The 45,486-nt window shown below is 74.0% G+C and carries 52 protein-coding genes and 1 riboswitch; of the genes, 43 read left to right on the forward strand and 9 right to left on the reverse strand.

The features are described from left to right. The 16 genes from QZX64_RS04835 to QZX64_RS04910 all read left to right on the forward strand — a co-directional run. Positions 1–706: DUF1206 domain-containing protein (locus QZX64_RS04835; RefSeq protein ID WP_295657435.1), on the forward strand; the 706-nt coding region annotated here is incomplete at its 5' end. Positions 707–814: 108 nt separating this feature from the next. Next, positions 815–1,369, forward strand: coding sequence for a bifunctional pyr operon transcriptional regulator/uracil phosphoribosyltransferase PyrR (gene pyrR / locus QZX64_RS04840; RefSeq protein WP_295657437.1), 555 nt, complete (start codon positions 815–817; stop codon positions 1,367–1,369). Beyond that, positions 1,366–2,298 (forward strand): aspartate carbamoyltransferase catalytic subunit, encoded by a 933-nt coding sequence (locus QZX64_RS04845; RefSeq protein WP_295657439.1) that lies wholly within the window; start codon positions 1,366–1,368, stop codon positions 2,296–2,298. The genes pyrR and QZX64_RS04845 overlap by 4 nt, the downstream gene beginning before the upstream one ends. Beyond that, positions 2,295–3,587 (forward strand): dihydroorotase, encoded by a 1,293-nt coding sequence (locus QZX64_RS04850; protein WP_295657441.1) that lies wholly within the window; start codon positions 2,295–2,297, stop codon positions 3,585–3,587. Before QZX64_RS04845 ends, QZX64_RS04850 begins: the two co-directional genes overlap by 4 nt. Positions 3,588–3,672: 85 nt before the next feature. Continuing rightward, positions 3,673–5,016, forward strand: a complete 1,344-nt coding sequence (carA, locus tag QZX64_RS04855; protein ID WP_295657443.1) for a glutamine-hydrolyzing carbamoyl-phosphate synthase small subunit — start codon at positions 3,673–3,675, stop codon at positions 5,014–5,016. Further along, a complete protein-coding gene (gene carB, locus QZX64_RS04860; RefSeq protein ID WP_295657445.1) occupies positions 5,016–8,345 on the forward strand; it encodes a carbamoyl-phosphate synthase large subunit in 3,330 nt (1,109 codons plus the stop codon). The genes carA and carB overlap by 1 nt, the downstream gene beginning before the upstream one ends. Then, a complete protein-coding gene (locus QZX64_RS04865; protein ID WP_295657447.1) occupies positions 8,297–9,412 on the forward strand; it encodes a quinone-dependent dihydroorotate dehydrogenase in 1,116 nt (371 codons plus the stop codon). Before carB ends, QZX64_RS04865 begins: the two co-directional genes overlap by 49 nt. Continuing rightward, complete coding sequence (locus tag QZX64_RS04870) at positions 9,405–10,226, forward strand: hypothetical protein (RefSeq protein ID WP_295657449.1); 822 nt, start codon at positions 9,405–9,407, stop codon at positions 10,224–10,226. The genes QZX64_RS04865 and QZX64_RS04870 overlap by 8 nt, the downstream gene beginning before the upstream one ends. Next, positions 10,223–11,062: a tRNA-dihydrouridine synthase gene (locus QZX64_RS04875; RefSeq protein ID WP_295657450.1), complete on the forward strand. Its 840-nt coding sequence runs from the start codon at positions 10,223–10,225 to the stop codon at positions 11,060–11,062. The genes QZX64_RS04870 and QZX64_RS04875 overlap by 4 nt, the downstream gene beginning before the upstream one ends. Next, complete coding sequence (gene pyrF / locus QZX64_RS04880; protein ID WP_295657451.1) at positions 11,059–11,895, forward strand: orotidine-5'-phosphate decarboxylase; 837 nt, start codon at positions 11,059–11,061, stop codon at positions 11,893–11,895. Before QZX64_RS04875 ends, pyrF begins: the two co-directional genes overlap by 4 nt. A 150-nt stretch (positions 11,896–12,045) precedes the next feature. Further along, positions 12,046–12,366: an integration host factor, actinobacterial type gene (gene mihF / locus QZX64_RS04885; RefSeq protein WP_295657452.1), complete on the forward strand. Its 321-nt coding sequence runs from the start codon at positions 12,046–12,048 to the stop codon at positions 12,364–12,366. After that, positions 12,363–12,965 (forward strand): guanylate kinase, encoded by a 603-nt coding sequence (gene gmk / locus QZX64_RS04890; protein ID WP_295657454.1) that lies wholly within the window; start codon positions 12,363–12,365, stop codon positions 12,963–12,965. The genes mihF and gmk overlap by 4 nt, the downstream gene beginning before the upstream one ends. Positions 12,966–13,015: 50 nt before the next feature. Continuing rightward, on the forward strand, positions 13,016–13,360 hold the full coding sequence (gene rpoZ, locus QZX64_RS04895; protein ID WP_295657456.1) for a DNA-directed RNA polymerase subunit omega: 345 nt from the start codon (positions 13,016–13,018) through the stop codon (positions 13,358–13,360). Between the two features lie 13 nt (positions 13,361–13,373). Next, complete coding sequence (gene coaBC / locus QZX64_RS04900; protein WP_295657458.1) at positions 13,374–14,642, forward strand: bifunctional phosphopantothenoylcysteine decarboxylase/phosphopantothenate--cysteine ligase CoaBC; 1,269 nt, start codon at positions 13,374–13,376, stop codon at positions 14,640–14,642. A gap of 81 nt (positions 14,643–14,723) precedes the next feature. After that, positions 14,724–15,914: a methionine adenosyltransferase gene (metK, locus tag QZX64_RS04905; protein ID WP_295657460.1), complete on the forward strand. Its 1,191-nt coding sequence runs from the start codon at positions 14,724–14,726 to the stop codon at positions 15,912–15,914. Between the two features lie 71 nt (positions 15,915–15,985). After that, positions 15,986–18,022 (forward strand): primosomal protein N', encoded by a 2,037-nt coding sequence (locus QZX64_RS04910; protein ID WP_295657462.1) that lies wholly within the window; start codon positions 15,986–15,988, stop codon positions 18,020–18,022. Positions 18,023–18,034: 12 nt separating this feature from the next. On the opposite strand, the gene QZX64_RS04915 is transcribed toward QZX64_RS04910, so the two are convergent. Both QZX64_RS04915 and QZX64_RS04920 read right to left on the reverse strand, forming a co-directional pair. Continuing rightward, the gene (locus QZX64_RS04915; protein ID WP_295657464.1) at positions 18,035–18,886 is read right to left on the reverse strand and encodes an ABC transporter permease; all 852 of its coding nucleotides are present in this window, start codon (positions 18,884–18,886) and stop codon (positions 18,035–18,037) included. Next, the gene (locus tag QZX64_RS04920) at positions 18,883–19,800 is read right to left on the reverse strand and encodes an ABC transporter ATP-binding protein (protein ID WP_295657465.1); all 918 of its coding nucleotides are present in this window, start codon (positions 19,798–19,800) and stop codon (positions 18,883–18,885) included. The genes QZX64_RS04915 and QZX64_RS04920 overlap by 4 nt, the downstream gene beginning before the upstream one ends. A gap of 96 nt (positions 19,801–19,896) precedes the next feature. Between QZX64_RS04920 and QZX64_RS04925 the strand changes: the two genes are divergently transcribed. The 6 genes from QZX64_RS04925 to QZX64_RS04950 all read left to right on the forward strand — a co-directional run bounded on the left by QZX64_RS04925 (position 19,897) and on the right by QZX64_RS04950 (position 25,107). Continuing rightward, entirely contained in the window at positions 19,897–20,652 is a 756-nt protein-coding gene (locus QZX64_RS04925) for a TetR/AcrR family transcriptional regulator (RefSeq protein ID WP_295657466.1), read from the forward strand. Positions 20,653–20,690: 38 nt separating this feature from the next. Next, a complete protein-coding gene (gene def / locus QZX64_RS04930; RefSeq protein WP_295657468.1) occupies positions 20,691–21,233 on the forward strand; it encodes a peptide deformylase in 543 nt (180 codons plus the stop codon). Positions 21,234–21,270: 37 nt separating this feature from the next. Then, complete coding sequence (gene fmt, locus QZX64_RS04935; RefSeq protein WP_295657470.1) at positions 21,271–22,215, forward strand: methionyl-tRNA formyltransferase; 945 nt, start codon at positions 21,271–21,273, stop codon at positions 22,213–22,215. Further along, complete coding sequence (locus QZX64_RS04940) at positions 22,212–22,637, forward strand: MmcQ/YjbR family DNA-binding protein (RefSeq protein WP_295657471.1); 426 nt, start codon at positions 22,212–22,214, stop codon at positions 22,635–22,637. Before fmt ends, QZX64_RS04940 begins: the two co-directional genes overlap by 4 nt. Then, positions 22,634–23,983 carry an RsmB/NOP family class I SAM-dependent RNA methyltransferase gene (locus QZX64_RS04945; RefSeq protein ID WP_295657472.1) on the forward strand — a complete coding sequence of 450 codons (1,350 nt, stop codon included), beginning with the start codon at positions 22,634–22,636 and terminating at the stop codon, positions 23,981–23,983. The genes QZX64_RS04940 and QZX64_RS04945 overlap by 4 nt, the downstream gene beginning before the upstream one ends. An 80-nt stretch (positions 23,984–24,063) precedes the next feature. Then, positions 24,064–25,107 carry a hypothetical protein gene (locus QZX64_RS04950; protein ID WP_295657473.1) on the forward strand — a complete coding sequence of 348 codons (1,044 nt, stop codon included), beginning with the start codon at positions 24,064–24,066 and terminating at the stop codon, positions 25,105–25,107. A gap of 13 nt (positions 25,108–25,120) precedes the next feature. On the opposite strand, the gene QZX64_RS04955 is transcribed toward QZX64_RS04950, so the two are convergent. After that, positions 25,121–25,837 carry an AAA family ATPase gene (locus QZX64_RS04955; RefSeq protein ID WP_295657474.1) on the reverse strand — a complete coding sequence of 239 codons (717 nt, stop codon included), beginning with the start codon at positions 25,835–25,837 and terminating at the stop codon, positions 25,121–25,123. 33 nt (positions 25,838–25,870) lie between these two features. Between QZX64_RS04955 and ligD the strand changes: the two genes are divergently transcribed. The 3 genes from ligD (at position 25,871) to rpe (ending at position 28,546) form a co-directional block, all read left to right on the forward strand. After that, positions 25,871–26,830 (forward strand): non-homologous end-joining DNA ligase, encoded by a 960-nt coding sequence (gene ligD / locus QZX64_RS04960; RefSeq protein WP_295657475.1) that lies wholly within the window; start codon positions 25,871–25,873, stop codon positions 26,828–26,830. Between the two features lie 63 nt (positions 26,831–26,893). Next, a complete protein-coding gene (locus QZX64_RS04965; RefSeq protein ID WP_295657476.1) occupies positions 26,894–27,856 on the forward strand; it encodes a lipid kinase in 963 nt (320 codons plus the stop codon). A 21-nt stretch (positions 27,857–27,877) separates the two neighbouring features. Next, positions 27,878–28,546 carry a ribulose-phosphate 3-epimerase gene (rpe, locus tag QZX64_RS04970; RefSeq protein WP_295657477.1) on the forward strand — a complete coding sequence of 223 codons (669 nt, stop codon included), beginning with the start codon at positions 27,878–27,880 and terminating at the stop codon, positions 28,544–28,546. Here rpe and QZX64_RS04975 read toward each other — a convergent pair. Further along, positions 28,530–29,090 carry a TetR family transcriptional regulator gene (locus tag QZX64_RS04975; RefSeq protein WP_295657478.1) on the reverse strand — a complete coding sequence of 187 codons (561 nt, stop codon included), beginning with the start codon at positions 29,088–29,090 and terminating at the stop codon, positions 28,530–28,532. The two genes, rpe and QZX64_RS04975, sit on opposite strands and share 17 nt — an antisense overlap. Positions 29,091–29,275: 185 nt before the next feature. Beyond that, a riboswitch (FMN riboswitch) is annotated at positions 29,276–29,406 on the forward strand. Positions 29,407–29,509: 103 nt separating this feature from the next. Between QZX64_RS04975 and ribD the strand changes: the two genes are divergently transcribed. Genes ribD through QZX64_RS05015 form a run of 8 tightly spaced genes read left to right on the forward strand, consistent with a single transcriptional unit; the run spans position 29,510 to position 35,164 of the window. Continuing rightward, the gene (ribD, locus tag QZX64_RS04980; RefSeq protein ID WP_295657479.1) at positions 29,510–30,556 is read left to right on the forward strand and encodes a bifunctional diaminohydroxyphosphoribosylaminopyrimidine deaminase/5-amino-6-(5-phosphoribosylamino)uracil reductase RibD; all 1,047 of its coding nucleotides are present in this window, start codon (positions 29,510–29,512) and stop codon (positions 30,554–30,556) included. Then, complete coding sequence (locus QZX64_RS04985) at positions 30,556–31,158, forward strand: riboflavin synthase (protein WP_295657480.1); 603 nt, start codon at positions 30,556–30,558, stop codon at positions 31,156–31,158. Before ribD ends, QZX64_RS04985 begins: the two co-directional genes overlap by 1 nt. Further along, the gene (gene pnuC / locus QZX64_RS04990; protein WP_295657481.1) at positions 31,158–31,835 is read left to right on the forward strand and encodes a nicotinamide riboside transporter PnuC; all 678 of its coding nucleotides are present in this window, start codon (positions 31,158–31,160) and stop codon (positions 31,833–31,835) included. Before QZX64_RS04985 ends, pnuC begins: the two co-directional genes overlap by 1 nt. Beyond that, positions 31,832–33,076: a bifunctional 3,4-dihydroxy-2-butanone-4-phosphate synthase/GTP cyclohydrolase II gene (locus tag QZX64_RS04995; protein WP_295657482.1), complete on the forward strand. Its 1,245-nt coding sequence runs from the start codon at positions 31,832–31,834 to the stop codon at positions 33,074–33,076. Before pnuC ends, QZX64_RS04995 begins: the two co-directional genes overlap by 4 nt. Next, positions 33,073–33,561, forward strand: a complete 489-nt coding sequence (gene ribH / locus QZX64_RS05000; RefSeq protein ID WP_295657483.1) for a 6,7-dimethyl-8-ribityllumazine synthase — start codon at positions 33,073–33,075, stop codon at positions 33,559–33,561. The genes QZX64_RS04995 and ribH overlap by 4 nt, the downstream gene beginning before the upstream one ends. Before the next feature lie 44 nt (positions 33,562–33,605). Continuing rightward, on the forward strand, positions 33,606–33,869 hold the full coding sequence (locus QZX64_RS05005; protein WP_295657484.1) for a phosphoribosyl-ATP diphosphatase: 264 nt from the start codon (positions 33,606–33,608) through the stop codon (positions 33,867–33,869). A gap of 7 nt (positions 33,870–33,876) precedes the next feature. Continuing rightward, a complete protein-coding gene (hisG, locus tag QZX64_RS05010; protein ID WP_295657485.1) occupies positions 33,877–34,728 on the forward strand; it encodes an ATP phosphoribosyltransferase in 852 nt (283 codons plus the stop codon). Then, positions 34,712–35,164, forward strand: coding sequence for a PH domain-containing protein (locus QZX64_RS05015; protein WP_295657486.1), 453 nt, complete (start codon positions 34,712–34,714; stop codon positions 35,162–35,164). Before hisG ends, QZX64_RS05015 begins: the two co-directional genes overlap by 17 nt. Before the next feature lie 16 nt (positions 35,165–35,180). Here the strand turns inward: QZX64_RS05015 and QZX64_RS05020 are convergent, their stop codons facing one another. The 4 genes from QZX64_RS05020 to QZX64_RS05035 all read right to left on the reverse strand — a co-directional run bounded on the left by QZX64_RS05020 (position 35,181) and on the right by QZX64_RS05035 (position 38,374). Further along, positions 35,181–36,092, reverse strand: a complete 912-nt coding sequence (locus QZX64_RS05020; protein WP_295657487.1) for an aldose 1-epimerase family protein — start codon at positions 36,090–36,092, stop codon at positions 35,181–35,183. A 74-nt stretch (positions 36,093–36,166) separates the two neighbouring features. After that, entirely contained in the window at positions 36,167–36,730 is a 564-nt protein-coding gene (locus QZX64_RS05025; RefSeq protein ID WP_295657488.1) for a uridine kinase, read from the reverse strand. Further along, positions 36,720–37,937: an amino acid deaminase/aldolase gene (locus QZX64_RS05030; protein WP_295657489.1), complete on the reverse strand. Its 1,218-nt coding sequence runs from the start codon at positions 37,935–37,937 to the stop codon at positions 36,720–36,722. The genes QZX64_RS05025 and QZX64_RS05030 overlap by 11 nt, the downstream gene beginning before the upstream one ends. Continuing rightward, positions 37,937–38,374, reverse strand: coding sequence for a hypothetical protein (locus QZX64_RS05035; RefSeq protein WP_295657490.1), 438 nt, complete (start codon positions 38,372–38,374; stop codon positions 37,937–37,939). Before QZX64_RS05035 ends, QZX64_RS05030 begins: the two co-directional genes overlap by 1 nt. Before the next feature lie 119 nt (positions 38,375–38,493). Between QZX64_RS05035 and QZX64_RS05040 the strand changes: the two genes are divergently transcribed. The 7 genes from QZX64_RS05040 to QZX64_RS05070 all read left to right on the forward strand — a co-directional run bounded on the left by QZX64_RS05040 (position 38,494) and on the right by QZX64_RS05070 (position 42,865). Continuing rightward, on the forward strand, positions 38,494–39,015 hold the full coding sequence (locus QZX64_RS05040) for an SseB family protein (RefSeq protein WP_295657491.1): 522 nt from the start codon (positions 38,494–38,496) through the stop codon (positions 39,013–39,015). A gap of 218 nt (positions 39,016–39,233) precedes the next feature. Beyond that, positions 39,234–39,995 carry a translation initiation factor IF-3 gene (infC, locus tag QZX64_RS05045; protein WP_366558516.1) on the forward strand — a complete coding sequence of 254 codons (762 nt, stop codon included), beginning with the start codon at positions 39,234–39,236 and terminating at the stop codon, positions 39,993–39,995. Between the two features lie 79 nt (positions 39,996–40,074). After that, positions 40,075–40,269, forward strand: a complete 195-nt coding sequence (gene rpmI, locus QZX64_RS05050; protein WP_295657492.1) for a 50S ribosomal protein L35 — start codon at positions 40,075–40,077, stop codon at positions 40,267–40,269. A gap of 55 nt (positions 40,270–40,324) precedes the next feature. Then, positions 40,325–40,717 carry a 50S ribosomal protein L20 gene (gene rplT / locus QZX64_RS05055; RefSeq protein WP_295657493.1) on the forward strand — a complete coding sequence of 131 codons (393 nt, stop codon included), beginning with the start codon at positions 40,325–40,327 and terminating at the stop codon, positions 40,715–40,717. A gap of 93 nt (positions 40,718–40,810) precedes the next feature. Then, positions 40,811–41,821 (forward strand): aldo/keto reductase family protein, encoded by a 1,011-nt coding sequence (locus QZX64_RS05060; RefSeq protein ID WP_295657494.1) that lies wholly within the window; start codon positions 40,811–40,813, stop codon positions 41,819–41,821. Further along, positions 41,811–42,605, forward strand: a complete 795-nt coding sequence (locus QZX64_RS05065) for an RNA methyltransferase (RefSeq protein WP_295657495.1) — start codon at positions 41,811–41,813, stop codon at positions 42,603–42,605. The genes QZX64_RS05060 and QZX64_RS05065 overlap by 11 nt, the downstream gene beginning before the upstream one ends. Then, entirely contained in the window at positions 42,602–42,865 is a 264-nt protein-coding gene (locus tag QZX64_RS05070) for a DUF4031 domain-containing protein (protein WP_295657496.1), read from the forward strand. The genes QZX64_RS05065 and QZX64_RS05070 overlap by 4 nt, the downstream gene beginning before the upstream one ends. On the opposite strand, the gene QZX64_RS05075 is transcribed toward QZX64_RS05070, so the two are convergent. Further along, on the reverse strand, positions 42,813–43,448 hold the full coding sequence (locus QZX64_RS05075; RefSeq protein WP_295657497.1) for a hypothetical protein: 636 nt from the start codon (positions 43,446–43,448) through the stop codon (positions 42,813–42,815). The two genes, QZX64_RS05070 and QZX64_RS05075, sit on opposite strands and share 53 nt — an antisense overlap. A gap of 31 nt (positions 43,449–43,479) precedes the next feature. Between QZX64_RS05075 and QZX64_RS05080 the strand changes: the two genes are divergently transcribed. The 3 genes from QZX64_RS05080 to QZX64_RS05090 all read left to right on the forward strand — a co-directional run. Next, a complete protein-coding gene (locus QZX64_RS05080) occupies positions 43,480–44,529 on the forward strand; it encodes a PAS domain-containing sensor histidine kinase (protein ID WP_295657498.1) in 1,050 nt (349 codons plus the stop codon). A 63-nt stretch (positions 44,530–44,592) separates the two neighbouring features. Next, complete coding sequence (locus QZX64_RS05085; protein WP_295657499.1) at positions 44,593–45,309, forward strand: response regulator transcription factor; 717 nt, start codon at positions 44,593–44,595, stop codon at positions 45,307–45,309. Next, the coding region (locus QZX64_RS05090) for a hypothetical protein (RefSeq protein ID WP_295657500.1) at positions 45,306–45,486 on the forward strand (181 nt) is incomplete at its 3' end. The genes QZX64_RS05085 and QZX64_RS05090, both read left to right, overlap by 4 nt.

A 45,486-nucleotide genomic window follows, 5' to 3' on the forward strand; every position in this document is an offset into this window, starting at 1 on the left:
CTGGGTGGCGCTGCAGCTCGCGTTCGGGGAGACCGGCCGGTCGGCGTCCAGCACCGGCGCGCTGAAGGAGCTGGCCAGCCAGCCGTTCGGCGGGGTCGCGATCTGGGCCGTGGCCCTCGGCATGACGCTGCTGGTGGTGTGGCGGCTGGTGGAGGCGTTCTTCGGCCACGAGCAGGAGGACGGCAAGAAGAAGCTCGGCAAGGTCGCGAGCTCGCTCCTCAAGGCCGTCATCTACGGCGTGGTGGCGTTCAGCGCCTTCACCGTCGCGCTGCGGTCCGGCGGCGGTGGCGGCGGCGGCGAGGACACCCTGACAGCGAGGGTGATGAACCTTCCCGGCGGCCAGGTGCTGGTCGTCCTCGGAGGCCTCGCCGTCATCGCGTACGGCGGGTTCACCGCCTGGCGCGGCTGGAGCGAGAAGTTCCTGGAGCACCTGGACGTCCAGGGCAAGACCGGTCACGACGGCCGCGCCTTCCGGATCTTCGGCAAGGTCGGCTACCTCGCCAAGGGCGTCGCGGTGGGCGTCGTGGGCGGCCTCTTCGTCTACGCCGGCCTCACGCACGACGCCGACGAGGGAGGTGGCCTCGACGAGGCGCTGCGCACCGTGCTCGAGCAGCCGTTCGGCCCGTACCTCCTGGCCGCGATCGCGCTGGGCATCGGCTGCTACGGGTTGTTCTGCTTCGCCCGCGCGCGCCACCTCGACCGCTGACCTCGACCGCAACCCCGACCGCTGGGCCGTCGGGCCGCTGGTAGGGTCGCCGCGATCGACATCCTTTAACGAGCCGTCCCGTGAGGCGGAGAAGGAGGTCCGGGACGCATGTCTCCCACCGAAGGACCAGCCGAACGACCGGCCGAGCGGACCGTGCTCGACGCCCGTGACATCTCCCGGGCGCTGACCCGCATCTCCCACGAGATCCTCGAGCGCAACAAGGGCAGCGCCGACCTCTACCTCCTGGGCCTGCACACGCGCGGGGTGCCGCTGGCGCACCGCATCGGCGAGCGGATCGCGGCCGTCGAGGGCCATGAGGTGCCGGTCGGCTCGCTCGACGTGACGATGTACCGCGACGACCTGCGCTCGCAGCCGACGAGGAGCCCCCACAAGACCTCGGTGCCCGGCGGCATCGACGGCAGGGTCGTGGTGCTCGTCGACGACGTGCTGTTCTCGGGCCGGACCGTCCGGGCCGCCCTGGACGCGCTCAACGACCTCGGGCGGCCGGCGAGCGTGCGCCTCGCCGTGCTCGTCGACCGCGGCCACCGTGAGCTGCCGATCCGCGCCGACCACGTCGGCAAGAACCTGCCGAGCGCGCTGGCCGAGCGCGTCAGCGTGCACCTGAGCGAGACCGACGGGGACGACGGGGTGGTGATCGCGTGACCAGGCACCTGCTGTCCATCGACGACCTCAGCGTCGACGACATGACGACCGTCTTCGACACCGCGGCCGAGATGCACGACGTGCAGCGGCGGGAGGTCAAGAAGCTGCCCGCCCTGCGCGGGCGCACCGTGATCAACCTGTTCTTCGAGGACTCCACCCGCACGCGGTCCAGCTTCGAGATCGCCGGGAAGTGGCTCTCGGCCGACACCGTCAACATCACCGGCAAGGGCTCCTCGGCGTCGAAGGGGGAGAGCCTGCGCGACACCGTCAGGACCATCTGCGCGATGGGCGTCGACGCGCTGGTGATGCGCCACTCCGCCAGCGGCGCCGCGCTGCAGGTCTCGCAGTGGGTCGACGCGGTGGTCATCAACGCCGGCGACGGCACGCACGAGCACCCGACGCAGGCGCTGCTCGACGCCTACACGCTGCGCCAGCGGCTCGGCTCGCTGGAGGGCCGGCACGTCGTGATGGTCGGCGACCTCACCCACAGCCGGGTCTTCCGCAGCAACGTGAAGTCGCTGACGCGGCTCGGCGCGCGCCTGACCGTCGTGGCACCGCCCACGCTGATGCCCAGCGGGATCGGGGCGTGGTCGAAGGAGGCGGGCTTCGAGACGTCGTACGACCTCGACGCGGTGCTGCCCGACGCCGACGCCGTGATGATGCTGCGCGTGCAGCGCGAGCGGATGGCGGGCGGCTTCTTCCCCAGCGCCCGCGAGTACGCCGTCGGCTACGGCCTGACGCGCGACCGGCTCGCGACCCTCGGCGCCGACGCGCCGATCCTGCACCCCGGCCCGATGAACCGCGGGCTCGAGATCGCCGCCGACGCCGCGGACGCCGCGCAGTCGGTCGTGCTCGACCAGGTGTCCGCCGGCGTGGCGGTCCGGATGTCGCTGCTCTACCACCTGCTCGCCGGAGGGGACGTCTCGTGAGCCTCGTGATCAAGGGGGCGGCGCTGCTCGGCGGCGCCGCCGCCGACCTGCTCGTCGACGACGGCGTCATCCGGGACGTGGGCTCGGTGCCGGCGCCGAGGGGCGCCACCGTGCTCGACGCCGACGGCCTCGTCGCGCTGCCCGGCCTGGTCGACCTCCACACGCACCTGCGCGAGCCGGGCCGCGAGGACGCCGAGACGGTGCTCACCGGCTCGCGGGCCGCGGCCGTCGGGGGATTCACCGCCGTCCTGGCCATGGCCAACACCGATCCCGTCACCGACACCGCCGAGGCGGCCGAGCGCGTCCTCGACCTCGGCCGGGCGGCCGGCCTGGTCGACGTGCAGCCGGTGGGCGCCGTCACCCGGGGGCTGGCCGGGGAGGAGCTCGCCGAGCTGGGACTGATGGCCCGGTCGCGCGCGCGGGTCCGTGTCTTCTCCGACGACGGGAGGTGCGTGCACGACGCCCGGGTGATGCGCCGGGCGCTGGAGTACGTCAAGGCGTTCGGCGGCGTCATCAGCCAGCACGCGCAGGACCCCCAGCTCGCCGGGCCCACCGCCTGCTGCCACGAGGGCGAGCTGTCGGGCCGCCTCGGCCTGCCGGGCTGGCCCGGGATCGCTGAGGAGGTGATCGTGGCGCGTGACGTCATGCTCGCCCGCCACACCGGCTCCCGCGTGCACGTCGCCCACGTCAGCACCGCCGGGTCCGTGGAGGTGCTGCGCTGGGCCCGGGCGCAGGGGATCGACGTCACCGCCGAGGTGACCCCGCACCACCTGCTGCTCACCACCGACCTGCTCGGGGGCTACGACCCCACCTTCAAGGTCAACCCGCCGCTGCGCCCCGACGAGGACGTGGTCGCCCTGCGCGCCGCCCTGGCCGACGGGACGATCGACGCGGTGGCCACCGACCACGCGCCGCACGCCCGCCACGACAAGGAGCACGCCTTCGTCGACGCGGCGTTCGGCATGCTGGGGCTGGAGACGGCGCTCTCGGTCGTCCGCACCGCGATGCCCGAGTCCTTCGGGTGGCCCGACGTGGCGCGGGTGATGTCGCAGGCGCCCGCGCGGATCGCCGGGCTCGCCGGGCACGGCGGCTCGCTCGCGGTGGGGGAGCCGGCCCACGTGACGCTGGTCGACGCCTCGGCCGCGGTCACCGTCGACCGCGACGCCTCGGTGTCGATGTCGCGCAACAACCCCTGGCACGGGCGCTCGCTGACCGGCGCGGTGGTGCACACCGTGCGGGCCGGCACGGTGACGGTGCGGGACGGCGCTCTGCGGCCGGACGGGGACTGAGACGCACCCCCTCCGTGCGGTAGGGTCGGCACCGCTCGAACATCCTTTAACGATCCGTCCCGTGAGGCGGAGAAGGAGGTACGGCGTGCCGCGGCATGCATCCGCACTCACCCCAGCCGTGCTGGTCCTCGAGGACGGCCGGTCCTTCCACGGGAGGTCCTACGGCGCCGAGGGCGAGACGTTCGGGGAAGCGGTGTTCTCCACCGGGATGACCGGCTACCAGGAGACGCTCACCGATCCCAGCTACCACCGGCAGGTCGTCGTGATGACCGCGCCCCACGTCGGCAACACCGGCATGAACGACGAGGACCTGGAGTCCTCGCGCATCTGGGTGTCCGGCTACGTCGTGCGCGACCCCGCGCGGGTCCCGTCGAGCTGGCGGTCGCGGCGCACGCTCGACGACGCGCTGCGCGAGCAGGGCGTGGTCGGCATCAGCGGCGTCGACACCCGCGCCCTGACCCGGCACCTGCGCGAGCGCGGCGCCATGCGGGTCGGCATCTCCTCCACCGGCGCGAGCGTCGCCGACGTGCTCGAGCGGGTGCGCGCCTCCGGCGAGATGACCGGCGCCAACCTGTCGGAGGCCGTCACCGTGCCCGAGGCGTACGTCGTGCCCGCGCAGGGCGAGCGGCGGTTCACCGTGGCGGCGGTCGACCTGGGCATCAAGGCCAACACCCCCCGGATGATGGCCGAGCGCGGCATCGAGGTGCACGTGCTGCCCGCGACCTCGAGCATCGAGGACGTGATGGCGGTGCGGCCCGACGGCCTCTTCTTCTCCAACGGCCCCGGCGACCCGGCGGCCACCACGGCCCAGGTCGAGCTGCTGCAGGAGGCGCTCGGGCGCGGGCTGCCCTACTTCGGCATCTGCTTCGGCAACCAGCTCTTCGGCCGGGCGCTCGGCTTCGGCACCTACAAGCTCACCTACGGCCACCGCGGCATCAACCAGCCGGTGATGGACCGCACGACCGGCAAGGTCGAGGTCACCGCCCACAACCACGGCTTCGCGGTCGACGCGCCGCTGGAGGGCAGCACGACCACGCCCTTCGGCGAGGCGTCGGTGAGCCACGTGTGCCTCAACGACGACGTCGTCGAGGGCCTGGAGCTGCGCGGCGCCGACGGGGCGCTGAGGAGCTTCTCCGTGCAGTACCACCCCGAGGCCGCGGCCGGCCCGCACGACGCGGCGTACCTGTTCGACAGGTTCTGCGACCTGATGGGTCTCGATACACCTCGCTCGTCCCTCGCGAGGCACTCGACCACCGAGGGACCTGGCTCGTCCCTCGCGAGGCACTCGACCACCGAGGGACCTGGCTCGTCCCTCGCGAGGCACTCGACCACCGAGGGACGCGGCTCGTCCCTCGCGGGGCACTCGACCACCGAGGGACCTGGTTCGTCCCTCGCGGAGCACTCGACCACCGAAGCAGGGGGGGCCTGATGCCCAGGCGCACCGACATCCGAAGCGTCATGGTCATCGGCTCCGGGCCGATCGTGATCGGGCAGGCCGCCGAGTTCGACTACTCCGGCACCCAGGCCTGCCGGGTGCTGCGGGCCGAGGGCCTGCGGGTCGTCCTGGTCAACTCCAACCCGGCCACGATCATGACCGACCCCGAGTTCGCCGACGCGACCTACGTGGAGCCGATCACCCCGGAGTTCGTCGAGAAGGTGATCGCCAAGGAGCGCCCCGACGCGCTGCTGGCCACCCTCGGCGGCCAGACCGCGCTCAACACCGCGATGTCGCTCGCCGCGGACGGCGTGCTGGAGCGGTACGGCGTGGAGCTGATCGGCGCCTCCATCGAGGCGATCGACCGCGGCGAGAACCGCCAGGTGTTCAAGAAGATCGTCGAGGAGCTGGGCGGCGAGTGCGCGCGCAGCGTCATCTGCCACTCGGTGGACGACCTCCTCGCCGCGGCCGACGAGCTGGGCTACCCGATGGTCGTGCGCCCGTCCTTCACCATGGGCGGCACCGGGTCGGGCATGGCCTACGACGAGGCCGGCCTGCGCCGGATCGGCGGCAGCGGCCTGGCCGCCAGCCCGACCACCGAGGTGCTGCTCGAGGAGTCGATCCTCGGCTGGAAGGAGTACGAGCTCGAGGTCATGCGCGACACCGCCGACAACGTGGTGATCGTGTGCTCGATCGAGAACCTCGACCCGATGGGCGTGCACACCGGCGACTCCATCACCGTCGCCCCGGCCATGACGCTGACCGACCGCGAGTACCAGGCGATGCGCGACCTCGCGATCGGCATCATCCGCTCGGTCGGCGTCGACACCGGCGGCTGCAACATCCAGTACGCCGTCAACCCGGCCGACGGCCGCCTGGTCGTGATCGAGATGAACCCGCGCGTGTCGCGGTCCAGCGCGCTGGCCTCCAAGGCCACCGGCTTCCCGATCGCCAAGATCGCCGCCAAGGTCGCCATCGGCTACACCCTCGACGAGATCCCCAACGACATCACGGTGCGCGCCGACGGCTCGAGCACCCCGGCGGCGTTCGAGCCCACGCTCGACTACGTCGTGGTGAAGGTGCCGCGGTTCGCGTTCGAGAAGTTCCCCGGTGCCGACCCGACGCTGACCACCCACATGAAGTCGGTGGGCGAGGCGATGGCCATCGGCCGCAACTTCACCGAGGCCCTGCAGAAGGCGCTGCGCTCGCTCGAGAGCGCGGGCGCGGTCCTCGACTTCGTGCCGGACCCGCGGGCCGACGTGGACGCGCTGCTGGCGGCCTCGACGGTGCCCACCGACGGCCGGCTGCGCACGGTGATGGACGCGATCGTCGCCGGCGCCACGCCCGAGCAGGTGCACGACGCCACCAGGATCGACCCGTGGTTCGTCGACCAGCTGTTCCTGCTCAGGGAGGTCGCCGAGGAGCTGACGGCTGCGTCGCAGCTCGACCGCGACACCCTGCGCACCGCCAAGCGGCACGGCTTCTCCGACGCCCAGATCGGCCGCGTCCGCCGGATGCGGGAGGACGTCGTCCGCGGGGTGCGGCACGCGCTCGGGGTCCGGCCGGTGTTCAAGACCGTCGACACCTGCGCGGCGGAGTTCGCCGCCGCGACGCCGTACCACTACTCCTCCTACGACGAGGAGACCGAGGTGGCGCCGCGCGAGCGCGAGGCCGTGATCATCCTCGGCAGCGGCCCCAACCGCATCGGCCAGGGCATCGAGTTCGACTACTCGTGCGTGCACGCCTCGCTGGCGCTGAGCGAGGCCGGCTACGACACGATCATGGTGAACTGCAACCCCGAGACGGTCTCGACCGACTACGACACCTCCGACCGCCTGTACTTCGAGCCGCTCACCCTCGAGGACGTCCTGGAGATCGTGCACGCCGAGCAGGCGGCCGGCCCGGTGGCAGGCGTCATCTGCCAGCTCGGCGGCCAGACGCCGCTCGGGCTCGCCCGCGGGCTCGAGGAGGCCGGGGTGCCGATCGTCGGCACCGCCCCCGAGGCGATCGACCTCGCCGAGGACCGCGGCGCCTTCGGCCGGGTGCTCCAGCAGGCCGGACTGCCCGCCCCGAGGTTCGGGATGGCCACCTCGTGGGCCGACGCCAAGGGCATCGCCGGCACGATCGGCTACCCCGTGCTCGTGCGCCCGTCGTACGTCCTGGGCGGGCGCGGCATGGAGATCGTGTACGACGACGACTCGCTCCAGGGCTACATCGACCGGGCCACCGAGATCAGCCCGGAGCACCCGGTGCTGGTCGACCGGTTCATCGACGACGCGGTCGAGATCGACGTCGACGCGCTCTTCGACGGCGAGGAGCTCTTCCTGGGCGGGGTGATGGAGCACATCGAGGAGGCCGGCGTGCACTCCGGCGACTCCTCCTGCGCCCTGCCGCCGATCACGCTGGGTGCGGGGGAGATCACCCGCATCCGCGAGGCCACCGAGGCGATCGCCCGCGGGGTCGGGGTGCTGGGGCTGATCAACATCCAGTTCGCGCTCGCCGCCGACGTCCTCTACGTGCTGGAGGCCAACCCGCGGGCCTCGCGCACGGTGCCGTTCGTGTCCAAGGCGACGGCCACGCCGCTGGCCAAGGCCGCCGCCCGGGTGATGCTGGGGGAGTCGGTCGCCGAACTGCGCCGGGCCGGCGTGCTGCCGGCCACGGGCGACGGCGGCACCCTGCCCTCCGACGCGCCGATCGCGGTCAAGGAGGCGGTGATGCCGTTCAACCGGTTCACCGGACCCGACGGCCGCCACGTCGACACGGTGCTGGGCCCGGAGATGAAGTCCACCGGCGAGGTGATGGGCTTCGACGCCGACTTCGGCACCGCCTTCGCCAAGGCGCAGACCGCCGCCTACGGGTCCCTGCCGACCAGCGGGCGGATCTTCGTCTCGGTGGCCAACCGCGACAAGCGCAACATGATCTTCCCGGTCAAGGTGCTGGCCGAGCGTGGGTTCGAGATCCTGGCGACGCGGGGCACCGCCGAGGTGCTGCGCCGCAACGGGATCAAGGTGACCGAGGTCCGCAAGCACCACGAGGGGGAGGGGCCGCACGGCGAGCGCACCACCGTGCAGCTGATCAACGACGGCGCCATCGACCTCGTCGTCAACACGCCGTACTCCACGGGCGGCTCGGCGCGGCTCGACGGCTACGAGATCCGCACCGCCGCCGTGCTCGCCGGCATCCCGTGCATCACGACCGTGCCCGGGCTGGGCGCCGCGGTGCAGGGCATCGAGGCCATGAGCCACGGCGACGTCGGGGTGCGCAGCCTGCAGGAGTGGAACGCCGCGGCCGCGGCCGGGCGGGCAGCGGGGTCGCCGGCCTGATGCCGTCCAGGACCACCGGGCCGTACCGACTGCTCTTCGACCACGCCTTCACCCGGGTCGACCCCGAGCGTGCGCACCACCTCGGGTTCGCGGCGATCCGGGCGGCCGAGCCGGTCGTGCGCCGGGCGCGGCAGCGCCGCGAGCGGCCGGGCCGACCCGTCCGGGCCCTGGGCCTGGACCTCCCGCACCCGCTGGGGCTGGCCGCGGGCTTCGACAAGAACGCCCTGGGCATCGACGCCCTGGCGGCACTGGGCTTCGGGCACGTGGAGATCGGCACGGTCACGGCGCTGCCGCAGCCGGGCAACCCCCGGCCGCGGCTGTTCCGGCTGCCGGCCGACGGCGCGGTGGTCAACCGGATGGGATTCAACAACGACGGGGCGGCCGTCGTGGCGCAGCGGCTGGCACGCCGGGCGGCCGCCCGGCCCGCCACGGGCACCGTCGTCGGGGTGAACATCGGCAAGTCCAAGGTGGTGCCCGACGACGACGCGGCCGCCGTGGAGGCCGACTACCGCGCCAGCACCCGCCTGCTCACGCCGTACGCCGACTACCTGGTCGTCAACGTGTCCTCCCCGAACACCCCCGGCCTGCGCGACCTGCAAGCGGTCGAGAGGCTCGAGCCGCTGCTGCGCGCGGTGCGTGAGGAGGCCGACGCGAGCACCGGGCGCCGGGTGCCGCTGGTGGTGAAGATCGCCCCCGACCTCGACGACGACGACGTGCTCGCCGTCGCAGACCTGGCCCTCGCACTCGGGCTCGACGGCATCTCGGCGACCAACACCACCATCGCTCGCGGCGGCCTGCACAGCGACGCCGCGCGGGTCACGGCGGTCGGCGCCGGCGGGCTGTCGGGACGACCGCTCACCACCCGGGCGCTGGAGGTGATGCGGCTGCTGCGGGGACGCGTGGGTGACGAGCTCACGCTGATCGGGGTCGGCGGCATCACCACGGCCGGCGACGCCGCCGCCCGGCTGGAGGCCGGCGCCACCCTGCTGCAGGGCTACACCGCGTTCGTCTACGAGGGTCCTGCGTGGCCGGGCCGCATCGTCGCCGGGCTGGCCGCCCGTGGGTGAGCGCGACCCGCGCCACGTGCTGGCCGAGGTGCTCGCCAGCCGGCGGGCCGGCGCCTTCCGCCACCTCACCCTGACCGCCCGCGGCATCCCGGAGCTCTTCCGCCCCGGCACGTTCGTCGCCGCGTCGGTGGCGCCGACCCAGATGACGCGCCGGGCACTGTGGATCCACCGGGTCTCCCCGACCGGCACCTTCGGCCCCACCCTCGACGTCGTGGTGGAGCCGCGCGGGGTCGGCGGCCGCTGGCTGGCCGACCTGACCGTGGGCGCCCGGGTGGAGCTCACCGGCCCGCTGGGCCGCCCGTTCTCCCTCCCGCGGGAGCCCGTCGCCTGCCTGCTGGTGGGCGAGGGCTGGTCGGCCGCGCCGCTCTTCCCGCTCGCGGAGCGGCTGCGGGACCGCCAGTCGGCGGTGACGTTCCTGCTCTCCGGGGCCGACGAGGCGCACCTGCTCACGCCCCGGGAGGCCCGCCGGATGGCGCGGGCCGCGCACGTCGTGACCGCCGACGGCTCGGTGGGCCGCCACGGCGACGTGATGTCCGTGCTGCCCGCGGTCCTGGAGTCGACCGGGGCCGCCGTCGTGTACGCCGCCGGGCCGACCGCGCTGCTGCGCGCGGTCGCCGGGGCGGCGGCCGCGGCCGGCGCGCAGAGCCAGGTGGCGCTCCAGGAGCCGCTGCCGTGCGGCACCGGCCTGTGCCGGGCCTGCGTGATCGGCGTCCGCGGCACCGACGGCGCGGCCCACCAGGTGCGCGCCTGCCTCGAGGGCCCGGTGCTGCCGGGCGACCGGGTCGCCTGGGAGTCGCTCGGGGGCGGCCGATGACCCTCGTCCTGCGCCACCCGGTGATGATCGCCGCCGGCTGCGGCGGCACCGGGCCCGAGCTGGCGCCGTACGTCGAGATGGCGGACCTGCCCTTCGTCACGCGCACCCTCACCCGCGACCCGCGCGCCGGCAGCCCCGGCGCCCGGATGGCCGAGTCGCCCAGCGGCCTGCTCAACGCGATCGGCATGGACAACCCGGGAGTCGCCCACTTCCTCGAGCACGAGCTGCCCTGGCTGGTCCGGGCCGGCGCGCAGGTGTTCGTCTCGCTCGCCGGCTCGACGCTGGGGGAGTACGCCGAGCTGGCCCGCCGCGTCGGTGCCGCCCCCGGCGTGGCCGGCATCGAGGTCAACGTGTCGGCACCCGACCCGGGCGGAGCCGGCATCTTCGAGGCCCGAGAGCCGTTCCACGCGGCCAGCGCGGTGGCCGCCGTGCGCCGGGCGACGCCCGCCGACCTGCCGGTCCTCGCCAAGCTGCGACCCGACGTGGCACGCGTGGTCGAGTCGGCCCGGGCGGCGGTCGAGGCCGGTGCCACCGCGGTGGTCGTGGGCAACGCCGTCCCCGCAGCCCTGCCCGGCGGGCGGCCGGCCGGACTGACCGGCCCCGCCATCGCCCCGGTGGCCCTGCGGTGCGTCACCGAGGTCTGCGGCCGGCTGCCGCAGGTCGTCGTGGTGGGCTGCGGCGGCGTCGCCGACGTCGCCGGGGCCCGCGCGCTGCTCGGCGCCGGCGCTGCCGCCGTCCAGGTCGGCACCGCCCTGCTCCGCGACCCCACCACCGCCATGCGGCTCCTGGCCGCCCTCGGCACCGACCCCAGCACCCGTCCCCGGGAGGAACCGTGACCACCGTCGAGCCGTTCGGGCGCCGGCTGCACCGCGCCATGGAGGAGCGGGGCCGCTTCTGCGTGGGAATCGACCCGCACGCCGCGCTGCTGCGCGACTGGGGCCTGGGCGACGACGTCGCCGGGCTGGAGCGCTTCGCGCTGACCGTGGTGGAGGCCGTGGCGCCCGTGGTCGGCGTGGTCAAGCCGCAGAGCGCCTTCTTCGAGCGGTTCGGCAGCCGGGGGGTGGCCGTGCTCGAGCGGGTCGTCGCCGAGTCGCGGGCCGCCGGTGCCCTGGTGCTGCTCGACGTCAAGCGCGGTGACATCGGGTCCACCAGCCAGGCCTACGCCGACGCCTACCTCGACCCCGCCTCACCGCTGGCCTCCGACGCGATCACCGCCAGCCCCTACCTCGGCTTCGGCTCCCTGGACCCGATGATCGACACCGCCCGCCGCCACGGGGCGGGGGTGTTCGTCCTCGCCCTGACCTCCAACAGGGAGGGGCCCGAGGTGCAGCACGCCCGCGCCGGCGGGGCCACCGTCGCCGGCACCGTGCTCGACCACCTGCGGCGGCTCGACGCGGGCGCGGAGCCCCTCGGCGACTTCGGGGCGGTGGTCGGCGCCACGATCGGCGACACGACCGAGGACCTCGACTTCGGCGGCCCCGTCCTCGCGCCGGGGTACGGCGCCCAGGGCGGCACGACCGCCGACCTGCTCCGGATCTTCGGCCGGGCGGCCCGGCACGTGCTCCCGACGTCCTCGCGCGAGGTGCTCGCCGCGGGACCCGACACCGGGGCGCTGCGGGACGCAGCCCGGCGCGGCAACGACGCGGTCGTCGCCCTCGGCGGCGCGTGACCCGGCCGGAGCAGCAGGCGCCGCACGCGGGTCGCGTACCGCTCGCCGGAGAGGACCCGGCGTTGCCAGTGGTCCTCGCGCCTGACTAAATTGAGGCGCTGCTGGAGCTCGTCGTCCGGCGTGCAGCCCCTCCGACCGACAGGACCGCCCGTGGCACTGCCCTCGCTCACCCCCGAACAGCGTCAGGCGGCCCTGGAGAAGGCCGCCGCCTCCCGGCGGGAGCGGGCGGAGGTCAAGAACCGGCTGAAGAACTCCGGCGCCTCCATCGCCGACGTGCTCAGCGAGGGCCAGCAGAACGACGTCATCGGCAAGATGCGCGTGGTCGACCTGCTGCAGTCGATGCCCGGCCTGGGCAAGGTGCGGGCCCGCCAGACGATGGAGCGGCTGGGCATCGCCGAGAGCCGCCGCGTGCGTGGCCTCGGCACCAAGCAGGTGGCCGCGCTGGAGCGCGAGTTCGCCCCGGGCGAGTGACCGACCCCGATCCGGCCGCCCCGAGGCCCTCGCGGCTCGTCGTCCTCGCCGGTCCCACCGCGGTCGGCAAGGGCACGGTCGCCGCCGACGTGCGTCAGCGGCACCCGGAGGTGTGGCTGTCGGTCTCCGCCACCACGCGGGCACCCCGACCGGGTGAGCGGGACGGGGTGCACTACTGGTTCGTCTCCGACGAGGAGTTCGACGCCATGGTCGAGCGCGGTGAGCTGCTCGAGTGGGCGGTGGTGCACAAGCGCGCCCGCTACGGCACCCCGCGCCGCCCCGTCGAGGAGGCGCTGGCCCAGGGCCTGCCGGCCCTGCTCGAGATCGACCTCCAGGGCGCCCGCCAGGTCCGGGAGACCATGCCGGCGGCCCGCTTCGTCTTCCTGTCCCCGCCCTCGTGGGAGGAGCTCGTGCGCCGCCTGGTCGGCCGCGGCACCGAGACCGAGGAGGAGCGCGAGCGCCGGCTCGAGACCGCGCGGGAGGAGCTGGCGGCCGAGGACGAGTTCGACGTCACCATCGTCAACCACGAAGTTCACGCTGCCGCCGAGGAGTTGGTAGGCTTGATGATGCTCGACGACGAACACTCGTTCGACCAGTGATCGAGCGATCCCCCGCCATTGACGTGGCCGACAATCTGCGAGGCTGACGCGTGTCTGCACCCAACATCGCCGCCGTGGGCGTGACCAACCCCCCGATCGACGACCTGCTCACCAAGACCGACAGCAAGTACAAGCTGGTCCTCTACAGCGCCAAGCGTGCCCGGCAGATCAACGCCTACTACTCCCAGCTCGGTGAGGGCCTCCTGGAGTACGTCGGCCCGCTGGTCGACACCCACGTGCAGGAGAAGCCCCTGTCGATCGCGCTGCGCGAGATCGCCGGCGACCTGCTCACCTGCGAGGACGTCGACCCGGCCGAGCTCGCCGCCGAGGAGGCCGCTGCCAAGGCCGCCCGCGACGAGGCCGCCGCCGGCTCGACCGACCCGTTCAGCTCCTGAGCTGCACCCTGCGTTGAGCACGAGCCCCGAGCCTGGCTCCGACCACGAGGCCGCGTCCCGTCCCGGGACGCGGCCACGTGTCGTCCTGGGGGTCTCCGGCGGCATCGCCGCCTACAAGGCCTGCGAGGTCCTGCGCCGGTTCACCGAGTCCGGGCACGACGTGACCGTGGTCCCGACCGCCGCCGCCCTCGAGTTCGTGGGGGCGCCCACCTGGGCCGCGCTGTCCGGCAAGCCGGTGTCCCCGGACGTCTGGACCGACGTGCACGTGGTGCCGCACGTGCGGATCGGGCAGGGCGCCGACCTCGTCGTGGTGGTGCCGGCCACCGCCGACATCATGGCGAAGGCGGCTCACGGGCTGGCCGACGACCTGCTGACCAACACCCTGCTCACCGCCCGGTGCCCGGTGGTGTTCGCACCCGCCATGCACACCGAGATGTGGGAGCACCCCGCGACCGCCGCCAACGTCGCGACGCTGCGCGCCCGGGGCTCGGTGGTGATCGAGCCCGCCGAGGGCCGCCTCACCGGCAAGGACACCGGCAAGGGCCGGCTCCCCGACCCCGACGAGATCTTCGAGCTCGCCAGCCAGGTGCTGGTCCGTGGCGCCGTGGCGCCCGACCTCGCCGGCCGCCACGTCGTCGTCTCCGCCGGCGGCACGCGCGAGCACCTCGATCCCGTGCGCTTCCTCGGCAACCGCTCCTCGGGCCTGCAGGGCTACGCCCTCGCGCGCGCCGCGGCCGCCCGTGGCGCGTCGGTGACGCTGGTCAGCGCCAACGTCTCGCTGCCGGACCCCGCCGGCGTGAAGGTCACGCACGTCGGCACGACCGCGGAGCTCCACGACGCCGTGGTCGAGGCCGCGGCCGCCGCCGACGCGGTCGTGATGGCCGCCGCGCCCGCCGACTTCCGTCCCGTCGCGGCGAGGAAGCACAAGATCAAGAAGACGGCCGACGGCTCGGCGCCCACCTTGGAGCTGGTGCAGAACCCCGACATCCTGGCGACGATCTCCCACGACCGCGCCCGCCCCGGGCAGGTGGTCGTGGGCTTCGCTGCGGAGACCGGTGACGAGAGCGGCACCGTCCTGGACCTGGCCGCCGCCAAGCTGGCCCGCAAGGGGTGCGACCTGATGGTCGTCAACGACGTGAGCGGCGGGGCCGTCTTCGGCAGCCCCGACAACGAGGCGGTCGTCCTGGGCGCCGACGGCGGGCGCCGCGCCGTGCCCCGCGGGTCGAAGTCCGCGCTGGCCCACGTCGTCTGGGACGAGGTCCTGGCGCGCTTCGGCTCCTGAGACGCCGTCTTGGATGCTGGTCGAGCCCGGCCTTCTACATAGACTGACATCCCCCACTCAACCGATCGGGAGCAGTGCACCGTGCAAGGACGTCTTTTCACCTCTGAGTCGGTGACCGAGGGTCACCCCGACAAGATCGCTGACCAGATCAGCGACTCCGTCCTCGACGCGATGCTGGAGCAGGACCCCCACAGCCGCGTCGCGGTCGAGACCCTGCTCACCACCGGTCTGGTGGTGGTGGCCGGCGAGGTGACCACGAGCGGGTACGTCGACATCAAGCAGAAGGTGCGCGAGCGCATCCTGGACATCGGCTACGACTCCTCCCTCAAGGGCTTCGACGGCCACTCGTGCGGCGTCATGGTCGCCATCGGCGGCCAGTCCGGCGACATCGCGCAGGGCGTCGACACCGGCCAGGAGAGCCGCACCGGCTCGGTGGACGCGATGGACAAGCAGGGCGCCGGCGACCAGGGCCTGATGTTCGGCTACGCCTGCGACGACACCGACGTGCTGATGCCGCTGCCCATCGTCGTCGCCCAGCGCCTCGCCGAGCAGCTCAGCGCGGTGCGCAAGGACGGCACGCTCGACTACCTGCGTCCCGACGGCAAGACCCAGGTCACCATCGAGTACGACGCGGAGAACCGGCCGGTGCGCATCGACACCGTCGTGCTGTCCACCCAGCACACCGAGGACACCGAGCTCGACGGCCTCGAGGCCGACATCAAGAAGCACGTCATCGACCCGGTGCTCGACACCTTCTCGCTGCCCTCCGAGGGCTACCGGCTGCTCGTGAACCCCACCGGCCGCTTCGTCGTCGGCGGCCCGATGGGCGACGCCGGCCTGACCGGGCGCAAGATCATCGTCGACACCTACGGCGGCATGGCGCGCCATGGCGGCGGCGCCTTCTCCGGCAAGGACCCCTCGAAGGTCGACCGCTCCGCGGCGTACGCCATGCGCTGGGTGGCCAAGAACGTCGTGGCCGCGGGGCTGGCGCGTCGCTGCGAGGCGCAGGTCGCCTACGCCATCGGCAAGGCGCACCCCGTCGGCGTGTTCATCGAGACCTTCGGCACCGGCACCGTCTCCGACGCCAGGATCCAGGAGGCCGTGCTCGAGGTCTTCGACCTCCGGCCCGCCGCGATCATCCGCGACCTCGACCTGCTGCGCCCGATCTACGCCAAGACCGCGGCGTACGGCCACTTCGGCCGCGAGCTGCCGGAGTTCACCTGGGAGCGCACCGACCGCGTCGAGGCGCTCAAGGCGGCCGTCGGCGCCTGATCCGCCCGGCCCCGCGGCGCTCGGGACCGGTGCCCCGGGCGGTGTCAGCGGCCGCTGGTAGACATCAGCCCATGACGGCGACCGAGGACCACGCGGGCGGGCCGGGCGACATGCTGCCCGGCCTGCGCGCCGTCGTCGACGACTCCCGCGCCAAGGCGGCGGCCACCCGCACCCGCCGGGCCGCCGAGGCCCAGCCGGCGGCGGTCGACCCGGTCGCCCGAGTGCTCGTCGACGTGCAGCTCGCCCACCTCGACCGACCCTTCGACTACACCGTGCCGGCCTCGATGGCGGAGTCGGCCGTGCCGGGTGCCCGGGTGAAGGTGCGCTTCGCCGGCCAGGACGTCGACGGCTTCGTCGTGGCGCGCGCGGCCGCGAGCGAGCACCCGGGACGGCTCGCGCCGCTGCGCCGCGTGGTGAGCGCCGAGCCGGTGCTGACCCCGGAGGTCGCCGCCCTGGTCGCGGCGGTGGCGGAGCGCTACGCGGGGTCGCGCTCGGACGTGCTGCGGCTGGCGGTGCCGCCCCGGCACGCCACCACCGAGAGGCAGCCGTCGCCACCTGCACCCCAGCTGGCGGCCGACCCGCCGGCGGCAGGCGAGGCGTGGTCGGCGCACGAGCACGCCGCCACGTTCCTCACCCACCTCGCCTCCGGCGGCGCGCCGCGCGCGGTGTGGAACCCGCCCCCGGGCGCCGACTGGCCGCTGCTGGTGGCCCATGCGGCGGCGCTGACGGTGGCGGGTGGCCGCGGCGTGCTGGTGTGCGTGCCCGACGGGCGCGACGTCGAGCGCGTCTCGGCCGCCCTCGACTCCGTGCTCGGCCCCGACCACCACGTCGCACTCACCGCCGACAGCGGTCCCGCCCAGCGATACCGGCAGTTCCTGCGGGTCTCCCGCGGTGCCGCGAGGGTGGTGGTGGGCACCCGGTCGGCGGCCTTCGCCCCTGTGCGCGACCTCGGCCTCGTGGTGATCTGGGACGACGGCGACGACCTGCACGCCGAGCCACGGGCGCCCTACCCCCACTCCCGCGAGGTGCTGCTGCTGAGGGCCGAGCAGCAGGGCACCGCCGCCCTGGTCGGCGGCTTCGCCCGCTCCTGCGAGGCCGACTACCTCCTGCGCACGGGGTGGGCGCGGCCGCTCGTCGCCTCCCGCGACCACGTGCGCGCGTCGGTGTCGGTCGCGGTCGTGCCCGGCGAGGACCGCGCGATCGCGACCCGCGTCCCCAGCGCGGTCCGCGACCTGGTCCGGTCCGCCCTCGAGCAGGGGCCCGTGCTGGTGCAGACGCCTCGCCACGGCTACGTCGCCTCGCTGGCGTGCGAGCGGTGCCGCACCCCCGCCCGCTGCCGCGTGTGCGCCGGACCGCTCCTGCTCGCCGGTCCTGCGTCGCCCCCGCACTGCCGCTGGTGCGGCCACCAGGAGCTCGGCTGGGCCTGCTCCGAGTGCGGCCACCGCGGGCTGCGCGCGCCGGTGCTGGGGGACGCACGCACCGCCGAGGAGCTCGGCCGGATGTTCCCGAGCACGACGCTCCGGACCTCGAGCGGCGACCACGTGCGCTCGAGCGTCGCCGACCGTCCCGAGATCGTGGTGGCGACGCCCGGTGCCGAGCCGGTGGCCGAGGGCGGCTACGCCGGCGTCGTGCTGCTCGACACCTGGCTGACGCTGGCCCGTGCCGACCTGCGCACCGACGAGGAGGCGCTGCGCCGGTGGCTGGGTGCCGCCGGGCTCGTGCGCCCGGGCGGCCGGGTCATCGCCGTGGGCGACCCCGCGCACCCGGCTCTCCAGGCGCTGGTGCGGTGGGACCCCGCCGGCTTCGCCGACCGGGAGAACGACCAGCGGCTCGCCACCCACCTGCCGCCCGCCGTCCGCCTGGCCACCGTCACCGGCGAGCCGGGCGCGGTCGACGACGCGCTGACGCTGCTCGCGCCCCCCGACGCGGCCGAGGTCCTGGGCCCGGTCCCCGTCGAGGGGGCGGGCTCCGGCGAGGTCCGGCTGGTGGTGCGGGTGCCCCGGGCCCTCGGTGCGTCCCTGTCGCACGCGCTGGGCGAGCTGCAGCGGGTCCGGTCGGCGCGCAAGCTCGACGCCGTCCGGGTGCAGGTCGACCCACCGACGTTGTGAGCCGCGCCGCCCTCAGCGCACCCACTGCAGCGAGGCGTCGCGGGCGGCCTCGACCTGCGACCCGGTCGAGCGCCGGGCCATCCGTCGCAGCACCAGCGGCGTGACCAGGGCCCCGACCACCGCCCACAGGCCGAGCACCCCGACGGTCTCCAGGGTGCGCCAGCTCTCACCCACCTCCAGCAGCCGGGCGTCGTCGGGCAGGAAGGCGGAGCGCATGCCGAGGGCGATCCAGTACATCGGGAAGCACTGCGCCAGCACCTCGACCCACCCCCACAGCTGCTGCACCGGCTGGAATATCCCCGAGATGCCCATCAGCCCCATCACCGGCAGCAGCCCCCAGGTGCCGACCTTCTGCGTGCTGGGCACCAGTGCGCCGATGACCATGCCGATCGGCATCGTCGCGAGCATGCCGAGCGCCAGGACCCACCCGAGCGTGAGCCACCCGGCCGGCTCGGCCATCAGGCCGTCGAAGAGCAGGAAGCCGGGCACCAGGATGACCAGCAGCTGCGGCAGCAGGCCGAGCGACTGGAAGAGCAGCTGCCCGGTGACGTAGCCGCGCAGCCCGTACGGGACCGCCCGGTGGCGCAGGAGGGTGCCGTCCTCCTTCTCCATCGCCAGCGTGTACGCCGGCCCCAGGACGACGCCGAACGCGATCAGGGCACCCAGGAGGCCGGGCAGGGTCACCGTCGGCAGCAGCAGGTCGGTGCCCTCGACGGGGGTGTCGCGCCGCAGGTACAGGTAGCCGAGCACGAGGCTGCCGGTGAAGAGGAAGTAGCCCTGGTCCTGGGTGCTGCGCAGGCTCTGGACGAACTCGGTCCAGCCCCGGCGCAGCCCCATCCGGACGGCGTGCGTCGTCGGGCTCACCGGGCCACCTCCGTGAAGAGCCGGGCGGCCGCGTCGCCCTGCCCCTCCTCGTGCCGCCGCACGAGCGAGAGGTAGGCGTCCTCGAGGCTGGCCCGGTGGACCTCGAGGTCGGTGACGGCGTCTCCGTGCTCGGCCAGCAGCAGCCGCACGAACGCCGTGCCGTCGACCACCGAGGACGCGTGCCGCTCGCCGCCGAGGCGCCACCTCACCTGTGCCTCGCCCTCCACGCGCGCGGCCAGGCCGTCGACCGTGTCGTCGGCGACGATGCGCCCGCCGGCGAGCACCACCACCCGGTCGGCGAGCTTCTCCGCCTCGTCGAGGTCGTGGGTCGTGAGCAGGATCGTCGTGCCCTCGGCGGCCGAGAGACGGCGCACCAGGTCGTGGAACTCGTGGCGCGCCTGCGGGTCGTAGCCGGCGGTCGGCTCGTCGAGGAAGAGCAGCTCCGGGCGCCCCACGATGCCGATCGCCACGTCGAGCCGACGCCGCTGCCCGCCGGAGAGCGTCGCCACCTTGCGGTCCGCCAGGTCGGTGAGGCCGACCGTCTCCAGCAGCAGGTCGACGTCGTGCGGCCGCCGCCGCTCGGGGGTGGACCACGGCTCGAAGTAGCCGCCGAGGTGGGTCAGCAGCCGGCGCGGCGTCCACCGCGGGTGGTCGCGCCACGACTGCAGGACCACGCCGGTGCGAGCCCGCCAGTCCTCGGTCGCCCGGGCCGGGTCCTGGCCCAGCACGGTGACCTCGCCCGCCGACCGGGTGCGGAACCCCTCCAGGATCTCGATGGTGGTCGTCTTCCCCGCCCCGTTCGGGCCGAGCAGGCACACCACCTCGCCGGCCCGGACGTCGAGGTCGACACCCGTGAGCACGTCGGTCTCGCCGTACCTCATCCGCAGGTCGCGGACCCGCACCACCTCGTCCATGCGTCCTCCCGCCTCGTCCCGGTCGCGTTCGAGTACACTGTACGCCAGCGAGCGTACGCCATACGCAGTTCCCGACGCCAGAGTGAGATGACCGTGATGGAGCAGGCACACAGTGGCGGCGGGGACATCAACCGCAGCCTCGCCCTCATGTGGGGGCACGACGACCGGTCCGGCACCCCGGGCCCGAAGCCGCGGCTGTCGCTGCCCGCGATCGTGGCGCAGGCCGTCACGGTCGCCGACGCCGAGGGGCTCGACGCGGTGTCGATGCGGCGCGTGGCCGCGGACCTCGGGGTGGGGACCATGTCGCTCTACCGCTACGTGCCGGGCAAGGAGGAGCTGCTCGACCTGATGATCGAGCACGTGAGCGCCGTGCCCGAGGACGCACGCCTCGGCGACGACTGGCGCACGTCCATGGGGACATTGGGCCGCGCGATGTGGGAGCTCCACACGACGCACCGCTGGCTGCCCCTGGTCGACCAGGCCCGGCCGCTGCTGGGGCCCAACGGGCTGCGGGGCCTCGAGGTCGCGCTGGCGGGCCTCGTGGGCACCGGGCTGTCGGGCCAGGAGCAGGTGGGCCTCGTGCGGGCCATCGACGCCTTCGCCCAGAGCGCCGCCCGCACGCACAACAGCGCTGCGACGGCCGAGCAGCTGACCGGCCTGAGCAACGAGGAGTTCTGGAAGGTGCAGGAGCCGGTCTTCAGTGCGGCCATGCGGTCGGGCGACTTCCCGCACCTGGCGTCGCTGGTGGACGAGTCGTTCGAGATGGAGGGCGAGCAGTTCTTCGAGCTCGGGCTGCGCCTGCTGCTCGACGGCGCCGGAGTGCTGGTCCGGGGCCGTGGCGGGGCTTCGTAGACTGGCCGCTCCGCCCACCCGAGGAGTTCCGCCGCACCATGGCCGTCCAACCCATCCGCCTCTTCGGTGACCCCGTCCTGCGCCGGCCGGCGGTCCCCGTCGTCGACTTCGACAAGGAGCTGCGCACGCTGGTCGCCGACCTCACCGACACGATGCTCGAGGCGCCCGGCGCCGGGCTGGCCGCGCCGCAGATCGGGGTGGGGCTGCGCGTGTTCACCTGGAACGTGCACGGCGAGGTCGGCCACCTGGTCAACCCCCGGCTGGAGCTGTCGACCGAGGAGCAGGACGGCGCGGAGGGGTGCCTCTCGCTGCCCGAGCTGACCTACGAGTGCCTGCGTGCGCTGTCGGTCATCGCCACCGGCTTCGACATGCACGGCGAGCCGGTGCGCATCGAGGGCTCCGACCTGCTGGCGCGGGCCATCCAGCACGAGACCGACCACCTCGACGGCGTGCTCTTCATCGACCGGCTCGACCCGGCCGCCCGCAAGGCGGCGATGAAGGAGATCCGCGAGTCGGAGTGGTTCGGCCTGCGGCCCACGGTCAGGGTCAGCCCGCACCCCACCCGGGGGCTGGCCCTGTGAGTGGTCCTGTGATCGGTCCTGTGATCGGCGAATGCCGATGAGGGTCGTCTTCGCCGGCACCCCGGAGGTCGCCGTACCCGCCCTCGACGCGGTCGCCGCCTCCCGCCACGAGCTCGTCGGCGTCGTGACGCGGCCCGACGCGCCGTCGGGACGCGGCCGCCGGCTGGTCGTCAGCCCGGTGGCCCGGCGGGCCGAGGAGCTGGGCGTCCCGGTCCTGCGGCCCGCGCACCCGCGCGACCCGGAGTTCCAGGCCCACCTCACCGCCCTGCGCCCCGACTGCTGCCCGGTGGTGGCCTACGGCGCCCTGCTGCCGCAGAGCGCGCTGGACCTCGCGCCGCACGGCTGGGTCAACCTGCACTTCTCGATCCTGCCCGCCTGGCGCGGTGCCGCGCCGGTGCAGCACGCGGTGTGGGCCGGTGACGAGATGACCGGCGCCACGACGTTCCGCATCGTCAAGGAGCTCGACGCCGGGCCGACGTTCGGGGTGATGACCGAGCGCGTCCGGCCGACCGACACCGCGGGCGACCTGCTCGCGCGCCTGGCCGAGGGTGGCGCCGGCCTGCTGGTCGCCACCCTCGACGGGATCGGGAGCGGCGACCTGGAGGCGCGTGAGCAGCCCTCGGACGGCGTCTCGTTCGCCCCCAAGATCCTGGTCGAGGACGCGGTGGTCGACTGGACCGGGCCCGCCGTCGGGGTCGACCGCACGGTCCGTGCGTGCACGCCCGCCCCGGGCGCCTGGACCACCCACGCGGGGGAGCGGCTGAAGCTCGGCCCGGTGACGGTGGTCGCCGACCACGAGCCGCTGCCGCCCGGCGAGGTCGCGGTCACCAAGAGCGCGGTGCACGTCGGCACCGCCACCGACGTGGTGCGCCTGGGCGAGGTGAAGGCGTTCGGGAAGAGGCAGATGCCCGCCGCCGACTGGGCGCGCGGCGTGCGGCTCGGGTCGGGCACCCGCCTCGGGGACGTCGAGGGCCGGGCATGAGCCGGCCGGCGCGGCCCGAGGACATCGACGACATCTGCCGCTCGCTGCCCGAGGTCGAGCTCGGCACCTCCTGGGGCGACCGGCCGACGTACAAGGTCCCCCAGGGGGACCGGGGCCGGGGGTTCCTGCTCTTCCGGATGCCGCACCCGACGGCGGTCGACCCCGTGACGGGGGAGATGTACGACGACCTGGTCGTCATCGTCACCCCGGGCGAGGCCGAGAAGGCGGCACTGGTCGAGGACCCCGGCACCCCGTTCTTCACCATCGACCACTTCAGCAGGACCAACGCCGTGCTGGTCCGGCAGAGCCGGCTCGGCGAGATCACCCGCGACGAGCTCGCCGAGGTCATCACCGACGCCTGGGCCACCCGGGCCCCGCGGCGTCTGGTCAGGCAGCACCTCGGCGAGGGCCCGACCCCGTGACGCCGCGTGCCCGCGTCGACCCCGCCCGGCTCGCGGCGTACGACGTCCTCAAGGCGGTCCGGGTGGACGACGCCTACACGAACCTGGTCCTCCCGCACGTGTTACGTGAGCACGGGCTGTCGGGCCGCGACGCGGCCTTCGTCACCGAGCTGGCCTCGGGCACGCTGCGCGGCCAGGGCACCTACGACGCGGTCATCGACTCCTGCCTGGACCGGCCCAGGCTCGAGGCGAAGGTGCGCGACGCCCTGCGGCTGGGCGTGCACCAGCTGCTCGGGATGCGGGTGCCCGACCACGCCGCGATCTCCACGACCGTCGACCTGGTGCGTGCCCGGGTGGGACAGGGTCCCGCCGGCCTCACGAACGCCGTGCTGCGCAAGGTCTCCCGCCACGACCTCGCCGGCTGGGTGCGCCGCCTGGCCCCCGACCCGACGACCGACCCGGTCGGCTACGCGGCCCTGGCGCACTCGCACCCGCGCTGGGTCGTGGAGGAGCTCACCCGTGCGGTCGGCCCCGACGAGGTCGACGCGCTGCTCACCGCCGACAACGAGCCGCCCCGGGTCGTGCTGGTGGCCCGGCCGGGGCGGGTCGACCGCGACGAGCTGCCGGGCACGCCCACGCCGCTCTCGCCGTACGGCGTGGTGCTGGAGTCGGGCGACCCCGGCGCCGTGCCGGCGGTGGCCGACGGCCGGGCGGGCGTGCAGGACGAGGGGTCGCAGCTGGTGGCGGTGGCCCTGGCGCGGGCCGGCGTCGAGGGCGACCGGCCCGAGAGGTGGCTGGACCTGTGCGCGGGTCCCGGCGGCAAGTCGGCCCTGCTCGCCGGGCTGGCCGCCGGCGTCGGTGCCGGGCTGGTGGCCGCCGAGCGCCAGCAGCACCGGTCGCGGCTGGTGCGCCGCAACCTCGCCGGTGCCGACGGGGTGCTCGGTGTGGTGACCGCCGACGGCACGGTGCCGCCGTGGTCGCCAGGCACGTTCGACCGGGTGCTCGTCGACGCCCCCTGCTCGGGCCTGGGCGCCCTGCGTCGGCGGCCCGAGGCACGCTGGCGCCGGAGCGCCACCGACGTGACGGACCTCGTGCCTCTGCAGGAGGCGCTGCTGGGGTCGGCCCTCGACAGCGTCCGGCCCGGGGGCGTGGTGCTCTACGCCACCTGCTCGCCGGTGCTCGCGGAGACCCGCGGCGTGGTGGAGGCGGTGCTGGCGCGGCGTACCGACGTGCGGCTCGAGGACGCCCGCGACCTCCTCCCCGGGATCGCCGGGTGCGACGGGCCGCTGGCGGGCACCGTGCAGCTGTGGCCGCACCGGCACCGCACCGATGCCATGTTCCTGGCGCTGCTGCGACGCGAGATGTAACCGGGATGTCACCCAAATCGGCCTTGGCAACCGCCCGGACGGATGGTGGTATGGGGGTCCAAGGAGCTCGGGGGAGTGTGATGAGGATCGTCGGTCGTCTGGTCGCGGCAGCAGCGGTCGCCTGTGCCGCGTCGGTGGCCCTGGTCGTGCCGGCCACCGCCGCCGCCGACACCCTCGTCGTGCCCGGCACCACCGCCCTCGACGACCGCACGTTCCTGACCTACGTGCCGTGCGCCGGCTTCTTCGGGGACGGCGCCACCCCGCCCGGCCTGCGCATCAACCGGGGCCCGCAGGCGCCCCCGCTGGGGCAGCGCAGCTTCGGGCTCGCAGTGGCGGACACCGGCACGGCGGCCGGGGTGGTGCGGCAGACCCTCTCGATGCAGCTGATGGGCCAGGTCTCGATGTCGGTGAACCCCGAGTCGGCGTCCACCGGGGTCGCCTACGCCTGGTACATCTCACCCGACCTCCCGGCCGGGCAGGCCTGGCTGGGCCGGGCCGAGCTGGAGGCGGCCCCCGGCTGGCAGCGGGTCGAGGTGTCGGCGGCGTCGTACACCTGGCGGGCCTACGACCTGGCGACCCGGCAGCCGCAGGGCTCGGCGAGCACCGCGTCGCTGCCCGACTTCATCGGCGGCCACGGTGACGGCCCCGGCTACGTGATGGCGGGCTTCGGCTGCAACGGCGCGTCCTTCAACCTCGACGCGGTCTCCTACGGGGGGTCGACCTTCGACCTCGAGGGGTTCGTCGCGACGACCAGCATCGCTGCCGACGATGCCGCTCCCGGGCGCCCGGTGACGCTGCGCGGCTGGTCCGAGCGGGACACCGGACGCCGTCTCGGCGACCCCCTGGTGCTGGAGCGCCTGGTGCCGGGCACGTCCCGCTGGGAGGCCGTCACCGGCCCGATCCTCGCCGGCGCCGACACGGTCGTGCGCACCACCGTCGCCCCCGAGGTGCCGACGCACTACCGCTGGCGGATGGGTGAGGCCGAGTACGCCGACGCCAACGTCAGCGAGCCCCTGCTCGTGGACGCCGTGACCGCGGAGGCGCCCGCGCAGGAGGGGTCGCAGTCACCGTCACCGTCACCGTCGCCGACCCCCGAGCAGACCGAGGACCCGCGCCGGCCCTGATGCGGCTCCTCGGTCAGACCAGGTGCCGCAGGTAGGCCTGCGGGCTGCTCAGGAAGCGGCGCCAGTGGTCGACGACGGCCAGGTCCTCCCACGCGGTCTCGCGCAGGCCCCACTCGCCGACCTCGAGGATCCGGGCGCCCGGCAGCGCGGCGAGCACGGGGGAGTGGGTGGCGCACAGCACCTGGCTGCCGCCGGCCACCAGCTCCAGCAGCGTGCCGACCAGGCTGAGGGTGGAGGTGAACGACAGGGCGGCCTCCGGCTCGTCGAGGCAGTAGAAGCCGGGGGAGTCGAAGCGGGTCGCCAGCACGCTGAGGAACGACTCGCCGTGGCTCATCTCGTGGAAGGCCGGGTCGTGGGAGCCGGGGTTCTGCTCGAGGAAGGTGTACCAGCCGTGCATGGTCTCGGCCCGCAGGAAGAAGCCCCACCGGCCCGAGCCGAGCCCGCGCCGCAGCCGCAGGGCCTGGCCCAGCGGCGACTCGCTGGGTCGCGTCGAGTGGTGGCCGTGACGGGTGCCGCCCTCCGGGGAGAGGCCGTAGGCGACCGCCACGCCCTCCACCAGCGTGGACTTGCCGCTGCCGTTCTCGCCTACCAGGAAGGTCACGCCGCGGCCGAGGTCGAGCCCCTCGTCGGCGACCTGGCGGACCGCGGGGACGGTCATCGGCCAGCTCCCCGGTGGCAGGCCCGGGCCGCCGGCCTCGATGCGCACCACCGGTGGCTGGTCGACGTCCATGGGCCCACGCTACGCACTCGCTACGTTGGTCTCGTGCCTTCGCCATTCACGGAGATCGAGGTCGACGACCGCGTCGTCAAGGTCACCAACCCCGACCGGGTGTACTTCCCGGAGTCCGGTGCCACGAAGCTCGACCTGGTCGAGTACTACCTCGGGGTCGGCCCCGGCATCGTGAACGCGCTCTTCGAGCGGCCGTGCATGCTGCACCGCTTCCCGAAGGGGCTGGCCGGTGACAAGGTCCACCAGAAGCGGCTGCCCGCGGGGGCGCCCGACTGGGTGGAGACCGTCGAGCTGTTCTTCCCGCGGTGGGGGCGCACCGCCGACGAGCTGTGCGTCACCGAGCTGGCCTCGGTGATCTGGGCGGTGCAGATGTCCACGGTGGAGTTCCATCCCTGGAACAGCCGCCGGGACGACACCGAGAAGCCCGACGAGTGGCGCATCGACCTCGACCCTGGCCCCGAGTGCGACTTCGCCACGGTGCAGCGGGTCGCCCACGTGGCGCACGAGGTGCTCGACGAGCTGGGTGCCGTCGGCTTTCCCAAGACCTCCGGCGGCTCGGGGATGCACGTCTACGTGCGCATCGCCCCCGACCACGGCTTCAAGACCGTACGCCGCGCCGCGCTCGCGTTCGCCCGTGAGGTCGAGCGACGTGCGCCCGAGGACGTCACCACGGCCTGGTGGCGCAAGGACCGCGACCCCGCCCACCTGTTCGTCGACTACAACCAGAACGCGCGCGACCACACCATCGCCGCGGCGTACTCCGTGCGCGGCTTCGGCGACGCGCGGGTCTCCGCACCCATCCGCTGGGACGAGGTCGACGACGTGTCGCCGCACGACTTCACGATCTTCACGATGCCCGAGCGCTTCGCCACCCTGGGCGACCTGCACGAGGAGATCGACGACCACGTCTTCGACATCGCGCCGCTGCTCGCGTGGGCCGAGCGCGACGACGCCGACGGCGCCGAGACGCCGGCCGAGCCGGAGGAGGAGTAGCCCACAGCGCACACCCAGCCGGCTCTCAGACTCCGCTCATCCACGCTGCCTACCGTGTCCGGCATGCCCAGCACCCCACCACGCCAGACCACCGTCGTCGTCAACCACGGGTCGCGTCGTGGCCGGGAGGCGCTCGCCGAGGTGTCGCGCCTGCTGGACGCCTCGCGCCTCGGCTCGGTCCAGGTGCTGCCGGTGGAGGCAGGCGGCGACCTGCGCGCCACGTTGCGCACCGCGCTGGCGGAGGGCCCCGACCTGCTGGTGGTGGGCGGCGGCGACGGGACCATCAGCTGCGCGGCCGACGTCGTGGCCGGCACGGACGTGGTGCTCGGGGTGCTGCCCTTGGGCACCGCCAACGACTTCGCCCGGACCCTGGAGGTGCCCACCGACCTGCCGGGCGCCGTGGGGACGCTGGTGAGCGGCAAGGTCGTCGACGTCGACCTGGGCCGCATCGACGGGCGGGCGTTCCTCAACGTCGCCTCGATCGGCCTGTCGGTGGGCGTCACCGAGCGGCTCACCCCGACCCTCAAGCGACGCCTCGGGCCGCTGGCGTACCCGGTCGCGACGCTGCTCGCCTACCGCCACCATGCGCCCTTCTCCGCCCGCCTCGAGCTCCCGGACGGCGAGGGCGAGGCGGTCGACCTCGACGACCTGCTCCAGGTCGCGGTGGGCAACGGTCGCCACTACGGCGGCGGCAACGCCGTCTCGCCGACGGCCTCCCTCGACGACCACCGGCTCGACGTCTACGCCATCGTGCGCGGGCGGCTCCACGAGCACGTCTCCATCGCCCGCCTGCTGCGCAGCGGGCACCTCATCGAGCACGAGCGGGTGCACCACGTCACCACCCGGCGGGTCCGGGTGGTCACCGACCCGCCGCTCCCGGTCAACCTCGACGGTGAGATCGTCACCACGACGCCTGCGACCTTCGAGGTGCAGCGCAACGCCCTCCACGTGATGGTGCCGCGGACCAGTGGGGCCGCCACGTTCGAGGGGCGCTCGCGAGGGGCCGGCAGCACTCCGCCCCTGTAGCCGGGCCCTAGACTCCGGCACGTGGGCATCCAGATCACGCCGAGCATCCTCAACGCCGACCCCGCGGCCCTCGGTGCCGAGCTGGCCCGGATCGGTTCCGCCGACTGGGTGCACGTCGACGTGATGGACAACCACTTCGTCCCCAACCTGACCTTCGGCCCGGCCATGGTCGAGGCGCTCGCCCGGTCGACGGACCTGCCGCTGGACGCGCACCTGATGATCGACGACGCCGACCGCAACGCCGCGGCGTACGTCGAGGCGGGCGCGGGGAGCGTCACGTTCCACGTGGAGGCCGCCCGGGCCCCGGTGCGGCTGGCGCGGGAGATCCGGTCGGCGGGTGCCCGCGCGTCGATGGCGCTGCGGCCCGCGACCCCGGTCGAGCCCTACGAGGAGCTGCTGCCCGAGCTCGACATGCTGCTGATCATGACCGTCGAGCCGGGCTTCGGCGGGCAGACGTTCCTCGACCTGTGCCTGCCGAAGATCCGCACGGCCCGGCGCCTGATGGAGAGGCACGGCGTCCAGACGTGGCTCCAGGTCGACGGGGGAGTCTCGCTGGAGACCATCGAGCGCTGCGCCGAGGCCGGTGCCGACGTCTTCGTCGCGGGCTCCGCGGTCTACTCCGCCGACGACCCCGACGCGATGGTCGCCGAGCTGCGCGCCCGGGCGCAGGCAGTCAGCCCGCCGAGCTGACCGGCGGGGCGGTGAGGTCGGCCGCCCGCGACGTCAGGAGGCGATGGGCGGTGTCGAGGTCGAGGGCGTCCTCGGGCGCGCAGACGGCGGCGAGCAGCCCGTCGACCAGGGCGTGCACCTCGCGTGCCTCGTGGGAGTCGCCCTCCCGCCCCAGGCAGATGGCCACGACGGTGCGTTCGCGTCGCCGGGCCTCGGCAAGGACCCGGCGGGTGCCGGGGTCGGAGCGGTGGACCTCCTGCCAGGCCAGCCACACGCGCGCCTCGAGCAGCTCCTCCTCGCGCTGCCGTGGCAGGAACGCCACGATGCCCCGACGCCTGCTCTCCACCCAGATCTCCTGCTCCCGGGCGCGGGCGGTGCGGTGCGCGGCGACCCGCATGATGTGCTCGCGGTTGCCGTACTGGTGCGCCAGCGAGCCGGTGCTGATGCCGGTGGCCCGGGCGAGCGCGCGCATCGTCACGCCGGTCGGGCCGTGCAGCCCGAGCAGGTGGTTGACGCCCCACGTCATGGTGTCGGCGCGGGACTGGGAGTCGACGAGTCTGGGCATGCGCCCAGCACAGCAGCACGCGCGGACAGCTGGGATCGGTGTCCACAGCCCCCCGCGGGAGGACGCGCTGCCGGCGAGCGAGGCCCCGGAGCACGACCCCGCCCATGAGACGCGGCACCCGTCCACGTGCCCGGCCTCGTGCGCGGGAATGGATCCGGCTGTGGGACGCTTGTGTCAGCAAGAGCTCGCGTGCTCTGGGGGCGGTGGAACTCCGCACCGGCGGTGAAAGTCCGCGACCCGGTCACCTCCAGTGACCGGTTGACCAGGTGGAACTCCTGGACCGACGGTCACAGTCCGGATGGAAAGACGCACGCAAGCGAGGCCTCGCGCCCGACCCCCGGAAGGGGCCGCGCGCGGTGACCCCGCTTCCACGCCCCCGCAGCGTCCGCGACCGGACCCGGGAGGCAGGTGGCAGTGGGATGAGCAGCAGCAGCGCCGAGCTGTCGGCGATGCGTCGCGCCCTGGAGCTGGCCGCGACCGCAGGGGTGCCGCTCGGACCCAACCCGCGCGTCGGCTGCGTCATCCTGGCCGACGACGGCACGCACCTCGCCGCCGGCCTCCACCGGGGCGCCGGCACCCCCCACGCGGAGGTCGACGCGCTCACCCGGGCCGGCGACGCCGCCCGCGGGGCGACGGCCGTGGTCACCCTGGAGCCCTGCGACCACACCGGCCGCACGGGCCCGTGCTCCCAGGCCCTCCTCGCCGCCGGCGTACGACGGGTGGTCTTCGCCCAGCCCGACACGACTCCCGCCGCCACCGGTGGGGCCGCCACGCTGCGCGCCGCGGGCGTCGAGGTCGAGGGCGGGGTCCTCAAGCAGGAGGCCCGGTCCCTGAACTCCGCCTGGACCTTCGCCGTCGACCACGGCCGTCCGTTCGTGACCTGGAAGTTCGCCACCACCCTCGACGGGCGCAGCGCCGCGGCCGACGGCACCTCGCGCTGGGTCTCCGGACGCGAGGCCCGCCGCGACACCCACCGGCTGCGCGCGCTCAGCGACGTGGTGCTCGTCGGCACGGGCACCGTCGCGGTCGACGACCCGCTGCTCACGGTGCGCGACGACGCCGACCGCCCCGTCCCCCACCAGCCGCTGCGGGTGGTCATGGGGGAGCGGTCCCTCGACGCCGGACGGAAGGTGCTCGGCGACGACGCCGAGACCCTGCACCTGCGCACCCGCGACCCGCAGGCCGTCCTCGAGGAGCTCTACGCCCGGGGCCGCCAGCACGTCTTCCTCGAGGGCGGGCCCACCGTGGCCGCGGCGTTCCTCCGCGCCGGCCTCGTCGACGAGGTGGTCGCCTACGTCGCCCCGATGCTCCTCGGCGCCGGCCGCGCCGCCGTCGGCGACCTCGCGATCACCACCATCGCCGACGCCCTGCGTCTCGCCATCACCGACGTCGCCCTGCTCGGGGAGGGCAGCGACGCCACCGTCCGCCTCACCCTGACCCCCACTGCCACACCGAAGGAGCACTGATGTTCACCGGAATCGTGGAGGAGCTCGGCACCGTCGCCGCGCTGGAGCGGCTCGACGCCGCCGCCCGCCTCACCATCGACTGCGGCCTGCTCGACGACGTACGCCCCGGCGACTCCATCTCCGTCAACGGCTGCTGCCTGACCGTCGTCCGGCACGACGACCGGCGCTGGACCGCCGACGTCATGCAGGAGACGCTCGACAAGACCGGCCTCGGGGCGCTGCACGAGGGCGACCGGGTCAACCTCGAGCGCGCCGTGCCCGCCTCCGCCCGCCTGGGCGGCCACATCGTCCAAGGCCACGTCGACGGCGTCGGCACGATCATCGCGCGGCGCCCGAGCGAGCACTGGGACCTCGTGGAGATCTCCCTGCCGTCCGGCCTCGCCCCGCTGCTCGTCGACAAGGGCTCGATCGCCGTCGACGGGGTCAGCCTGACCGTCGTCGAGGTCACCGACGACGCGTTCACCGTCTCGCTGATCCCCGAGACGCTCGCCCGCACCACCCTCGGCACCCGCGCGGTGGGCGAGCAGGTCAACCTCGAGGCCGACGTCCTCGCCAAGCACGTGGCCCGCCTCGTCACCGCCTACCTCCCCCAGGAGAACTGATGCTCGACTGGCTCCTCCACGGCACCATCCCCGTCGCGGGCGGCGCCCTCCTCGTGCGCGAGGTGGTCGGCAACCTGTTCGGCCTCGGCAGCGCGCTGCTCGGCATGAGGCGGCTGGTCTGGGCCTGGCCTGTCGGCCTGGTCGGCAACGTCCTGCTGTTCACCGTCTTCGTGTCCGGCGAGCTCAGCAACGCCAGCACCGACCCGCTCTGGGGCCAGGCCGGCCGCCAGGTCTTCTTCGCCGTCGTCAGCGTCTACGGCTGGTGGCGCTGGTCCACGGCCAGCCGCCACGGCGGTGCCGACGACGGCGGCGCCATCACCCCGCGCTGGGCGACCACGGCCGAGCGGCTCCAGCTGCTGGTCCTCGGCGTCGTGGGGTACGCCGTCGCCTACGCCGTCCTCACCCAGATCGGCTCCTACGGTCCGCCGACCGAGGCGTGGATCCTCGCCGGCTCCATGCTGGCGACGTACGGCATGGCGCGGGGCTGGGTGGAGTTCTGGCTCGTGTGGATGCTGGTCGACGTCGTGGGGGTCACGACGCTCATCAACGCCGGCTACTACCCGACAGCCGGCATGTACCTCTTCTACGCCTTCTTCGTCGTCGTCGGCTTCTTCGTCTGGTGGCGCGCCGAGCGCGAGTCGCACGCCCCGCAGCCCGACCGGGAGCTCGCCGCATGAGCATCCGGCTCGACACCGTGGAACGGGCCATCGCCGACATCGCCGCCGGCAGGGCCGTGGTCGTGGTCGACGACGAGGACCGTGAGAACGAGGGCGACATCATCTTCGCCGCGGCGAAGGCGACGCCGGAGCTGATGGCCTTCACGATCCGGTACTCCTCGGGAGTCATCTGCGTCCCGATGCCGGCCGCCATGCTCGACCGCCTCGAGGTTCCGCTGATGACCCCGCACAACAAGGACCGGCTGCGCACGGCGTACACCATCTCGGTCGACGCCCGCGCCGGCGTCACCACGGGCATCAGCGCCGCCGACCGTGCGCACACTGCCCGCGTGCTGGCAGACAGCGCGTCCGAGCCGAGCGACCTGACCCGGCCCGGCCACGTCTTCCCGCTGCGCTACCGCGACGGGGGCGTGCTGGTGCGCCGCGGCCACACCGAGGCCGCGGTCGACCTCGCCACGCTCGCAGGCCTCACCCCGGCCGGGGTGCTGGTGGAGGTCGTCAACGACGACGGCTCCATGAAGCGGGCCCCGGAGCTGCGGGAGTTCGCCGACGAGCACGGGCTGGCGATGATCTCCATCGAGGACCTGGTCCGCTACCGCCGCCGCCACGAGGTGCACGTCGAGCGGGTCGCCGAGACCCGGCTCCCCACCCGGCACGGCGACCTCACGGCGTACGGCTACCGCATCACCATCGACTCCTCCGAGCACGTCGCCCTCGTGTACGGCGACATCTCCGACGCCGCCGAGGTGCCCGTCCTGACCCGGGTGCACTCGGAGTGCCTGACCGGCGACGTGTTCGGCAGCCTGCGGTGCGACTGCGGACCCCAGCTCGACGAGGCTTTGGAGCGCATCGTGCAGGAGGGCCGCGGCGTCGTGGTCTACCTGCGCGGCCACGAGGGGCGCGGCATCGGGCTGGTCGCCAAGCTCCAGGCCTACGCCCTCCAGGACGGCGGCCGCGACACCGTGGACGCCAACCTCGACCTCAGCCTCCCCGCCGACGCCCGGCACTACGGCACCGCGACGCAGGTCCTGCGCGACCTCGGCGTCGGCTCGGTGCGGCTGATGACCAACAACCCGGACAAGACGACCGACCTCGAGGACTACGGTGTCCCCGTGGTCGAGCGGGTGCCGCTGACGCCGCGCCCCAACGACCACAACCTGGCCTACCTGCTGACCAAGCGCGACCGGATGGGCCACGACCTGCCAGCCGACCTCGACCACACCCTGGGAGTGCGACCGTGAGCGGAGCCGGAGCCCCGGACCAGCAGCCCCTCGACTGCCACGACCTGCGGGCGGCCATCGTGGCCGCCAGCTGGCACGAGCAGGTGATGGACGGCCTCGTCGCCGGGGCGCAGGAGGCGATGCGCCGCTACCGCGTCGAGGCGCCGACCCTGGTGCGCGTGCCCGGCACCTTCGAGCTGCCGGTCGTGGCCCAGGCGCTGGCCGCCCAGGGCTACGACGCCGTCGTCGCGCTCGGCGTGGTGATCCGCGGCGGCACCCCGCACTTCGAGTACGTCTGCAGCGCCGCCACCCAGGGCCTCACCCGGGTCGCGCTCGACCACCAGGTGGCCGTCGGCTTCGGCGTGCTCACCTGCGACACCGAGGAGCAGGCGCTCGACCGCGCCGGGCTCGAGGGCTCCCACGAGGACAAGGGCTACGAGGCCACCGCCGCGGCCCTGGCCACGGCCGTCGCCATCAAGAAGATCAAGCGCGGGTACGACGCCTGACACCGCGTCCGGCGGCGCCCCCACCACCGCCTAGGCTGAGCCCCGTGAAGACGTTCGAAGGGCTCTGGGACGAGCTGAGCGAGAAGGCCCGCACGCGACCCGAGGGGTCCGGCACCGTCCGTGAGCTCGATGCCGGCGTCCATGCGATCGGCAAGAAGCTGGTCGAGGAGGCCGCGGAGTCCTGGATGGCCGCCGAGCACGAGGGCAGGGACCGCGCGGCCGAGGAGATCAGCCAGCTGATCTACCACGCCCAGGTCCTGATGCTGGCCACCGGCCTCAGCCTCGACGACGTCTACGCCCACCTCTGAGGGACCCATGTCACTGCTCCGCATCGCCATCCCGAACAAGGGGTCGCTGTCGCAGGCGGCCACCGACATCCTGCGCGAGTCCGGCTACCGCCAGCGCACGGACTCCAAGGAGCTCACGCTCACCGACGCCGAGAACGGCGCCGACTTCTTCTACCTGCGCCCCCGCGACATCGCCCTGTACGTCGGCGAGGGCACCCTCGACGCCGGCATCACCGGGCGCGACCTGCTCCTCGACAGCGGCGCCAAGGCCGACGAGGTGATGTCACTGGGGTTCGGCCGCTCGCGCTTCCACTTCGCCGGTCCGGCCGGCGTCTACTCCGACGTCACCGACCTCGCGGGCCAGCGCATCGCGACGTCGTACACCGGGGTCGTGCGCCGGTTCCTCGAGCGGCGGGGGATCGAGGCGACCGTCACCCGGCTCGACGGGGCCGTCGAGACCAGCATCCAGCTCGGCGTGGCCGACGCCATCGCCGACGTGGTGGAGACCGGCAGCACCCTGAGGGCCGCCGGGCTGGAGACCTTCGGCGAGGTGGTCCTGGAGTCCGAGGCGGTGCTCATCACGCGCGCCGGGGCGCCGGCCCCCGACGGCTTCGAGGTGTTCCGCCGACGGGTCGAGGGCGTGCTCGTGGCGCGCAGCTACCTGATGATGGACTACGACATCGAGTCCGACCGTGTCGACGACGCCGTCGCGCTCGCCCCCGGTCTGGAGGGGCCGACCATCTCGCCGCTGCGCCGCGAGGGCTGGGTGGCGGTGCGGGTGATGGTGCCCCGGGCCGGCTCGCAGCGACTGCTGGACGACCTCTACGACCTCGGTGCCCGGGCGATCCTGCTGACCGACATCCATGCCTGCCGGCTCTGAGCCCGTCTCCCTGCCGCGGACCTGGCGCCCGCTGGGGGTGCGCCTGGCGGTGTCGTTCTTCGGCACGATGCTCCTCACTCTGTGCCTCTTCGCGTGGTTCGGCTTCGACCAGGAGACCCGCGACGAGTTCACGCCCTTCCAGCGCGGCACGATCGTGTTCTTCGTCCTCCTGGCCTTTGCCTGCGGACACGCGCTGGCACGCTCGCGCGTGCGCGCCACCACCGACCACCTGCTGGTGGTCAACGGCTACCGCAGCCGGCGCTACCAGTGGGCCGAGGTCGTGTCGGTGAACCTGCCGCAAGGCGCCCCGTGGGCGGTGATCGACCTCGCCGACGGCACGACCACGCCGGCGATGGGCATCCAGGGCTCCGACGGCGCCCGGGCCCGCAGGGCGGCGCGCGAGCTGCGCACGCTCGCCGACCGGCCGCACGCCTGAGCGGTCGCCGGAGCGGTCAGTCGAGCGCCCGGATGCCCCACGACACCGCGAGCTCCTCGCCCGGCTCCAGGGTCGCGAGGTCCTCGCCGGAGGCGAACGCGTTGGCGGGCGCGGTCATGGGCTCCACCGCGATCGCCCTGCGCGCCAGCTCCGGAACCGCCTCACCGGTGTAGAGCTGCAGCCAGCGGTGCCGTTCGTCGACCCACAGCGCCACCCCGTGGCCGGAGGTCCGGTCCCGCACCAGCACCGTGGCGCGTCCGTCGTCGTCGCGCTCGAGATCGGTGAAGGCGTCGTCGAGGCGGACCTGCCGCACGGGCCGGGCCACGCGGAAGTCGTGGTCGGTGTCGCCGACGTCCTCACGCCCCACCGGGATGAGCCGGTCGTCGACCAGACAGCGGGTGGCCGCCGGCAAGGTCAGCTCCCAGTCGTCGACGGGCCCGTCCCCGACGCGCAGGTAGGGATGGGCGCCGGAGGCGTACGGCGCCGCCGAGCCGGCGAGGTTGGTGGCCGACTGGGTGACGGTCAGCCCGTCAGCGGAGAGCACGTAGTGCACCCGCAGCTCGAGCAGCCACGGGTACCCGCTCTGCGCCATCAGCCGGTGCACCAGTGACACCGAGTGCGGGGCGTGCTCCTCCAGCGTCCACGACACCCACCGGGCCAGGCCGTGGGAGGCGTGACCGCGGGACGGCTCGGTGAGCGCGAGCTGGAGGTCGCGCCCCTGCCAGCGGTACCTGCCGTCGCGGAGCCGGTTGGGCCAGGGCATCAGCAGCTGGCCGCGGCCCCCGGACGACATCTCGTCCTCACCGAAGCCGGCCACCAGGGGCCGGCCGTGCTGCTCGAGCACCCGCAGTGCGGCTCCGCCCTCCGTCACCACGGCGCGGTAGCCCGCGCCGCTGATCTCGAACTGGTCTCCCGTCGGCGCCACCATGGCTCCAACCTAGGGGGCCGGCCGGCGGGTGGCGTGACGCCATGCCTGCGCCGGTACCTGCCCGCGAGCGCAGCTCACCGGAGCTCCGGCGGCCTGACGCCGGTGCCGTCCAGCACGAGGTGCGCACGATCACGGGTTCTCTCGCTGGCGTGCAGCTCCTCCTCCTCGACCATCCACTGCCTCCAGTGCGGCGCCATCTGCTCGCCGTCGCGGGCCAGGCCACGCGCCAGGCGCACCTCCGAGGGCGCCTCCACCCAGACCAGCAGCGTGACCAGGTCGGCCAGGCGCGCGGGACCGGAGCCCACGCCCTCGACGACCAGCAGCGGCGAGGGGTCGAGGGGGTGGTCCTCGGCCCAGCCGTCGGCGTGCCAGTCCCAGCGCCGCCACGAGGTCGGCCGGCCCTCGGCCAGTGGCGCCAGCACCCGGGCCAGCGTCGCGCCCAGCCCCGGCAGGCCGCCCCAGCCCTCGAGCAGGTCGTCGGTGTGGATGACTTCGGCGCCGGTCGCCGCGGCGACGGCGCCGGCCAGCGTGGTCTTGCCCGAGCCCGCGGGGCCGTCGATGCACACCAGCCGGCCCCCCTGCAGCGTCGCCGGGCGGGCCCGGGCGGCGGAGACGACCAGCTCCGCGTCAGTGGGCATGCCCGAGGCCGCGGTAGGTCGGCACGGAGTCGATGATCCGGTCGCCGCGCACCAGGTGCACCGTGGCGGTGTGCTCGAACAGCTCGCCGGACTTGGCGTGCCGGAACCACACCAGGTCGCCGATCCGCAGCAGCGCGGCCGCGTGGCCGGTGAGGGGCGTCTGCATCTCGCCGGCGCCCTCCAGCGTCGTCAGGTGCAGCCCGGGCGGTGCCCACGGGACGGGCACGCGGTCCTCGCCGGCGGGGCCGCTGGCGACCAGGCCGCCGCCGTGCACCGTCGCCAGGTCCGGGCCGGGGCGGCGGGTGACGGGGACGCCGAAGTACGCCGCGGGCCGGGCCCGGAACGACTGGTAGTGGTCGAACAGCGCGGGCACCAGCAGCCCCGAGCCCGCCGCCACCTCGGTCACCACCGGGTCGGCGGCGCTGGTCTCCACCGAGCCGGAGCCGCCGGCGTTCCAGAGCTCCAGCGGGCCGTACGGCGCCAGGGCCTCGGCCACCTCTCGCCGGCGCTGCCGCAGCTGGGCCACCGATGCCTGCTTGATCCGTCGTACGACGAGCGAGCGGGCCCGCCGGCCGGGCACGTCGTCGGGGACGCCCGCCACCTGCCCCTCGTAGGTCATCACCCCGACCAGCCGGAAGCCGGCGCGGCCGTCGATGACCTTGGCGAGGGCGGCCACCGCGGGCCCGTCGTGCAGCGGCGAGCGCTTCGGACCGACGTGCCTGCCGCCGAGGCGCAGGCCGGCGTCGACCTCGACGGCCAGGCGCACCGGCACGGCCTTGGACGCGCGCACCGAGTCGACGACGTCGAGGTGCGCCACGTCGTCGACCATGAGGGTGATCGCGGCGGCGGCCGAGGGGGATGCCACGAGCTCGGCCAGGGCGCCCCGGTCGACCGTGGGGTAGGCCACCACGATGTCCTCGCTGGTGCCCGACCCGTGCAGCCACAGCGCCTCGCGCAGGGAGTAGGCCAGCACGCCGGAGAAGCCGGGATGGCGCAGTGCACGCTCGATGAGCGCCGGCACGCGCAGCGACTTCGAGGCGACCCTGATCGGCGTGCCGCCGGCCCGCCGGGCGAGGTCGGCGGCGTTGGCGTCGAAGGCGTCGAGGTCGACGACCACGAGGGGCGTGGGGAGCGGTCCGGGATGCGCCTCGACCGCCGACCCGAGCCGCTGCCAGAGCTGGTTCAGGTCGACGTGGGCGTGCGCCATCAGGAGATGCCGCGCTTGCGCAGGATCGCCTCGATGTCGGCGAGGTCGTCGTCCACGACGGCCGGCTCGGACTGGCGGGCCCGGCCCAGGCCCTTCCGCTCCCGCTCGGGTGCGGCGCCGACGCCGGCCGGCCCGCCGATCCCGCGCTCGCGCATCGCCCCGGACACCATGAACAGCACGACGGAGAGCCCGGTCAGCACCACGCCGGCCCACACGATGGGGCTGAACACCAAGGAGGTGGCCCAGTCGAGCACCGACTGTGCGATCTCGGTGAACATCTCCAGGGTCCCGGTGGTGTACGCCGCCGCGGGCAGCAGCGTGAAGCCGGCACCCCGCAGCCCCGAGGCCACGCCGCGGTTGCGGAACGCATAGACGGTCCAGATCGCGCCCAGCAGTGTCAACGTCGCGGTCAGGGCCGCCCAGGTCGCCTCGCTCACGTCTCCAGGCTCCCACAGCGACACAACGACACGGCGACATGCACACAGCACACGGCGACACGGAGGCAGCGCGGCGGTCGGCCGGTCGAGGCGCACGGCCCGGTGGGAGGATGACCAGGGTGAGCGACGAGCGACGGATCCCCGACCCCGGCTTCCCCGGTGACGACGGCTCGGCCGACCCCGCCCTCGCCCGCGCACTGGCGGCGTACGACGGCACTCCCGCGCGTCGCGCCGAGGCCTTCTCGGCCCTCGTCGCCGGCCGGCTGCTGGTGCCGGTGGTCGCGCTCCTCGGCGAGGTCGAGGTCGACGACGCCGGGCTGGCGCGCGAGAAGACCAGCGACATGGCCGCCGTGCTCCTCACCGGGGCCGACGGGCGGCTGGCACTGCTCGCCTTCACCTCCTCGGCGACCCTCGCGCTGTGGGACCCCCAGGCCCGACCCGTGCCCGTGGCGGCACGCACGGCGGCGCTCTCGGCGCTGCAGGAGGAGGCGGCCGCGCTGGTGGTCGACGTCGCGGGCCCGCACCGCTTCGTGGTCGAGGGCGACGACCTCACGGCGGTCGCGGCCGGCTGGACGCCGGCGCGTGCCGGCACCACGGCCGCGTGGCTGGGCACCGCCCCGTCGGCACCCGCGACGGATTAGACCGCGGGGGGAATGCTCGGCTAGCATCCGGTGTTGTTCAACCACCAAGCGGAGGCGAGCTCCAAGCGCCCCCCACCCGCACCGACCGTCGTCTCACGACACAGGTCGTCGGGTCCGGTCCGAGGACGAGCGCACGCAGCGCCCCTCCTCGCAGCGTGTGTCCCGGTGACGGGGTGTGCACGGTGACTGGCTTCCGCGAGGTTTCGCGGGAGCCGTCGTTGCATTCAGGGCCCGTCCGACCCCGGACGCGCACGGGCAGCGACACCGGCTCCCGTCCCACGACCCATGGAGGACACATCAGCACCGAGCTGCGTATCAACGACCGGATCCGCGTTCCCGAGGTCCGGCTCGTCGGACCCAATGGCGAGACGGTCGGCATCGTGCCGACCGATCAGGCGTTGAAGCTTGCCCAGGAGGCCGACCTCGACCTCGTCGAGATCGCGCCGCAGGGGCGACCCCCGGTCTGCAAGCTCATGGACTACGGGAAGTTCAAGTACGAGAACGCCCAGAAGGCCCGTGAGTCACGCCGGAACCAGACGAACGTGATCATCAAGGAGATGAAGCTCCGTCCCAAGATCGACGCGCACGACTACGAGACGAAGAAGGGCCACGTGGTCCGCTTCCTCCGTGCCGGCGACAAGGTGAAGATCACGATCATGTTCCGCGGCCGCGAGCAGCACCGCCCCGAGCTGGGCTTCCGGCTGCTCCAGCGGCTCGCCGAGGACGTCACGGAGCTCGGCTTCGTGGAGTCCGCGCCCAAGCAGGACGGCCGCAACATGATCATGGTGCTCGGCCCGCACAAGAAGAAGGCCGACGCCAAGGTCGACATCCAGGCCCAGAAGGACACCAGGGCAGCAGAGCGTGCCGCCGCGGTGGCCGACGAGCGCGCCGAGCGCGACGCCGCGCACGCCGCCGGTCCGGTCGCCCAGAAGAAGACCCGCGGCCGCTCCGAGAACCTGGATCCCGAGATCGAGGCCTGACCATCCCGGAGCCACCGACGCCCACCGGCGTCGGTGGCGACCTGGCACACGACGTACCGAAGCAGAGAGAGCAGACATCATGCCGAAGAACAAGAGCCACTCCGGTGCCGGCAAGCGCTTCCGCGTGACCGGCTCGGGCAAGATCCTTCGCGAGAAGGCGGGCAAGCGCCACAACCTCGAGAAGAAGTCCTCGAAGGTCACCCGTCGCCTGACGGGCACCGTCGAGCTGGCCAAGTCCGACGTCAAGCGTGCCAAGAAGATGCTGGGCATCTGAGTCCTCGGACCCTCGGCCCACGCACCCCCACGAGCTTTTGAGCAAGGAGTAAGAAATGGCACGCGTCAAGCGGGCGGTCAACGCCCACAAGAAGCGCCGGGTCGTCCTCGAGCGGGCCGCCGGCTACCGCGGTCAGCGTTCGCGCCTGTACCGCAAGGCCAAGGAGCAGGTCACCCACTCGCTGGTCTACAGCTACAACGACCGCCGCAAGAACAAGGGCAACTTCCGCAAGCTGTGGATCCAGCGGATCAACGCCGCCGCCCGTGCGCAGGGGATGACCTACAACCGCTTCATCCAGGGCCTGAACCTCGCCGGCATCGAGGTCGACCGCAAGATCCTGGCCGAGCTCGCCGTCAACGACGTCGCCGCGTTCAACGCCCTCGTCGAGGCGGCCAGGGCCGCCCTGCCCGACGACGTCAACGCCCCCCGGGCCGAGGCCGCCGTCTGAGCGCACGCACCACCCCGTAGGTCTCTCCTCGCCCCCGGCACCGCACGGTGCCGGGGGCGAGGCGCGTGCCGGGCCGTGGCTAAGGTCGGGGACATGGACTTCCGATACCTCGGCAACAGCGGGCTCAAGATCTCCGAGATCACCTACGGCAACTGGCTGACCCACGGGTCACAGGTCGAGAACGACGTGGCCACGCAGTGCGTGCGCGCGGCGCTCGACGCCGGCGTCTCCACCTTCGACACCGCCGACGTCTACGCCAACACCGCGGCGGAGACCGTGCTGGGCGAGGCGCTCAAGGGTGAGCGCCGGGAGAGCCTGGAGATCTTCACCAAGGTCTACTTCCCGACCGGCCCGGGCGGCAAGAACGACACCGGCCTGTCCCGCAAGCACATCCTGGAGTCGATCGACGGCTCCCTGTCGCGGCTGCAGACCGACCACGTCGACCTCTACCAGGCGCACCGCTACGACACCGAGACGCCGCTCGAGGAGACGATGCAGGCCTTCGCCGACGTCGTACGCCAGGGCAAGGCGCTCTACATCGGGGTCAGCGAGTGGACCGCCGACCAGCTCCGCGCCGGTCACGCGCTCAGCAAGGAGCTCGGCTTCCAGCTGATCTCGAGCCAGCCGCAGTACTCCATGCTGTGGCGGGTCATCGAGGACGAGGTGGTGCCGACCTCGCGTGAGCTCGGCGTCTCCCAGATCGTGTGGAGCCCCATCGCGCAGGGCGTGCTGACCGGCAAGTACAAGCCGGGCGAGCAGCCGCCCGCCGGCTCGCGGGCCACCGACGAGAAGGGCGGGGCCGACATGGTCAAGCGCTTCATGAACGACGACGTGCTCACCCGGGTGCAGAAGCTGGCGCCGGTCGCGGAGGAGGCCGGCCTCACCATGGCCCAGCTGGCCATCGCGTGGGTCCTGCAGAACGACAACGTGGCCGCGGCCCTGATCGGCGCCTCCCGCCCCGAGCAGGTCGGCGAGAACGTCAAGGCGGCCGGCGTGGTGCTCGAGCCCGAGGTCATGACGGCGATCGACGACGCCCTGGGCGACGTCGTGGAGCGCGAGCCCGGCCTGACCGCCCAGACGGCGCCGCGGACGCGTGTCGCCTGAGGGAGCCCGGCCGCCGCTCGCTGCCTCGAACGCGCGGGTCAAGGCGGCCCGCAAGCTGGCCCGGCGCGCCGAGCGCGCCGGGCAGCGGCTCTTCCTCGCCGACGGGCCCAGGGCCGTGGAGGGCGCCCTGTCGGTCGAGGGCTGCGTCGTCGAGGTCTTCGCCACCACCGACGCCCTCGAGCCGTACGCCGACCTGCTGGCCGCCGCCGGTGGGGTGACCCTGGTCGAGGCCCGGGCGATGGACGGGCTGTCGGACTCGGTGAGCCCGGCCGGGGTCGTCGCGGTGTGCCGCTTCCTCGACGTGCCGCTCGGCTCGCTGGCCGGCCCGGCTCGCCTGTGGGCGGTGTGCGCCGACGTGCGCGACCCCGGCAACGCCGGCACCGTCGTCCGCACCGCCGACGCCGCGGGCGCCGACGCGGTCGTGCTCGCCGGCACCTCGGTCGACCCCTACAACCCCAAGACCGTGCGCGCCACGGTCGGCAGCCTGTTCCACCTGCCGGTGGCGGTCGCCCCCGATCCCGCGGCCGCGGTGGCGGCGGCCCGGTCCGCCGGCCTGACGGTGCTGGCCGCCGACGGCGCCGGCGAGCTCGACCTGTTCGACGCCGACCTGTCCGGTCCGACGGCCTGGCTGTTCGGCAACGAGGCGCACGGGCTCGCTCCCGAGCTGGCCGACCTGGCCGACCACCGGGTCGCCATCCCGATCCACGGCCGGGCCGAGAGCCTCAACCTCTCGACCGCCGCGGCGGTCTGCCTCTACGCCTCCGCCCGCGCGCACCGCCCATGATCCTCATCGACCCGCCTGCGGTGCCGTGGCGTGGTCGGCTGTGGTCGCACCTGGCCAGCGACGTCTCCTTCGAGGAGCTGCACGCGTTCGCGGCCGCCCACGGCCTCCCGGCCCGCGGCTTCGACCGCGACCACTACGACGTTCCCGCGGAGCACCACGACGCCCTGGTCGCCGCGGGGGCCCGGCCGGTGACCTCACGGGAGCTGGTCAGCGCGCTGCGCCGGGCCGGCCTGCGCCGCCCGAAGCCGACGGGGGCCTGAGGCGGGCCAGCTCGGCCGCGACGTTGGCGCGAGCCGCCTCCTCCCAGCGCTCCCGCGCCGCCGCGGTGTGGAACAGCGTCGTCTTGGCCAGCAGGTCGGCCAGCACCGCGGCGCGACCGGCCGCGAAGTCCTCGTCGGGCACGTGGGCGTACTCGCTCCGCACGGTGGCGACGTACTCCTGGTAGCGCTCGGACGGCGCCGCGAGGATCGCGAGGTCGGCGTCGGACAGCGCGCCGCCGTTGGCGTCCTCGGCGGCGGGGCGGTGCGCGGCGGTCATCCGCACCAGCCGGGCCACCTCGGCGACGTCGACGGTGTCGGGCAGCGCGCGCTCAGCCCACTGCGCGGAGAGCTCCTCGTCGTCGGCGGCCCCGGCGTGCACCGCGTCGTGGAACCACGCCGCGACCAGCACCGGCTCCCGGTCGAACGTCGCGCCGGCCAGCGCCAGCTCGTCGAGGCGCTCCAGGACCTCGGCCAGGTGCCGCAGCCCGTGGTAGCCACGCCCCGCGTCGGCGTACGCCTCGAGCAGCTGGTCGCGGAGCCCGTCCTGCCCCGCCAGCGGCCACCGGTGCGCGATCTCCGTCATGCGGGTCATTCAAGCGGCTACATTCGCGTTCGTGCACACGACCGCCCACGCGACACTCGACCTCCTGCCCGACGGGCTGGTGATGGCTGACGGCATGGGCACCGTGGTGACGGCCAACCGCATGGCGGCCGACTTCCTCGGCCGCTCGATCCAGGAGCTGGTCGGCCGGCCGCTGCGCGAGGTGCTGACCCTGGTCGACCAGGACGGCCGCGACTGGGTGTCGGAGAACTGCCCGTACGACGGTCTGCGCACCCGCACCGGTGTGCCCGAGCAGTCGTGGCTGCTGTCGAGCGGGCTCGAGGTGCTGGTCAACGCCAAGCTGCACCGCCGCGACGCCTCCTCGCCGGTGGACCTGGTGGTGATCAGCCTGCGCAACGGCCGCGGACGGGCCCGCCTCGACCGGGAGCGCTCCGACCTCGTCGCCACGGTCGCCCACGAGCTCCGCTCACCGCTGACCGGGGTCAAGGGCTTCGTGCAGGCGATGCTGAACCGGTGGGACAAGCTCAGCGACGAGCAGAAGAAGCTGATGCTGACCACCGTCAACGCCGACGCCGACCGGCTGGCCCGGCTCATCGCCGAGCTCCTGGACGTGGCCCGCATCGACACCGGTCGCCTCAGCCTCTATCCCCGTGAGTGCGACGCGGCGGTGCTGGTGCAGCGCGCGGTCGACTCGGTGCGGGCCGGCACGGCGCGGCCGATCGAGCTGTCGGCGGCCGACGCCCTTCCGGCGGTCTTCGCCGATCCGGACAAGCTCACCCAGGTGGTCACCAACCTCATCGAGAACGCGGTGCGCCACGGTGAGGGCACGGTCACCGTCGAGCTGCTGCCGCTGCCGCCCGGCGGGGAGTTCCCCGGCATCGAGCTGGTGGTCTCCGACGAGGGCGAGGGCATCCCCGAGCAGCTGCGCCGCCGGGTCTTCACCAAGTTCTGGACCGAGGGCAGCAGCGGGGGCTCCGGGCTCGGCCTCTACATCGTGGGCGGCCTGACCCGGGCCCACGGCGGCCACGTGAGCATCGGCGCGGCGACGGGAGGGGGCGCGCGCATCAGCGTCACCTGGCCCGGCGAGGACCGACGGGGCTGATCTGCACACAACCTTCACGCGTCGACCCCGGCCTCCGCGCGCCGGCGCTCCTAGGCTCGCCCCGTGAGCCGACCCAGCGTGCCCGGACCAGCCGGCAGCGTCCGTCGCCGTGTCCTGGTGGTCGAGGACGACCCCGTCATCAACGACGCGGTGACCCGTCGCCTGGTTGCCGAGGGGTACGACGTGGCCCAGGCCTGGGACGGTCCGGGGGCCGTGGCGGCCGCCACCGACGGGCTGCCCGAGGTCGTCGTGCTCGACGTGATGCTGCCGGGCTTCGACGGCCTGGAGGTCTGCCGCCGGGTCCAGGCCACGCGTCCGGTGCCGGTGCTGATGCTCACCGCGCGCGACGACGAGGCCGACATACTGGCCGGCCTGGCGGTCGGTGCCGACGACTACCTCACCAAGCCGTTCCGGATGAAGGAGCTCGTGGCCCGCGTCGGCGCCCTGCTCCGGCGCGTGGAGCGGGCCGGCGTGCTCGCGGCCCTGCCGGCCGGCGTGCTGACCGTGGGGGACCTGGTCGTGGAGACCGGCCCCCGCCGGGTGCGTGTCGGTGCGGCCGAGGTGCACCTGACGCCCACCGAGTTCGACCTGCTCGTCTGCCTGGCCTCCGAGCCCGGACACGTGCTGACCCGCGAGCGCCTCCTCTCGCAGGTGTGGGACTGGCCCGACGCCTCCGGCACTCGCACCGTGGACAGCCACGTGAAGGCGCTGCGGGCCAAGGTCGGCGCGGGCCGGGTGCGCACCGTGCACGGCGTCGGCTACGCCCTGGAGGCCCGGTGACGGCCGAGCCACTGCTGCGCGTCACCTCCATCAAGGTCAAGCTCGGCCTGCTCGTCGCCGCCAGCGTGGTCGTCGCGGCGCTGGTCGCGACGCTGGGGTCGGCCGCGGGCGTCGCGCCCTGGCTGGCCCTGCCCGTCACCGTCGCCGTCGCGCTGGGGGTGACCCAGCTGCTGGCCG

Origin of the sequence: uncultured Nocardioides sp., from assembly GCF_902805925.1 — a bacterium.
Classification (GTDB): domain Bacteria; phylum Actinomycetota; class Actinomycetes; order Propionibacteriales; family Nocardioidaceae; genus Nocardioides.

Bases quoted from the DNA above. Each gene is read 5' to 3' on its own strand.
- QZX64_RS04995 (WP_295657482.1), top strand. From the start codon at position 31,832: ATGAGCATCCGGCTCGACACCGTGGAACGGGCCATCGCCGACATCGCC.
- pnuC (WP_295657481.1), top strand. From the start codon at position 31,158: ATGCTCGACTGGCTCCTCCACGGCACCATCCCCGTCGCGGGCGGCGCC.
- QZX64_RS05030 (WP_295657489.1), bottom strand. From the start codon at position 37,937: ATGGCGCACGCCCACGTCGACCTGAACCAGCTCTGGCAGCGGCTCGGG.
- QZX64_RS05075 (WP_295657497.1), bottom strand. From the start codon at position 43,448: ATGACGGAGATCGCGCACCGGTGGCCGCTGGCGGGGCAGGACGGGCTC.
- carB (WP_295657445.1), top strand. From the start codon at position 5,016: ATGCCCAGGCGCACCGACATCCGAAGCGTCATGGTCATCGGCTCCGGG.
- hisG (WP_295657485.1), top strand. From the start codon at position 33,877: ATGTCACTGCTCCGCATCGCCATCCCGAACAAGGGGTCGCTGTCGCAG.
- QZX64_RS05015 (WP_295657486.1), top strand. From the start codon at position 34,712: ATGCCTGCCGGCTCTGAGCCCGTCTCCCTGCCGCGGACCTGGCGCCCG.
- rplT (WP_295657493.1), top strand. From the start codon at position 40,325: ATGGCACGCGTCAAGCGGGCGGTCAACGCCCACAAGAAGCGCCGGGTC.
- QZX64_RS04875 (WP_295657450.1), top strand. From the start codon at position 10,223: ATGACCCTCGTCCTGCGCCACCCGGTGATGATCGCCGCCGGCTGCGGC.
- fmt (WP_295657470.1), top strand. From the start codon at position 21,271: ATGAGGGTCGTCTTCGCCGGCACCCCGGAGGTCGCCGTACCCGCCCTC.
- QZX64_RS05070 (WP_295657496.1), top strand. From the start codon at position 42,602: ATGATCCTCATCGACCCGCCTGCGGTGCCGTGGCGTGGTCGGCTGTGG.
- QZX64_RS04965 (WP_295657476.1), top strand. From the start codon at position 26,894: ATGCCCAGCACCCCACCACGCCAGACCACCGTCGTCGTCAACCACGGG.
- QZX64_RS04950 (WP_295657473.1), top strand. From the start codon at position 24,064: ATGAGGATCGTCGGTCGTCTGGTCGCGGCAGCAGCGGTCGCCTGTGCC.
- QZX64_RS04920 (WP_295657465.1), bottom strand. From the start codon at position 19,800: ATGGACGAGGTGGTGCGGGTCCGCGACCTGCGGATGAGGTACGGCGAG.
- QZX64_RS04955 (WP_295657474.1), bottom strand. From the start codon at position 25,837: ATGGACGTCGACCAGCCACCGGTGGTGCGCATCGAGGCCGGCGGCCCG.
- QZX64_RS05020 (WP_295657487.1), bottom strand. From the start codon at position 36,092: ATGGTGGCGCCGACGGGAGACCAGTTCGAGATCAGCGGCGCGGGCTAC.
- QZX64_RS05025 (WP_295657488.1), bottom strand. From the start codon at position 36,730: ATGCCCACTGACGCGGAGCTGGTCGTCTCCGCCGCCCGGGCCCGCCCG.
- def (WP_295657468.1), top strand. From the start codon at position 20,691: ATGGCCGTCCAACCCATCCGCCTCTTCGGTGACCCCGTCCTGCGCCGG.
- ribD (WP_295657479.1), top strand. From the start codon at position 29,510: ATGAGCAGCAGCAGCGCCGAGCTGTCGGCGATGCGTCGCGCCCTGGAG.
- rpmI (WP_295657492.1), top strand. From the start codon at position 40,075: ATGCCGAAGAACAAGAGCCACTCCGGTGCCGGCAAGCGCTTCCGCGTG.
- QZX64_RS04985 (WP_295657480.1), top strand. From the start codon at position 30,556: ATGTTCACCGGAATCGTGGAGGAGCTCGGCACCGTCGCCGCGCTGGAG.
- QZX64_RS04940 (WP_295657471.1), top strand. From the start codon at position 22,212: ATGAGCCGGCCGGCGCGGCCCGAGGACATCGACGACATCTGCCGCTCG.
- pyrR (WP_295657437.1), top strand. From the start codon at position 815: ATGTCTCCCACCGAAGGACCAGCCGAACGACCGGCCGAGCGGACCGTG.
- QZX64_RS04975 (WP_295657478.1), bottom strand. From the start codon at position 29,090: ATGCCCAGACTCGTCGACTCCCAGTCCCGCGCCGACACCATGACGTGG.
- QZX64_RS05060 (WP_295657494.1), top strand. From the start codon at position 40,811: ATGGACTTCCGATACCTCGGCAACAGCGGGCTCAAGATCTCCGAGATC.
- QZX64_RS04910 (WP_295657462.1), top strand. From the start codon at position 15,986: ATGACGGCGACCGAGGACCACGCGGGCGGGCCGGGCGACATGCTGCCC.
- QZX64_RS04925 (WP_295657466.1), top strand. From the start codon at position 19,897: ATGGAGCAGGCACACAGTGGCGGCGGGGACATCAACCGCAGCCTCGCC.